At 59.9% G+C, this 57671-nt stretch carries 46 protein-coding genes, 1 other RNA gene and 2 pseudogenes (2 of these 49 running past the window's edge); 28 read left to right on the plus strand and 21 right to left on the minus strand.

What is annotated here, in order from left to right:
• Together ACQ4OB_RS11150 and ACQ4OB_RS11155 are read right to left on the minus strand one after the other, a co-directional pair.
• Positions 1–434, minus strand: a pseudogene (locus tag ACQ4OB_RS11150) (Fic family protein) (its annotated part extends 130 nt beyond the left edge of the window); the annotation flags it as partial.
• A 131-nt stretch (positions 435–565) separates the two neighbouring features.
• Complete coding sequence (locus ACQ4OB_RS11155; protein ID WP_430955688.1) at positions 566–2341, minus strand: ABC transporter transmembrane domain-containing protein; 1776 nt, start codon at positions 2339–2341, stop codon at positions 566–568.
• 260 nt (positions 2342–2601) lie between these two features.
• On the opposite strand from ACQ4OB_RS11155, the gene ACQ4OB_RS11160 reads away from it, so the two are divergent.
• On the plus strand, positions 2602–2781 hold the full coding sequence (locus ACQ4OB_RS11160; RefSeq protein ID WP_076030374.1) for a PA1571 family protein: 180 nt from the start codon (positions 2602–2604) through the stop codon (positions 2779–2781).
• 158 nt (positions 2782–2939) lie between these two features.
• Here the strand turns inward: ACQ4OB_RS11160 and pdxB are convergent, their stop codons facing one another.
• On the minus strand, positions 2940–4082 hold the full coding sequence (gene pdxB / locus ACQ4OB_RS11165; protein ID WP_430955689.1) for a 4-phosphoerythronate dehydrogenase PdxB: 1143 nt from the start codon (positions 4080–4082) through the stop codon (positions 2940–2942).
• Between the two features lie 209 nt (positions 4083–4291).
• Between pdxB and ACQ4OB_RS11170 the strand changes: the two genes are divergently transcribed.
• Positions 4292–5701, plus strand: coding sequence for an MATE family efflux transporter (locus ACQ4OB_RS11170; protein WP_074875109.1), 1410 nt, complete (start codon positions 4292–4294; stop codon positions 5699–5701).
• Here ACQ4OB_RS11170 and tusA read toward each other — a convergent pair.
• The 3 genes and pseudogenes from tusA to rlmM all read right to left on the minus strand — a co-directional run bounded on the left by tusA (position 5698) and on the right by rlmM (position 7202).
• Positions 5698–5949, minus strand: a complete 252-nt coding sequence (gene tusA / locus ACQ4OB_RS11175; RefSeq protein WP_007907805.1) for a sulfurtransferase TusA — start codon at positions 5947–5949, stop codon at positions 5698–5700. The two genes, ACQ4OB_RS11170 and tusA, sit on opposite strands and share 4 nt — an antisense overlap.
• 71 nt (positions 5950–6020) lie before the next feature.
• Positions 6021–6113 (minus strand): annotated as a pseudogene (locus ACQ4OB_RS11180) (metal ABC transporter ATP-binding protein); the annotation flags it as partial.
• Between the two features lie 15 nt (positions 6114–6128).
• Positions 6129–7202 (minus strand): 23S rRNA (cytidine(2498)-2'-O)-methyltransferase RlmM, encoded by a 1074-nt coding sequence (rlmM, locus tag ACQ4OB_RS11185; RefSeq protein ID WP_008157308.1) that lies wholly within the window; start codon positions 7200–7202, stop codon positions 6129–6131.
• A gap of 222 nt (positions 7203–7424) precedes the next feature.
• On the opposite strand from rlmM, the gene acnA reads away from it, so the two are divergent.
• The 3 genes from acnA (at position 7425) to ACQ4OB_RS11200 (ending at position 12869) form a co-directional block, all read left to right on the plus strand.
• A complete protein-coding gene (acnA, locus tag ACQ4OB_RS11190; RefSeq protein WP_430955690.1) occupies positions 7425–10166 on the plus strand; it encodes an aconitate hydratase AcnA in 2742 nt (913 codons plus the stop codon).
• 242 nt (positions 10167–10408) lie between these two features.
• Positions 10409–11200 carry a CPBP family glutamic-type intramembrane protease gene (locus ACQ4OB_RS11195; protein WP_102616079.1) on the plus strand — a complete coding sequence of 264 codons (792 nt, stop codon included), beginning with the start codon at positions 10409–10411 and terminating at the stop codon, positions 11198–11200.
• Between the two features lie 103 nt (positions 11201–11303).
• A complete protein-coding gene (locus ACQ4OB_RS11200) occupies positions 11304–12869 on the plus strand; it encodes a methyl-accepting chemotaxis protein (RefSeq protein ID WP_074875103.1) in 1566 nt (521 codons plus the stop codon).
• A gap of 52 nt (positions 12870–12921) precedes the next feature.
• Here the strand turns inward: ACQ4OB_RS11200 and ACQ4OB_RS11205 are convergent, their stop codons facing one another.
• Positions 12922–13599: an alpha/beta family hydrolase gene (locus tag ACQ4OB_RS11205; protein ID WP_430955691.1), complete on the minus strand. Its 678-nt coding sequence runs from the start codon at positions 13597–13599 to the stop codon at positions 12922–12924.
• 109 nt (positions 13600–13708) lie between these two features.
• Between ACQ4OB_RS11205 and ccoN (ACQ4OB_RS11210) the strand changes: the two genes are divergently transcribed.
• The 8 genes from ccoN (ACQ4OB_RS11210) to ccoP (ACQ4OB_RS11245) all read left to right on the plus strand — a co-directional run bounded on the left by ccoN (ACQ4OB_RS11210) (position 13709) and on the right by ccoP (ACQ4OB_RS11245) (position 20629).
• Complete coding sequence (gene ccoN, locus ACQ4OB_RS11210) at positions 13709–15133, plus strand: cytochrome-c oxidase, cbb3-type subunit I (RefSeq protein ID WP_095128764.1); 1425 nt, start codon at positions 13709–13711, stop codon at positions 15131–15133.
• Positions 15134–15143: 10 nt separating this feature from the next.
• On the plus strand, positions 15144–15752 hold the full coding sequence (gene ccoO, locus ACQ4OB_RS11215) for a cytochrome-c oxidase, cbb3-type subunit II (protein ID WP_074875099.1): 609 nt from the start codon (positions 15144–15146) through the stop codon (positions 15750–15752).
• 9 nt (positions 15753–15761) lie between these two features.
• Positions 15762–15974, plus strand: a complete 213-nt coding sequence (locus tag ACQ4OB_RS11220; RefSeq protein WP_371916913.1) for a cbb3-type cytochrome oxidase subunit 3 — start codon at positions 15762–15764, stop codon at positions 15972–15974.
• The gene (gene ccoP, locus ACQ4OB_RS11225) at positions 15971–16924 is read left to right on the plus strand and encodes a cytochrome-c oxidase, cbb3-type subunit III (protein WP_074875094.1); all 954 of its coding nucleotides are present in this window, start codon (positions 15971–15973) and stop codon (positions 16922–16924) included. The genes ACQ4OB_RS11220 and ccoP (ACQ4OB_RS11225) overlap by 4 nt, the downstream gene beginning before the upstream one ends.
• A 483-nt stretch (positions 16925–17407) precedes the next feature.
• A complete protein-coding gene (ccoN, locus tag ACQ4OB_RS11230; RefSeq protein ID WP_008157290.1) occupies positions 17408–18850 on the plus strand; it encodes a cytochrome-c oxidase, cbb3-type subunit I in 1443 nt (480 codons plus the stop codon).
• On the plus strand, positions 18850–19458 hold the full coding sequence (gene ccoO, locus ACQ4OB_RS11235; protein ID WP_017337535.1) for a cytochrome-c oxidase, cbb3-type subunit II: 609 nt from the start codon (positions 18850–18852) through the stop codon (positions 19456–19458). The genes ccoN (ACQ4OB_RS11230) and ccoO (ACQ4OB_RS11235) overlap by 1 nt, the downstream gene beginning before the upstream one ends.
• Positions 19459–19463: 5 nt before the next feature.
• Complete coding sequence (locus ACQ4OB_RS11240; RefSeq protein ID WP_003175465.1) at positions 19464–19649, plus strand: CcoQ/FixQ family Cbb3-type cytochrome c oxidase assembly chaperone; 186 nt, start codon at positions 19464–19466, stop codon at positions 19647–19649.
• Positions 19646–20629 (plus strand): cytochrome-c oxidase, cbb3-type subunit III, encoded by a 984-nt coding sequence (gene ccoP / locus ACQ4OB_RS11245; protein ID WP_430955692.1) that lies wholly within the window; start codon positions 19646–19648, stop codon positions 20627–20629. The genes ACQ4OB_RS11240 and ccoP (ACQ4OB_RS11245) overlap by 4 nt, the downstream gene beginning before the upstream one ends.
• Positions 20630–20699: 70 nt before the next feature.
• Here the strand turns inward: ccoP (ACQ4OB_RS11245) and ACQ4OB_RS11250 are convergent, their stop codons facing one another.
• Positions 20700–21710 carry a metallophosphoesterase family protein gene (locus tag ACQ4OB_RS11250; protein WP_074875091.1) on the minus strand — a complete coding sequence of 337 codons (1011 nt, stop codon included), beginning with the start codon at positions 21708–21710 and terminating at the stop codon, positions 20700–20702.
• Between the two features lie 470 nt (positions 21711–22180).
• On the opposite strand from ACQ4OB_RS11250, the gene ccoG reads away from it, so the two are divergent.
• From ccoG to ACQ4OB_RS11290, 8 genes are all read left to right on the plus strand, one after another.
• Positions 22181–23593 carry a cytochrome c oxidase accessory protein CcoG gene (gene ccoG, locus ACQ4OB_RS11255; RefSeq protein ID WP_430955693.1) on the plus strand — a complete coding sequence of 471 codons (1413 nt, stop codon included), beginning with the start codon at positions 22181–22183 and terminating at the stop codon, positions 23591–23593.
• Between the two features lie 11 nt (positions 23594–23604).
• Positions 23605–24144 (plus strand): FixH family protein, encoded by a 540-nt coding sequence (locus tag ACQ4OB_RS11260; protein WP_076030363.1) that lies wholly within the window; start codon positions 23605–23607, stop codon positions 24142–24144.
• 135 nt (positions 24145–24279) lie between these two features.
• Complete coding sequence (locus tag ACQ4OB_RS11265) at positions 24280–26730, plus strand: heavy metal translocating P-type ATPase (RefSeq protein ID WP_430955694.1); 2451 nt, start codon at positions 24280–24282, stop codon at positions 26728–26730.
• A 22-nt stretch (positions 26731–26752) separates the two neighbouring features.
• On the plus strand, positions 26753–26971 hold the full coding sequence (gene ccoS, locus ACQ4OB_RS11270; RefSeq protein ID WP_074875084.1) for a cbb3-type cytochrome oxidase assembly protein CcoS: 219 nt from the start codon (positions 26753–26755) through the stop codon (positions 26969–26971).
• Positions 26964–27647, plus strand: a complete 684-nt coding sequence (locus tag ACQ4OB_RS11275) for a sulfite exporter TauE/SafE family protein (protein WP_008146819.1) — start codon at positions 26964–26966, stop codon at positions 27645–27647. Before ccoS ends, ACQ4OB_RS11275 begins: the two co-directional genes overlap by 8 nt.
• 192 nt (positions 27648–27839) lie before the next feature.
• Positions 27840–29222, plus strand: coding sequence for an oxygen-independent coproporphyrinogen III oxidase (hemN, locus tag ACQ4OB_RS11280; RefSeq protein WP_074880565.1), 1383 nt, complete (start codon positions 27840–27842; stop codon positions 29220–29222).
• A gap of 131 nt (positions 29223–29353) precedes the next feature.
• A complete protein-coding gene (gene fnr, locus ACQ4OB_RS11285; protein ID WP_008146816.1) occupies positions 29354–30088 on the plus strand; it encodes a fumarate/nitrate reduction transcriptional regulator Fnr in 735 nt (244 codons plus the stop codon).
• Positions 30089–30167: 79 nt separating this feature from the next.
• On the plus strand, positions 30168–30716 hold the full coding sequence (locus ACQ4OB_RS11290) for an adenine phosphoribosyltransferase (protein WP_102616085.1): 549 nt from the start codon (positions 30168–30170) through the stop codon (positions 30714–30716).
• A gap of 127 nt (positions 30717–30843) precedes the next feature.
• On the opposite strand, the gene ACQ4OB_RS11295 is transcribed toward ACQ4OB_RS11290, so the two are convergent.
• From ACQ4OB_RS11295 to dnaX, 5 genes are all read right to left on the minus strand, one after another.
• A complete protein-coding gene (locus ACQ4OB_RS11295; RefSeq protein WP_430955695.1) occupies positions 30844–31992 on the minus strand; it encodes an acyl-CoA dehydrogenase family protein in 1149 nt (382 codons plus the stop codon).
• 179 nt (positions 31993–32171) lie between these two features.
• Positions 32172–32774 (minus strand): recombination mediator RecR, encoded by a 603-nt coding sequence (gene recR / locus ACQ4OB_RS11300; RefSeq protein ID WP_074875078.1) that lies wholly within the window; start codon positions 32772–32774, stop codon positions 32172–32174.
• Positions 32775–32839: 65 nt separating this feature from the next.
• Positions 32840–33874: an NADP-dependent oxidoreductase gene (locus ACQ4OB_RS11305; RefSeq protein WP_074875076.1), complete on the minus strand. Its 1035-nt coding sequence runs from the start codon at positions 33872–33874 to the stop codon at positions 32840–32842.
• 276 nt (positions 33875–34150) lie between these two features.
• Complete coding sequence (locus ACQ4OB_RS11310) at positions 34151–34489, minus strand: YbaB/EbfC family nucleoid-associated protein (RefSeq protein ID WP_008028561.1); 339 nt, start codon at positions 34487–34489, stop codon at positions 34151–34153.
• A 67-nt stretch (positions 34490–34556) separates the two neighbouring features.
• Positions 34557–36647, minus strand: coding sequence for a DNA polymerase III subunit gamma/tau (gene dnaX / locus ACQ4OB_RS11315; RefSeq protein ID WP_430955696.1), 2091 nt, complete (start codon positions 36645–36647; stop codon positions 34557–34559).
• A 144-nt stretch (positions 36648–36791) separates the two neighbouring features.
• On the opposite strand from dnaX, the gene ACQ4OB_RS11320 reads away from it, so the two are divergent.
• Positions 36792–37541, plus strand: coding sequence for a substrate-binding periplasmic protein (locus ACQ4OB_RS11320; RefSeq protein ID WP_102616088.1), 750 nt, complete (start codon positions 36792–36794; stop codon positions 37539–37541).
• A 142-nt stretch (positions 37542–37683) separates the two neighbouring features.
• Here the strand turns inward: ACQ4OB_RS11320 and ACQ4OB_RS11325 are convergent, their stop codons facing one another.
• Positions 37684–39384, minus strand: coding sequence for a putative bifunctional diguanylate cyclase/phosphodiesterase (locus ACQ4OB_RS11325; RefSeq protein WP_430955697.1), 1701 nt, complete (start codon positions 39382–39384; stop codon positions 37684–37686).
• Between the two features lie 283 nt (positions 39385–39667).
• On the opposite strand from ACQ4OB_RS11325, the gene ACQ4OB_RS11330 reads away from it, so the two are divergent.
• Positions 39668–39982 carry a helix-turn-helix domain-containing protein gene (locus ACQ4OB_RS11330; protein ID WP_102616090.1) on the plus strand — a complete coding sequence of 105 codons (315 nt, stop codon included), beginning with the start codon at positions 39668–39670 and terminating at the stop codon, positions 39980–39982.
• A 182-nt stretch (positions 39983–40164) separates the two neighbouring features.
• On the opposite strand, the gene ffs is transcribed toward ACQ4OB_RS11330, so the two are convergent.
• The 6 genes from ffs to ACQ4OB_RS11360 form a co-directional block, all read right to left on the minus strand.
• An RNA gene (ffs, locus tag ACQ4OB_RS11335) (signal recognition particle sRNA small type) lies at positions 40165–40261 on the minus strand.
• 299 nt (positions 40262–40560) lie between these two features.
• Positions 40561–41727 carry a zinc-binding metallopeptidase family protein gene (locus ACQ4OB_RS11340; protein ID WP_430955698.1) on the minus strand — a complete coding sequence of 389 codons (1167 nt, stop codon included), beginning with the start codon at positions 41725–41727 and terminating at the stop codon, positions 40561–40563.
• Between the two features lie 155 nt (positions 41728–41882).
• Positions 41883–44237: an NAD-dependent DNA ligase LigA gene (gene ligA, locus ACQ4OB_RS11345; RefSeq protein ID WP_430955699.1), complete on the minus strand. Its 2355-nt coding sequence runs from the start codon at positions 44235–44237 to the stop codon at positions 41883–41885.
• 234 nt (positions 44238–44471) lie between these two features.
• Positions 44472–45326 (minus strand): cell division protein ZipA, encoded by an 855-nt coding sequence (gene zipA, locus ACQ4OB_RS11350; protein ID WP_074875062.1) that lies wholly within the window; start codon positions 45324–45326, stop codon positions 44472–44474.
• A 258-nt stretch (positions 45327–45584) separates the two neighbouring features.
• Positions 45585–49073 (minus strand): chromosome segregation protein SMC, encoded by a 3489-nt coding sequence (smc, locus tag ACQ4OB_RS11355; protein WP_430955700.1) that lies wholly within the window; start codon positions 49071–49073, stop codon positions 45585–45587.
• 2 nt (positions 49074–49075) lie between these two features.
• Positions 49076–49735 carry a GntR family transcriptional regulator gene (locus ACQ4OB_RS11360; RefSeq protein WP_102616675.1) on the minus strand — a complete coding sequence of 220 codons (660 nt, stop codon included), beginning with the start codon at positions 49733–49735 and terminating at the stop codon, positions 49076–49078.
• A gap of 266 nt (positions 49736–50001) precedes the next feature.
• On the opposite strand from ACQ4OB_RS11360, the gene xdhA reads away from it, so the two are divergent.
• The 4 genes from xdhA (at position 50002) to guaD (ending at position 56149) form a co-directional block, all read left to right on the plus strand.
• Positions 50002–51456 (plus strand): xanthine dehydrogenase small subunit, encoded by a 1455-nt coding sequence (gene xdhA / locus ACQ4OB_RS11365; RefSeq protein WP_102616676.1) that lies wholly within the window; start codon positions 50002–50004, stop codon positions 51454–51456.
• Complete coding sequence (xdhB, locus tag ACQ4OB_RS11370; RefSeq protein WP_074875055.1) at positions 51449–53848, plus strand: xanthine dehydrogenase molybdopterin binding subunit; 2400 nt, start codon at positions 51449–51451, stop codon at positions 53846–53848. The genes xdhA and xdhB overlap by 8 nt, the downstream gene beginning before the upstream one ends.
• A 130-nt stretch (positions 53849–53978) precedes the next feature.
• Positions 53979–54836: a xanthine dehydrogenase accessory protein XdhC gene (xdhC, locus tag ACQ4OB_RS11375; protein WP_102616677.1), complete on the plus strand. Its 858-nt coding sequence runs from the start codon at positions 53979–53981 to the stop codon at positions 54834–54836.
• An 8-nt stretch (positions 54837–54844) separates the two neighbouring features.
• Positions 54845–56149, plus strand: a complete 1305-nt coding sequence (gene guaD, locus ACQ4OB_RS11380) for a guanine deaminase (RefSeq protein ID WP_430955701.1) — start codon at positions 54845–54847, stop codon at positions 56147–56149.
• Between the two features lie 172 nt (positions 56150–56321).
• On the opposite strand, the gene ACQ4OB_RS11385 is transcribed toward guaD, so the two are convergent.
• Positions 56322–57086: a GntR family transcriptional regulator gene (locus tag ACQ4OB_RS11385; protein WP_008146364.1), complete on the minus strand. Its 765-nt coding sequence runs from the start codon at positions 57084–57086 to the stop codon at positions 56322–56324.
• A gap of 358 nt (positions 57087–57444) precedes the next feature.
• On the opposite strand from ACQ4OB_RS11385, the gene ACQ4OB_RS11390 reads away from it, so the two are divergent.
• On the plus strand, positions 57445–57671 hold the 5' end (the start) of the coding sequence (locus ACQ4OB_RS11390) for a benzoate/H(+) symporter BenE family transporter (RefSeq protein WP_102616679.1). It continues 964 nt past the right edge of the window; the window shows 227 of its 1191 coding nt (coding positions 1–227); its start codon is at positions 57445–57447; its stop codon lies off the right edge, out of view.

Here is a 57671-nt window from a genome sequence, read left to right on the forward strand (position 1 = left end):
TTAGCCCGAAAGGTCGCCTTGTGAGCCAAACCGACCTCAGTCATCAAGTCGCTGATTTTAAGCGGGCCGTTAATATGGAGCGCTGAAAGCAATTTCCCTACTGGGTCGCTTACCAGGTCGGTTACTGGGTCGGTTACTGATTCACCAAGGGCTGCTTCCTCAAGCGCGAGACTCAATGCTTGCAGCATGAACTCGACAAAAGGCGTCGCCTCAGCCAACTGATCAGCCGCCGACAATGCCGCGTAATAAGCATCCTGCTGATCTCGAATGACCGCTTCGACAGGCAAATATGCCAACACCGGGCGCCATTGACTGAGTATCAAAGTCTGCCAAAGACGGCCCATGCGTCCGTTACCGTCAGTGAAGGGATGGATGAACTCGAATTCGTAATGGAAGACGCAGCTGATGATTAGCGGATGCCAATCAGTCGCCGAGCATCCCCGCGACCAACGCCAACATTCTGGTGGTCAGGGTCAACGGGGGTTGATAACGACTCATATCTCTTTCCAGGCTCGCAACTGGGGTCGACATAATGCCCGACTCCGGCAACATTCAGCAGCTCTCATCACGCGGCCTCATGTCCATCGTTGAACTGCAACGCCGCCAACCGCGCATACAACGCGTTGCTCGCAATCAATTCCTGATGCGTCCCCACCGCCACCAGTTTCCCTTGGTCCATCACCGCGATCCGGTCAGCATTCTTTACCGTCGCCAGCCGGTGGGCGATGACCAGCGTGGTGCGGTTTTTCATCAGGCTCGGCAGGGCTTGCTGGATCAGGTGTTCGCTCTGGGCGTCGAGAGCGCTGGTGGCTTCGTCCAGCAACAGGATCGGCGCGTCCACCAGCAGCGCCCGGGCGATGGCCAGGCGCTGGCGTTGGCCGCCGGACAAACCGAGGCCACCGTCGCCAAGGTGGGTCTGGTAGCCGTTGGGCATTTGTTCGATGAAGTCGTGGGCGTAGGCGATTTTCGCCGCTTCCTGAACCTGGGCCAGGGTGGCCGTCGGGTTGCCGTAGCGGAGGTTCTCTTCGATGCTGCCAAAGAACAGCGCCGGGGATTGCGAGACCAGGGCGAAGCAGCGGCGCAAGTCCAACGGATCGAGTTGAGTCAACGGCACGCCGTCAAGCAGGATGCGTCCTTCGGACGGGTCGTAAAAGCGCAGCAGCAAGTCATACACCGTCGACTTGCCGGCACCGGACGGCCCGACCAACGCGAGGGTTTCGCCGGCATTGATCGTCAGATTCAAACCATCGACCGCATAGCTTTCGGGACGCGACGGGTAGGAAAAGCGCACGTCTTGCAGCACCAGGTCACCCTTCACCCGTTCAGGCAAAGTCACCACGCCAGTGGTCGGTGGCCGGATGATGTTTTCCGAGCGCAGCAACTCGGCAATCCGCTCGGCGGCGCCGGCGGCACGTTGCAGTTCGCCAATCACTTCGCTCAACGTGCCGAATGCACTGCCGACAATCAGGCTGTAAAACACAAACGCCGCCAGCTCGCCCGCGGAAATCCGCCCGGCGATCACATCCATTCCCCCGACCCAGAGCATTACCCCGACGGCGCCCAGCACCAGCACAATCACCAGGGTAATCAGCCAGGCCCGCTGGAAGATCCGCTTGCGAGCGGTGTTGAAGGCCTCCTCCACGGTCGCGGCAAAGCGCTGCTCATCCTGGACTTGATGGTTGTAAGCCTGCACGGTTTTGATCTGGCCCAGGGTTTCGGAAACATAGCTGCCGATATCGGCAATCCGGTCCTGGCTCAGGCGCGACAGACTACGCACCCGACGGCCGAAGATCAGGATCGGCGCGATCACCAACGGCAACGCGACCACCACGATGCTGGTGAGTTTGGGATTGGTGATAAACAACAGGACGATCCCGCCGATCACCATCAACAGGTTGCGCAAAAACAGCGACAGCGAAGAGCCGATCACCGATTGCAGCAGCGTGGTGTCAGCGGTCAACCGCGACTGGATCTCGGAGCTGCGGTTGTCTTCGTAGAATCCTGGGTGCAGATAAATCAGATGATTGAACACTTGACGACGGATGTCCGCGACAACGCGCTCGCCGATCCATGAGACCAGGTAAAAACGCGCGAAGGTGCCAATCGCCAGCCCGACCACCAGCAACATGAACAAGCCGATGGACTGGTTGAGCAAATGCGGCGACTGGGTCATGAAACCCTGATCCACCAGCAGGCGAATCCCCTGCCCCATGGACAAGGTAATACCCGCCGTGACGATCAATGCGAGCAAGGCACCGACGGCCGGCCAGCGATAAGGCGCGATGAAACGCAGGGCCAGGCGCATGGCGCGACGGTGACGGGAAGAGAGGATGGAGATCATTCGATGGCGCAACCAATAGGGTTTGACGCGATCAAGCCTACACCGGTCGATGGGATTGAACGCTGTAAATCAAAATGAGTCAGGTTAAATATGACCGCAAAGACTAGGCCCTAGACGGTATTGGTCTAAAGTCCGAGTGGCAACGCCGCGGTATTTCTGGTGGACTGATGTCGCCGCCCTGGAAAGATCGCAAGAAGCTGTCACAGCCCGGTCACGTGGCGGTTCTACAGTTAGTACACAACCTGATGAGGAGACAGGCCATGTCCTTGCAAAACAGCAGCGAAGACAAGATTCCAGTGATCCGCACGCAGCCAGACCAGTCTTTGGGTTGCTCGATTATCGATGAGGATGGGCACGAAGTACCGATCACTGAAAACATGATCCAGGACGCTTGCCGCGAACTGGAAAAGCGATTGGTCAAGCCTGCCGAACAAGAGTGATATAGCCACCGTCTTCTTGACCCGGCCTCTGATGGCCGGGTTTTTTATGGCGGCTGATCCAGAATTGAGGTGCAGCCATTCGCGAGCAGGCTCGCTCCCACAATACGACTGAGATTAATATGGGAGCGAGCCTGCTCGCGAAGGGGCCAACTCGATGTTCAGACAGCAGAAGCCCCCAACCCCGCGACGATCTTCTGCAATGCCGGCGAATCCCCCTCGATCCGCACCCGCAACCCATCAATCTCACGCCGCAATGGATAATGTTTGCGCAGTGAATCGAACGCCGCACGCTGTTCGCTCACATTGCCTACAAGGCTGCGACGGAAATCCGCATCGTCGCGGCGCGGGTCGTACACGCCACGGCACAACATGGCCAGCGACCAGGCCGGATCGCTGTTGGCGTTCAAGGTCACTTGCGACAACCAGGGCGCGGGCAGCAAATCGTTCAAGTTGATCGGGGCCGCTTGCCCGAGAAAAGCGCAATAGGCCTGATAGATCTGCGCAGTCCCACGTTGTCTGCCATCGAGGCTGTAACCGGCAATGTGCGGCGTCGCCAGCACGCAGAGTTCGGCCAAGGCCACATCGACCTCCGGCTCGCCTTCCCAGACGTCCAGCACTGCTTGCAGGTCTTCACGTTGCAGCAGCACCTCGCGCAGGGCGGCGTTGTCCACCACCGGGCCGCGACTGGCGTTGATCAGCCAAGTGCCGGGCTTGAGCTGGTTCAAGCGGTTTTTATCCAACAGATGCCAGGTCGACTGGGCACCGTGTTTCTTCAACGGCGTGTGCAGGCTGATGACATCGCACTGCTCGATGATCTGTTCGAGGCTGACGTAATCGCCACCTTCTGCCGCTTGCCTTGGCGGATCGCAGACCAGCACGTTCCAGCCCAGACCTTGCAGGACCTTGACCAGTCGGCCACCCACTTCACCGGCACCGACGATGCCGTAGGTGCGTTGTGCCAGGTCGGCGCCTTCGATTTCGGCCAGGGTCAGCAGACTGCCAAGCACGTAGTCGACCACGCCGCGAGCGTTGCAGCCGGGCGCGCTGGACCAGGTGATGCCGGCCCGCTGAAAGTAATCCAGATCCAGGTGATCGGTGCCGATGGTGCAGGTGCCGACAAAGCGGACCTTGCTGCCTTCGAGCAACGCGCGGTTAACGTTGGTCACCGAGCGCACCAGCAGCACATCGGCCTGCTCGACGGTGGCGCGGTCGATGGAACGTCCCGGCACCCGGCGGATTTCACCGAAACCTTCGAAGAAGGCATCGAGCAGCGGGATATTTTCGTCGGCAACAATCAGCATGGCAGGCTCCTTTGGCGGATCGGCAGTGTAGGCGGAGATGGCCGTAGTGGGCCAGCGCGCATTAGGGGTCATCACACACCCTCGCCACAGGGGATCTCGGACACCATTAGTCTTCGATTACAAATCCCTAACACAGCTCTTTTCCTGACCACTGCGTCAGGGCGTAGAATGCGCCGCCTTGCGCATCAATACCTCTGGACGTTTCGCCCTTGAATTCCGTGACTGACCGCCCCGCCGCTACTTCCCTCACCCGCCCGGCCCGGGTTCGCCTGGAGCTGAAAAATCTGCTCGGCCTGGCCTTGCCGATCATGATCGCGCAGCTGGCGACCACCGCCATGGGCTTCGTCGATGCGGTAATGGCGGGCAGGGTCGGGCCACGGGATCTGGCAGCGGTGGCGCTGGGCAACTCGATCTGGGTGCCGGTGTTTCTGTTGATGACCGGCACGCTGCTGGCAACCACCCCGAAAGTCGCCCAGCGTTTCGGCGCCGGCACCCACAGCGAGATCGGCCCGATCGTGCGCCAGGCTCTGTGGCTGGCATTGGTGGTGGGATTGATGGCGACCGGCATGTTGTTCAGTGCCGAACCGATTCTGCACATCATGAAGGTCGATCCCGAATTGATCGGCCCGTGCATGCAATACCTGCACGGCATCGCCAGTGGTTTGCCCGCCGTTGCCTTCTACCATGTGCTGCGCTGCTTCAGTGATGGACTGGGACGTACGCGCCCGGCCATGGTGCTGGGGCTGTGCGGACTGGCGTTGAACATTCCGCTGAATTACATCTTCATCTATGGCCACTTCGGTGTGCCGGCCATGGGCGGTGTCGGTTGCGGTTGGGCCACGGCGATCGTGATGTGGGTAATGGCGCTGGGCATGGCCGGGTGGGAGCGCTGGGCGCCAGCGTATCAGTCGAGTGAGTTGTTCAGCCGTTTCGACTGGCCGCAGTGGTCGGTGATCAAACGCCTGCTGGGCATCGGCCTGCCGATCGGCATCGCGGTATTTGCCGAATCGAGCATCTTCGCGGTGATTGCGCTGCTGATCGGCAGCCTCGGCGCCACCGTGGTCGCCGGGCACCAGATCGCGCTGAACTTCAGCTCGTTGGTGTTCATGATCCCCTACTCCTTGGGCATGGCCGTGACCGTGCGAGTCGGTCAGGCGCTGGGCCGCGAGGAGCCACGTGAAGCCCGCTTCGCCGCCGGTGTCGGCATGGGCACCGCCCTGGCTTATGCGTGCTTGTCGGCGAGCCTGATGCTATTGCTGCGTGAACCCATTGCTGCGATTTACACCGCCGACCCGACGGTGATTCATGTCGCGGCGATGCTGATTGTGTATTCGGCGCTGTTCCAGTTTTCCGACGCGATCCAGGTGACGGCTGCCGGCGCGTTGCGCGGCTATCAAGACACGCGGGTGACGATGATCCTGACGCTGTTCGCTTACTGGGGCATTGGTCTGCCGGTGGGTTACGCGCTGGGCTTGACCGATTGGTTCGGCGCGCCGAGCGGCCCGAGCGGGCTGTGGCAGGGATTGATCGTGGGCTTGAGTTGCGCGGCGTTGATGCTGTCGATCCGCCTGACGCGCAGTGCACGCAAGCGGATCCGCATCAGCCATTCGGCGGGTTAAGCGAGTTTCTTGCGGATCCAGTAGAGGTAGGTGCCTGCCTCTTCGTGCTGCGCCACCAGTTCGTGGTCGAGAAAGACGCAGAACTTGGGAATGTCGCGACGGGTCGACGGGTCGGTGGCGATCACCTTGAGCAAGCCGCCGGGCACCAGGTCACGGATGTGCTGGTGCAGCATCATCACCGGTTCCGGGCAGTTGAGGCCGGTGGCGTCGAGGGTGCCGTCAACCGGCGTATCAATCATTTCACTCATGATTCACTCCTGAAACTTGCCGGCATTGTCGCGCATTGCCGGGTGTTCGGTCATCTGTGGCGTTACACCGATCCCTGTGGGAGCGAGCCTGCTCGCGAATGCGGTGTGTCATTCAACATATATGTCGGCTGATCTATCGCCTTCGCGAGCAGGCTCGCTCCCACATGGGTCCGTGTGAATCAGCGGGACTTGGGTTTCTTCACGTCTAGCCGGCGCAGGTGGCAGGTCACTTCTTCACGGTCGTGATACAGCTGCTTGCAGCCGATCTCGACCCGAATCCCGCGTTCCTTGAACCCGTCGGCAATGCGTTCCAGCAAGCGCTTCACTTCGGCGTAACGCTGTTTCATCGGCAGCTTGAGGTTGACCACCGCTTCGCGGCAATGCCCTTCGCCAATCCACTCTTCCAGCATCGCGGCGTTGCGCGCCGGTTTCTCGACGATGTCGCAGACCATCCAGTCCACCGGTTGCTTGGGCTTGAAGGTGAAACCGTCGGCCATCAAGTGTTGCACCAGACCAGTGTCCATCAGGCTTTCGGCCATCGGGCCGTTGTCGATCGCAGTCACCAGCATGCCGCGATTGACCAGTTGCCAGGTCCAGCCGCCGGGAGCGGCGCCAAGGTCAACGCCAGTCATGTCGCTGTGCAGACGCTCGTCCCACTGGTCGCGCGGGATGAAATGGTGCCACGCCTCTTCGAGTTTCAGCGTCGAACGGCTCGGCGCTTCACGCGGAAACTTCAGGCGCGGAATGCCCATCGGCCACATCGCCGAGTTGTTCGACTCGGCCAGGCCCATGAACACTTCTCGGCCACTTTTGAAAGTCAGCAGCAGGCGCGGTTTGTGGGCATCTTCAACCAGTTTTCCAGCGGCCATCAGCGCCTTGCGCAGGTGGCCTTCGAACTTCTTGCAGAAGTTCGACAGTTCCTTGCCATCGTTGGTGTCGACCATTTCCAGCCACAGGCTGCCGCACAGCGGAAAGTCCGCCATGTGCGCGAGGATCACGCTGATGCGGTCGGTTTCCGGCAGATCGATGAAGATCCCGCGAGCCCACTGCCGCGGGAAGATCAGATCGGCGAAACGCTGGCCACGCATCAGGCGCTCGGCACCGTCTTCTTCGGTGCAGATGAATTCGGCGCAGGCGCTGGCGGTCTTGGCCTTGGCATAACCGGCCACGTTCAGCCGCGCGGCGTGTTCGGAAATCTCGGAACAGACTTCGCCTTCGAAGCCCGGCCGGCAATGCATAAAGAGGGTGTTCATTCTTACTCCTGGGCAGATGGCGAGAAATTCAACCACTGCGCGATGCCCAGACTTGCGTTGAAGCAAAGCCTGTCACGAAAACCGGCGCATGATAGCCGAGTTCGGAACCCTGGGCTTGGCCATAGAGTCCAGTTATTAGCGTTAACGAATGAACAGGGCTAGGTTAAAGGCTCTGTCTGTCCCGTCAGTCCGTAGCCGTGCGGACTCAAAGGAGTCATTTCAATGCCGTCCCTCGATAGCCTGAAAACCCTTAAAACCTTACAAGTCGACGACAAGACCTATCACTATTTCAGCCTGCCGGATGCCGCCAAAAGCCTGGGCGACCTGGACAAGCTGCCGATGTCGTTGAAAGTGCTGCTGGAAAACCTGCTGCGCTGGGAAGATGAAAAAACCGTCACCGGCGCCGACCTCAAGGCGATTGCCGCCTGGCTCAAGGAGCGTCGCTCCGACCGCGAAATCCAGTACCGTCCCGCGCGGGTGTTGATGCAGGACTTTACCGGCGTTCCCGCCGTGGTCGATCTGGCCGCCATGCGTGCCGCGATGGCCAAGGCCGGCGGCGACCCGCAGCGAATCAATCCGCTCTCCCCCGTGGATCTGGTGATCGACCACTCGGTGATGGTCGACAAATTCGCCAGCGCCAGCGCCTTCGAACAGAACGTCGACATCGAAATGCAGCGCAACGGTGAACGTTATGCGTTCCTGCGCTGGGGCCAAAGCGCCTTCGACAATTTCAGTGTGGTACCGCCGGGCACCGGGATCTGCCACCAGGTGAATCTGGAATACCTGGGGCGCACGGTCTGGACCAAGGACGAGGACGGTCGCACCTACGCCTTCCCCGACACCCTGGTCGGCACCGACTCCCACACCACCATGATCAACGGCCTCGGCGTACTCGGCTGGGGTGTCGGCGGGATCGAAGCGGAAGCGGCGATGCTGGGTCAACCGGTGTCGATGCTAATCCCGGAAGTGATCGGCTTCAAACTCACCGGCAAGCTCAAGGAAGGCATCACCGCCACTGACCTGGTACTGACCGTCACCCAGATGCTGCGCAAGAAAGGCGTGGTCGGCAAATTCGTCGAGTTCTACGGTGACGGCCTCGCCGACCTGCCGCTGGCCGACCGCGCGACCATCGCCAACATGGCCCCGGAATACGGTGCCACCTGCGGCTTTTTCCCGGTGGATGACATCACCCTGGACTACCTGCGTTTATCCGGTCGCAGCAGCGAAACCGTGAAACTGGTCGAGGCCTACAGCAAAATCCAGGGCCTGTGGCGCCTGCCGGGCCAGGAACCGGTGTTCACCGACAGCCTGGCGTTGGACATGGGCAGCGTCGAAGCCAGCCTTGCCGGGCCGAAACGCCCACAAGACCGGGTATCGCTGCCGCATGTCGCGCAAGCGTTCAGTGACTTCGTCGACCTGCAATTCAAACCCACCAGCAAGGAAATCGGTCGTCTCGAAAGTGAAGGCGGCGGTGGTGTCGCGGTGGGCAATGCCGACCTGGCTGGTGAAGCCGACTACGAGTACGAAGGTCAGACCTATCGATTGAAAAACGGTGCGGTGGTGATCGCGGCGATTACCTCCTGCACCAACACTTCCAACCCGAGCGTGATGATGGCCGCCGGCCTGGTGGCGAAGAAAGCCGTGGAAAAAGGCCTCAAGCGCAAACCGTGGGTCAAGAGTTCGCTGGCCCCAGGCTCGAAAGTGGTCACTGACTACTACAAGGCTGCCGGCCTGACTCAATACCTAGATGAACTGGGTTTTGCCTTGGTCGGTTACGGCTGCACCACCTGCATTGGCAACTCCGGGCCATTGTCGGAGCCGATCGAAAAAGCCATTCAGGCCGCCGACTTGACCGTCGCCTCGGTGCTATCGGGCAACCGCAACTTCGAAGGTCGTGTGCATCCGTTGGTGAAAACCAACTGGCTGGCCTCCCCACCGCTGGTCGTCGCTTATGCCCTGGCCGGTACGGTTCGCATCGACATCAGCAGCGAGCCGTTGGGTACCGACAAGGAGGGCAATCTGGTGTATCTGCGGGACATCTGGCCAAGCACCAAGGAAATCGCCGACGCGGTGAACCAGGTCAATACCGCGATGTTCCACAAGGAATACGCCGAAGTGTTTGCCGGCGATGAGCAATGGCAGGCAATCGAAGTGCCGCAAGCGGCGACCTATGTCTGGCAGGACGATTCGACGTACATCCAGCATCCACCGTTCTTCGACGACATCGGCGGGCCGCCGCCAGTGGTCAAGGACATAGCCGGCGCCAGAGTCCTCGCGCTGCTGGGCGATTCGGTGACCACCGACCACATCTCCCCGGCCGGCAACATCAAGGCCGACAGCCCCGCAGGCCACTACCTGCGCGACAAAGGTGTGGAACCACGGGACTTCAACTCCTACGGCTCGCGACGGGGCAACCACGAAGTGATGATGCGCGGCACCTTTGCCAACATCCGCATTCGTAACGAGATGCTCGGCGGCGAAGAAGGCGGTAATACGATTTACATTCCCACCGGGGAGAGGATGCCGATCTACGACGCGGCCATGCGTTATCAAGCCTCGGGCACGCCGCTGGTGGTGATTGCCGGGCAAGAATACGGCACCGGTTCGAGTCGCGATTGGGCGGCGAAGGGCACCAATCTGTTGGGGGTCAAAGCGGTCATTGCCGAGAGCTTCGAACGGATACACCGTTCCAACCTGGTGGGCATGGGCGTGTTGCCGTTGCAGTTCAAACTGGATCAAAACCGCAAGAGCCTGAACCTGACCGGCAAGGAGACACTGGACATTCTCGGCTTGACCGGCGTCGAGCTGACGCCGCGGATGAACCTGACGCTGGTGATCACCCGTGAAGACGGCAGCCGCGAGAAAATCGAGGTGTTGTGCCGGATCGATACCCTCAATGAGGTGGAGTACTTCAAGGCCGGGGGGATTTTGCATTACGTGTTGCGGCAGTTAATTGCCTCGTAATAGCCAACTGACACAGACACCGCCTTCGGGCGGTGTTTTTGTTTGGGCCGCGAGCCACCCTATACTCCCGCGCCCTATGTAGCAGCTGCCGAAGGCTGCGTTCGGCTGCGAAGCAGTCGTAAACCCTGAATCCACGATAAATCTGAAAGACCGCGGTGCCTGATTAGCGACTGCTTCGCAGCCGAACGCAGCCTTCGGCAGCTGCTACAGGTTATCCGCTGACCAAAAACCAAGGACTTCAAATAATGACTCTGCCATGGAACTACCTGGCCCTTCTTTCTATTGGCTATGGTCTGGCACTGAGCTACGGCCATCTCGGATGGCTCGCCGGGATATCCGTCGCGCTGCTGCTGACTGCCGGTTTTGCGGTGCGCCAACAACAGGTGCGGATCGGCCACTACCTCGGTCATGGCTTGTTCATTTTCATGGCCTTGGCGTTGGCGCTGCACTGGCTCCCCGGGTTCTACAACGGTCGAGGGATCAACCCTCAACGTTTTACCGATGATGCCGTGACGTTTGCCATGTACCTGAATCTGGACAAGCCCCTGATCGGTTTCTGGCTACTGCTGGTCTGCCCGTGGATTGTCGGCCGACGTTCGCTGCGCCTCGGCGTTTATGCCTCTGCGCTGGCGCTGTCCCTGAGTGCCGTGCTGGCCTTGGGTGGCGCGCTGTTGCTGGGCGTGATCAGTTGGGCACCGAAGTGGCCGGATCAAGCCTGGTTGTGGCTACTGAACAACCTGCTGCTGGTGACGCTGGTCGAGGAAGCGCTCTTTCGCGGCTATATCCAGGGTGGTCTGACCCGGTGCTTCAAAAACCTGCCCTACGGTGAAAACCTCGCCCTTCTCCTTGCCTCGCTGTTGTTCGGCCTGGCGCATGTGGGTGCCGGTTGGCAATGGGTGTTGCTGGCGAGCCTGGCAGGTGTCAGCTATGGTCTGGCCTACCGTTTTGGTGGCTTGGGTGCGGCCATCGCCACCCATTTCGGCCTGAACCTGCTGCATTTCGGACTGTTCACCTATCCGATGCTTGCCAGCTGACGCAAGGGTCGTTTTGCGACGCGCCACTGATTACCGAAAAATAATCTCAATAAATGGCTGACGATGCCGACAACCCGTCAAAGCCTTGCGGATTGAAAAAGCCATGCGTAACAACCAGCCAATTACACAACGCGAACGGACCTTCCCGGCTCAGCAACGGTTGATTTCCACCACCGATGCCAAGGGCGTGATCACCTACTGCAACGACGCTTTCGTCGAAATCAGCGGGTATTCTCGTGAAGAGCTGATCCGTGCGCCGCATAACCTGGTCCGTCACCCTGACGTCCCGGCCGCGGTATTCGCGCACATGTGGGGCACACTGAAACAAGGCTTGCCATGGATGGGCATTGTCAAGAATCGCTGCAAGACCGGTGATCACTACTGGGTTAACGCCTATGTCACGCCGGTTTTCGAAGGCAATCAGGTGGTCGGTTACGAATCGGTGCGGGTCAAACCCACCGCCGAGCAGATCCGCCGTGCCGAAGCGCTCTACCAACGCATCAACCAGGGCAAGTCGGCGATTCCTTCAACGGACAAATGGCTGCCGGTGCTACAGGACTGGCTGCCGTTCATTCTGGTCAGCCAACTGAGCTTCATGATCGGTGCGTCGCTCAATTCCCAATGGGGTTTTGCGTTGGCCGCCGGTCTGTCGGTGCCATTGGGTCTGTTGGGGTTGAGCTGGCAACAGCGCGGCCTCAAGCGTCTGCTGCATCTGGCTGGGCAGACCACCTCCGACCCGCTGATCGCGCAGATGTACACCGACAGCCGCGGCGCTCAAGCGCGTCTGGAGATGTCGATCCTCAGCCAGGAAGCCCGCCTGAAAACCTGCCTGACCCGTCTGCAGGACACCGCCGAGCACCTGAGCGAACAAGCGAAACAGTCCGACACCCTGGCGCATAACAGCTCCAATGGTCTGGAACGCCAACGCGTCGAAACCGAGCAAGTGGCCACTGCCGTCAATCAGATGGCCGCCACCACGCAGGAAGTCGCCAGCCACGTGCAGCGCACGGCCGATGCGACTCAAGAAGCCAATCGCCTGACCGGTCGCGGTCGCGACATCGCCGGGGAAACCCGCGAAGCCATCCAGCGCCTGTCGGTGGTGGTGGGTGAAACCGGGCTGACCGTGACCCAACTGGCCAAGGACAGCGACGAAATCGGTGGCGTGGTCGATGTGATCAAAGGCATCGCCGACCAGACCAACCTGCTGGCCTTGAACGCGGCTATCGAAGCGGCCCGTGCCGGTGAAATGGGTCGTGGCTTCGCGGTAGTCGCCGACGAAGTTCGCCAACTGGCGCAACGCACCAGCGAATCCACCGGGCAGATCCACGCGTTGATCGCCAAGCTCCAGCAAACCGCCAGCACCGCGGTGCAAACCATGGAGGCTGGCCATCGCCAGGCCGAAGAAGGTGTGGCGCGGGTTCTGGAAGCGGATCAGGCGCTAGTGGGGATCAGCGAAGCGGTGGCCAACATCACCGACATGACCACCCAGATCGCGGCGGCGACCGAAGAGCAAAGCGCTGTCGCCGAAGAGATCAGCCGTAACATCAGCAACATCTCGCACCTGGCGGATCAGACCTCGGAACAGGCGCAACACTCGGCATTGTTGAGTGAAGAGCTGACGAAGACGGCGAATACCCAGTATTCGTTGGTGGAGCGGTTTAACCGCTGATAGCGCCTCGCCTGATCCTGATCGTTCCCACGCTCTGCGTGGGAACGATCGCTTAGCGCAGGAAATCAGCAACCTTCTGCGCCGCAGTCTCCAAATGCTGCTCATGGGTAAACCCGGAAGCCTTCAACGGCTTCAAATCATGATCCCCCGCCGCCAGCCAGAACACCTCGATACTCGGTGCCAACGTGTAAGCCTCGACGGCCTCACGATTGCCCAACGCATCCCGCTCGCCCTGCACGATTAACGTCCGCGTCTTCAGCACGGCCAAATGCTCGACCCGAGGCTTCTCAGGTTTCCCTACCGCATAAAACGGATATCCGAGGCACACCAACGCATCGGCCTCCAGTTCATCCGCCAACAAACTCGCCATCCGCCCGCCCATGGACTTGCCACCAATGGCCAGACGCCCAGCGACATGGCGTCGCACCACGGCATAGACCTCACGCCAGCACTCGAGCAGTTTCGGCGCTGGGTTCGGTGGACGTTTACCCCCATCAACACGCCGTTGCGCCATGTACGGAAACTCGAAGCGCAGCACGTTGATCCCAGATGCAGCAAGGCGCGCAGCCATGTCGTTCATCCAGGCGCTGTCCATGGGTGCGCCGGCACCGTGAGCGAGAATCAGCGTCGCCGATGCTGGTGTCGTGGCGGCATTCCATAACCATCCATGATCCCGTACACACCGCGCCCATTGATCCTCGTCAATACTGGCCTTGTGCTCTTTGTCCATGCTTGCCTCGCTTTTAGTCTGCCTATAACTCCAGGCGAAGGGAGCGTCTGCCGTGCGGCTTACTCGCAAAGGCAGGCCCTCACTTCGGCTGAACCGTGGATGGGGAACCATGAACACTTCTATCAGTACCGCCTACAACTACAAGGTGGTCCGCCAATTCGCCATTATGACGGTGGTGTGGGGCATCGTCGGAATGGGGCTCGGGGTTTTTCTCGCGGCTCAATTGGTCTGGCCTGAACTCAACTTCAATCTGCCGTGGACCAGCTTCGGGCGTCTGCGCCCGCTGCACACTAACGCAGTGATCTTCGCCTTCGGCGGTTGCGCCCTGTTCGCCAGTTCGTTCTATTCGGTGCAACGCACCTGCCAGACCCGACTGTTCGCGCCGAAAATCGCCGCATTCTGTTTCTGGGGCTGGCAGCTTGTGATCCTGCTGGCGGCCATCAGCCTGCCGCTGGGTTACACCAGTTCCAAGGAATACGCCGAGCTTGAATGGCCGATCGACATTCTGATCACCATTGTCTGGGTGGCCTATGCCGTCGTGTTCTTTGGCACGATCATGCAGCGCAAGACCAAACACATCTATGTCGGTAACTGGTTCTTCGGTGGCTTCATCATCACCGTGGCGATCCTGCACATCGTCAACAACCTGGAATTGCCGGTGAGTTTCACCAAGTCCTACTCGGTGTACGCCGGTGCGACTGATGCCATGGTGCAGTGGTGGTACGGGCACAACGCCGTAGGCTTTTTCCTCACCGCCGGTTTCCTCGGGATGATGTACTACTTCGTGCCGAAACAGGCTGAGCGTCCGGTGTACTCCTATCGCTTGTCGATCGTGCACTTCTGGGCGCTGATCACCCTGTACATCTGGGCCGGTCCGCACCACTTGCACTACACCGCGCTGCCGGACTGGGCTCAGTCGCTGGGCATGGTGATGTCGCTGATCCTGCTGGCGCCGAGCTGGGGCGGGATGATCAACGGCATGATGACGCTCTCGGGCGCCTGGCATAAGTTGCGCAGCGACCCGATCCTGCGCTTCCTCGTGGTCTCGCTGGCCTTCTACGGCATGTCGACCTTCGAAGGACCGATGATGGCGATCAAGACGGTCAACGCCCTCTCCCACTACACCGACTGGACCATCGGCCATGTTCACGCCGGCGCCCTCGGTTGGGTCGCGATGATCTCCATCGGCGCGCTGTACCACATGATCCCGAAAATCTTCGGTCGCACGCAGATGCACAGCATCGGCCTGATCAACGCGCACTTCTGGCTCGCGACCATCGGCACCGTGCTGTACATCGCGTCGATGTGGGTCAACGGCATTGCCCAGGGCCTCATGTGGCGCGCGGTCAACGAAGACGGCACGCTGACCTACTCCTTCGTCGAAACCCTGGTGGCCAGCCACCCAGGCTTCGTCGTGCGTCTGGTAGGCGGTGCGATTTTCTTCAGCGGCATGTTGCTGATGGCCTACAACACCTGGCGCACCGTACGGGCCTCGCAGCCTGCCGAAGCCGCCGCTGCCGCGCAGATCGCCTGAGGAGTCCGTCATGAAACACGAAACAATCGAGAAAAACGTCGGCCTGCTGATGCTGCTGATGGTGTTGGCTGTGAGCATCGGCGGTCTGACCCAGATCGTCCCGCTGTTCTTTCAGGACGTGACCAATAAACCAGTGGAAGGCATGAAGCCCTACACCGCGCTGCAACTGGAAGGTCGCGACATTTACATCCGCGAAGGCTGCGTTGGTTGCCATTCGCAGATGATCCGCCCGTTCCGTGCTGAAACGGAACGCTATGGCCACTACTCGGTGGCCGGTGAAAGCGTCTGGGATCACCCATTCCTGTGGGGCTCCAAGCGCACCGGTCCGGACCTGGCCCGCGTCGGCGGTCGCTACTCCGAAGACTGGCATCGCGCGCACTTGTACAACCCGCGCAACGTGGTGCCGGAATCGAAGATGCCGGCCTACCCGTGGCTGGTGGACAACAAGGTCGATAGCAGCCACACCGAAACCAAGATCCGCGCCATGCGCACCCTCGGCGTGCCGTACACCGATGAAGACATCACAGGTTCAGTCGCCTCGCTCCAGGGCAAGACCGAAATGGACGCACTGGTCGCTTACCTGCAAGTGCTCGGCACATCCATCAAGAGCAAGAGGTGAGCCATGGCCATGCCCTTTGAAATCGTAAGCGTAATGAGCAGTGGAATGATCCGCGGCCTGGGCACGGTCGTGGTGTTCCTGGCCTTCGTCGGCCTGACGCTGTGGGTGTTCAACAGAAAGCGCAATCCGGAATTCGCCGAAGCGCGCTTGCTGCCGTTCGCCGATGAACCCCTGCCCGATGACGCCACCCAAGAACCTGAAACAAGGAGTACCCGGCCATGACCACTTTCTGGAGTACGTGGATCTGCGTACTGACCATTGGCAGCCTGATCGGCTTGACCTGGCTGCTGATCGGCACCCGCAAGGGCGAAACCAAGGGCAGCGTCGACCAGACCATGGGCCACAGCTTCGACGGCATCGAGGAGTACGACAACCCACTGCCGCAATGGTGGTTCCTGCTGTTCGCCGGCACGCTGGTGTTTGCCGTCGGTTATCTGGTGCTTTATCCGGGCCTGGGCAACTGGAAAGGCATTCTGCCGGGTTACGAGAACGGTTGGACCGGCGTCAACGAGTGGGAAAAGGAGATGAACAAGGCTGACGCGAAGTTCGGGCCGATCTTCGCCAAATTCGCGGCGATGCCCGTGGAAGAAGTGGCGACGGACCCGCTAGCGTTGAAAATGGGCGGTCGCCTGTTTGCCTCCAATTGCGCGGTTTGCCACGGCTCGGATGCCAAGGGCGCTTTCGGCTTCCCGAACCTGGCGGACACCACCTGGCGCTGGGGCGGCAACGCCGAAACGATCAAAACCACGATCATGGGTGGTCGCATGGCCGCGATGCCGGCCTGGGGTGAAATCCTGGGTGATGCCGGGGTGAAAAACGTTGCGGCTTATGTGCGCCATGACCTGGCCGGACTGCCGTTGCCTGCCGACAATGGCGCCGATCTGCACGCCGGACAGCAAGCGTTCAGCACCATGTGCGTAGCTTGTCATGGGGCAAACGGCAAGGGCACTGAAGCCATGGGTGCGCCGAACCTGACGCAACCGGCCGGCTTTATCTACGGTACAAGCCTGGCGCAGTTGCAACAGACCATTCGTCATGGCCGCCAAGGTCATATGCCGGCGCAGAACGAACTGCTCGGCAACGACAAAGTGCAACTGCTGGCGGCTTACGTTTACAGCTTGTCCCACGGTTTGAGCACCGAACGTTTGCAGGCTGAAGGCAAACACGAATAAATCTCGACTGCTCTGCTGCCGCATTCTCCCGGATGCGGCAGTTCCCTGCCCCTTTGCGACCAAGTGTCGCACCCCTGCGCTGGTCCTCCTTTCAGTTCCCCGGATTCAGGTCTAAGCTTCCCCCGATGCGGACTGGCATGAGCCGGTTCCAGGTCGACCCGACCCGATGTGTTCGACGAATCTACTCGATGACAGGCCGCAAAGGCTGGTAGATACCGGCTGTCATGCCAATTGCCATCTGTCACCCAATCGTCGGGTTTGAACACACCCCGTTACATCCGACCTGACCCCCTCACCCATTTCGTCTGCTGCGACATTTTGCCCTTGGCCAATTTTGTCCTTACGCGGCGCATGGAAAGGCCGCAGAATCAGCTTTTGAAAGCATTGACCCAGGTCATGGCGCGTTGCAATGACCCCCCGCTTTCTCCATACTTGCGGCCGATTTTTACTCCTAATAAAACACCCAAACCGTGGAACCTTAGAATGAGCACAGCAATCAGTCCGACTGCTTATAACTATAAGGTAGTCCGCCAGTTCGCCATCATGACGGTGGTCTGGGGGATCCTTGGCATGGGGCTTGGTGTCTTCATCGCCTCACAGCTTGTATGGCCGGAATTGAACTTCGGTCTGCCGTGGACGACTTTTGGACGCTTACGCCCGTTGCACACCAACCTGGTGATTTTCGCCTTCGGTGGTTGTGCTCTGTTTGCCACTTCTTATTACGTCGTGCAGCGAACCTGCCAAACGCGACTGATTTCCGACAGCCTCGCCGCCTTCACCTTCTGGGGTTGGCAAGCGGTGATCGTCGGCGCGATCGTTACCTTGCCGTTGGGTTACACCACCACCAAGGAATACGCGGAACTGGAATGGCCCCTGGCTATCCTGCTGGCCATCGTCTGGGTTACCTACGGTCTGGTGTTCTTCGGCACCATCACCAAGCGTAAGACCAAGCACATCTATGTGGGTAACTGGTTCTACGGTGCCTTCATCGTTGTGACGGCGATGCTGCACATCGTCAACCACGCCTCCCTGCCGGTCAGTTTCTTCAAGTCCTACTCGGCCTACGCCGGTGCGACTGATGCGATGATCCAGTGGTGGTACGGCCACAACGCGGTGGGTTTCTTCCTGACCACGGGCTTCCTGGGGATGATGTACTACTTCGTTCCGAAGCAGGCCGAGCGTCCGATCTACTCCTATCGCCTGTCGATCGTGCACTTCTGGGCGTTGATCACCCTGTACATCTGGGCCGGTCCGCACCACCTGCACTACACCGCGCTGCCGGACTGGGCTCAGTCCCTGGGCATGGCGATGTCGATCATCCTGCTGGCACCGAGCTGGGGCGGCATGATCAACGGCATGATGACCCTGTCGGGCGCCTGGCATAAGCTGCGCACCGACCCGATCCTGCGCTTCCTCGTGGTATCGCTGGCGTTCTACGGCATGTCGACCTTCGAAGGCCCGATGATGGCCATCAAGACCGTCAACTCGCTGTCCCACTACACCGACTGGACCATCGGCCACGTGCACGCTGGCGCCTTGGGTTGGGTAGCGATGATCTCGATCGGCGCGATCTACCACATGATCCCGAAACTGTTCGGTCGTGTGCAGATGCACAGCATCGGCCTGATCAACACGCACTTCTGGCTCGCAACCATCGGTACCGTGCTGTACATCGCTTCGATGTGGGTCAACGGCATCACCCAGGGTCTGATGTGGCGTGCAATCAACGACGACGGCACCCTCACCTATTCGTTCGTCGAAGCGCTGCAAGCCAGCCATCCTGGTTTCATCGTTCGCGCCCTGGGCGGTGCGTTCTTCGCCAGCGGCATGCTGTTCATGGCCTACAACGTATGGCGTACCGTACGTGCCTCGAACCCGGCTGAAGCCAAAGCTGCTGAACAGATTGCTGTAGTTGGAGCTCACTGATGAAGCATGAAGCAGTCGAGAAGAACATTGGCCTGCTGGCCTTCTTCATGGTTATCGCCGTCAGCATCGGCGGCTTGACCCAGATCGTTCCGCTGTTTTTCCAGGACGTCACCAACAAGCCGGTCGAAGGCATGAAGCCTCGCACCGCCCTTGAACTGGAAGGCCGCGACATCTACATCGCCAACGGTTGTGTCGGCTGCCACTCGCAGATGATCCGCCCGTTCCGTGCTGAAACCGAACGTTATGGCCACTACTCGGTCGCTGGTGAAAGCGTCTGGGACCACCCGTTCCTGTGGGGTTCCAAGCGTACCGGTCCGGACCTGGCCCGTGTCGGCGGTCGTTATTCCGATGACTGGCAGCGTGCGCATTTGTACAACCCGCGCAACGTGGTGCCTGAGTCGAAAATGCCGGCCTACCCGTTCCTCGTGGAAAACAAGCTCGACGGCAAAGACACCGCCAAGAAAATGGAAGTCTTGCGCACGCTCGGCGTCCCTTACACCGACGAAGACATCGCCGGTGCCCAGGATGCTGTGAAGGGCAAAACCGAAATGGACGCGCTGGTGGCCTATCTGCAAGGCCTGGGCACCATCATCAAAAGCAAACGGTGATTTAGATGGATATCGGGATGATTCGTGGCCTGGGCACCGTTGTTGTGATGGTGGCCTTCATCGGTCTGGCGTTGTGGGTATTCAGCCCCAAGCGCAAGTCGGAGTTTGAAGACGCGACCTTGCTGCCTTTCGCGGATGATCCCGAAGCCATCAAGCACGTCGAGCAAGCTTCTAGGAGTAACAAAGAATGACTACGTTCTGGAGTCTGTACGTCACAGTCCTCAGTCTCGGCACGATCTTCGCCCTGACCTGGCTGCTGCTGTCCACCCGCAAGGGCCAGCGCAGCGAAGCCACCGAAGAAACGGTTGGCCACTCCTTCGACGGGATCGAGGAGTACGACAACCCACTGCCAAAATGGTGGTTCATGCTGTTCGTGGGCACCATCATCTTCGCCCTCGGCTATCTGGTGCTATACCCGGGCCTGGGTAACTGGAAAGGCCTGCTGCCGGGGTACAACTACCTCGATAACGAAAAGCAGACCGCGTTCGCCAACGGCCAGAGCGGCTGGACCGGCGTTCACGAGTGGGAAAAGGAAATGGCCAAGTCGGACGCCAAGTTCGGCCCGATCTTCGCCAAATTCGCTTCCATGCCGATTGAAGAAGTCGCCAAGGACCCGCAAGCCCTGAAGATGGGTGGCCGCCTGTTTGCCTCCAACTGCTCGGTCTGCCACGGTTCCGATGCCAAGGGCGCCTACGGCTTCCCTAACCTGACCGACGCCGACTGGCGCTGGGGCGGCGAAGCGGAAACCATCAAGACCACCATCATGGGCGGTCGTCACGCGGTCATGCCGGCGTGGGCTGAAGTGATCGGCGAACAAGGCGTTGCGAACGTTGCCGCGTTCGTACTGACCAATCTCGATGGTCGCAAACTGCCGGAAAACACCAAGGCCGATCCGGTTGCCGGGCAGAAACTGTTCGCTGCCAACTGCGTGGCGTGCCACGGTCCGGCCGGCAAAGGTACGCCAGCCATGGGCGCACCCGACCTGACCCACCCGGGCTCGTTCATCTACGGTTCGAGCTTCGCGCAACTGCAGCAGACCATCCGTTACGGCCGTCAGGGCCAGATGCCTGCGCAAGAACACCTGCAAGGCAACGACAAGGTTCACTTACTGGCCGCTTACGTCTACAGCCTCTCTCACGGTGAGAAAGCGCCAGTGGCGGACACCCAGTAAGGCAAACGCCTGACTGCAACACTAAACGGCCCCGCCAATGAGAATTGACGGGGCCGTTTTCATTTCATGCTTACTTGAGCAGCGGGATGACCCTGTCGACTTTGCGACTTGGCCAATTGCTGTTTCGAACGACGCTGACAGTGAGCGACTGCTTCTCAATGGAAAGATCAGCAATCAAATACGTTTGCTGCGAAGCGGAGCCGCTGAGGAATACCGGCACATCACCAAAATGCTTGGTTCGATCCCAAGAGTAATAAGTCCCCGCGCCCCAGTGGTCATGCCCACCGAAGACCGCCGTCACCTTGTATTGCTCGATCATCTGCTTGAATCTCGAAATTTGCTCATCGTTACCGTTCCACCGGTAAACCTTGTGCATATTCAGAATGATGATCTTGCCCTGCTCCCGAGCCTTTTTTAAATCGTTCTCCAGCCAGTCAAGCGCAGGCGTGATTTCAAAGTCTGTGGGAAAAAGCGGATTGCCAGAGCTAAAACTGACGGTATAGGTCGGCTCGTTATTCAATTGAACGAAATGCACATCCCCGACACTTTTCGAGTAGGCGAGACTGCCGTAATAGATCTTTCCCAGGCCTGAACTTCTTGCCGCCAGATCCATGGATTCGACCTTCCCCCAGTAACGATCCTTGAGGTCGTTGACACTTCCCGCCGCACAGTTATTCCAGAAGCATTCATTCACATTATTGGCATAGTCATGATTACCCAAACCATAGTCATAGAGGCCCTCCAGCTTGTTATCGAAAACCGACTTTATGTATGAGCGCTCGCCTCCATGACCAAATGCAGTGATGTCACCATTGATCATCACCGGTATACGGGACGCACCGCCATTCAGCTTCCTGAAGCTTGAAATATCGGAGTATTGCAACTCTATTAGTTCCTTTGAGCGCGCTTCCTTATTTGGGTCGGTGATGTCTTGATCGGTAAGATCACTCCAGGGGTATTGCGAGTCTGAAGCAAACACCAGGTGGTGCGGTGTTTCTGTAGAGGAGGCTCCATAGGCCACGGGAACAACCATCACCAACGCAAAACACACCAACAACTTACTCTTTTTATAAAGCTTCATAGAAATCCATTTCGTTTAATATTTATCAGCCACCCAATGGCAGCAACTGCAAAATATATCGACCACTGACAATTAACAAATGATTAGCCCTTTTAGATCAACAGAAGATATGTCCAACACTTCCCAACACTTACAAGTTAAAAACATAAAAAATATGCCCTATGCATTACAACTCATATAAATGCAAAGGCCGGATAAGGTATGCAGCAAGCAAACCGGATTCGTTACGCCCCTTGCGGGCGCACTGACGCAACCCCTGCTGAGCGGGCAGCTATACTCAATAAGTCAATTGACCTGCATCACGTTTTGTTACATCTGCTACACCATTCGTGATTTTTCCCCAACGCGACCAAAGGTCGCACCCCCGGACTAGAGCTACAGGCGTATCATTGCGCCACTGCAGCACCTCTTTTTGACCGCGGTCGGCATGTACTGACCGGGGCATTTTTCCACTGCCGTGGGATGCAATGATGAGCAATCAGATTCCGGTACACGACGTCACCCCTGCCAAGAACGCGAACACCAGCGTCGATCTTTACGCCTCTCGAGAAAAAATCTACACCCGCGCCTTCACCGGTCTGTTCCGCAACTTGCGGATGATGGGCGGTGCTGGGCTGTTTCTGCTGTATTTCGGTACGGTCTGGCTGAACTGGGGCGGGCATCAGGCCGTCTGGTGGAACCTGCCGGAACGCAAATTCTTCATCTTTGGCGCCACCTTCTGGCCTCAGGACTTCATCCTGCTTTCGGGGATCCTGATCGTCAGCGCCTTCGGCCTGTTCTTCATTACCGTGTACGCCGGCCGGGTCTGGTGCGGTTATACCTGCCCCCAGAGCGTCTGGACGTGGATTTTCATGTGGTGCGAAAAGGTCACCGAAGGCGACCGCAACCAGCGCATCAAGCTCGACAAAGCGCCGATGAGCGCCAACAAATTCCTGCGCAAACTCAGCAAACACTCGATGTGGCTGTTGATCGGCTTCGTGACCGGCATGACCTTCGTCGGTTACTTCTCGCCGATCCGCGAGCTGACCATCGACTTCTTCACCGGCGAAGCCGACGGCTGGTCGTATTTCTGGGTCGGCTTCTTCACCCTCGCCACCTACGGCAATGCCGGTTGGTTGCGCGAGCAGGTGTGCATTTACATGTGCCCGTACGCGCGCTTCCAGAGCGTGATGTTCGACAAAGACACCCTGATCGTTTCCTACGACCCGCGTCGTGGTGAAAGCCGCGGCCCGCGCAAGAAAGGCGCCGACTACAAGGCCATGGGCCTGGGCGACTGCATCGACTGCACCATGTGCGTCCAGGTCTGCCCGACCGGGATCGACATCCGCGACGGCCTGCAAATCGAGTGCATCGGTTGTGCGGCCTGCATCGATGCCTGTGACAGCATCATGGACAAGATGGATTACCCGCGCGGTCTGATCAGCTACACCACCGAGCACAACCTGTCCGGGCAAAAAACCAATAAACTGCGCCCGCGACTGATCGGCTATGCCATGGTGCTGCTGGCAATGATGGGATTGCTGATGACCGCGTTCCTCATGCGTTCGCTGGTCGGTTTCGACGTCAGCAAGGACCGCGTGCTGTACCGCGAGAACGCCGAAGGCCGGATCGAAAACGTCTACAGCCTGAAGATCATGAACAAGGACCAGCGCGACCACACCTACCTGCTCGAAGCCACTGGCCTGCCGGACCTCAAGCTGCAAGGCAAGCGCGAGATCAAGGTCGCCGCCGGGGAGATTTTCAGCCAGCCGGTCGAACTGTCCAGCGCACCGGAGAAACTGCCATCGAGCACCAACGAGGTGAAATTCATCCTCAAGGATGCCGATGACGACAGCGTCCACATTGAAGCCAAGAGCCGGTTCATCGGCCCACAAGTTCGTTGAGAGAAGTGATCATGCCCACAGCAACTGCCGCAAGCCCCTGGTACAAGCACCTTTGGCCGTGGATCATCATCGCCATCCTGGCGTGTTCCGTGACCCTGACCTTGTCCATGGTGACGATCGCGGTGAACAACCCGGACAACCTGGTCAACGATAACTATTACGAGGCAGGCAAAGGCATCAACCGCTCCCTCGACCGTGAGTTGCTGGCGCAGACCCTGCTGCTGCGCGCCAGCATCCATCTGGACGACGTGACCGGCGAAGTCGACCTGCGCCTGAGCGGCAACAGCCAACCGAAAACCCTGGAACTGAACCTGATTTCGCCAACCCAGCCGGAGAAAGATCGCAAGATCACCCTGGCACGCAGCGAAACCGAACAGGGCCGCTACATTGGCCAAGTGAACGACAAAGTCGACGGACGCCGTTTCGTAGAGCTGCTGGGCGTACAGGATGACAAGACCTGGCGCATGTTCGAAGAAGAACAGGTCAGCCATGACAAGGATCTGCTGCTGGGTGATGAACCGCTGCAAGGCGCGGAAGACCTGAAGAAGTAAGCCTTACACTGATCGTTCCCACGCTCTGCGTGGGAACGCAGCCAGGGACGCTCCGCGTCCCAGCCGAAGCGGACGCGGAGCGTCCGGGGAGGCATTCCCACGCAGAGCGTGGGAACGATCATCGGACAACGCCTCATGACCACCCAACTCCCCTGCTACCACTGCGCCCTGCCCGTCCCGGCCGGCAGCCGCTTCACCGCTGCCGTCCTCGGTGAAACCCGCGAGTTCTGCTGCCCGGGTTGCCAGGCCGTGGCCGAAGCCATTGTGGCCGGTGGACTGGAAACCTATTACCAGCATCGCAGCGAGTCATCGGCTAACCCCGAAGCGCTGCCAGTGCAGTTGGTGGACGAACTGGCGCTGTACGACCGCGCCGACGTGCAAGCCCCTTTTGTTCGCCACGAAGGCGAACTGGCCGAAACCACCCTGCTGATGGAAGGCATCAGTTGCGCCGCGTGCGGCTGGCTGATCGAGAAACACCTGCGCAGCCTGCCCGCAGTGGCCGAAGCGCGCCTGAACCTGTCCAACCATCGCCTGCATGTGCGCTGGGCCGATGCGCAACTGCCGCTGAGCCAGGTACTCAGCGAATTGCGCCACATCGGTTACGCCGCGCACCCGTATCAAGCCGACCGTGCCAGCGAACAACTGGCCAGCGAAAACCGTCTGGCCCTGCGCCAGCTCGGCGTCGCCGGGCTGCTGTGGTTCCAGGCGATGATGGCGACCATGGCCACCTGGCCGGAATTCAACATCGACCTCAGCCCCGAACTGCACACCATCCTGCGTTGGGTCGCGCTGTTTCTCACCACCCCGATCGTGTTCTACAGCTGCGCGCCCTTCTTCAAAGGCGCCATGCGCGACTTGCGCACCCGCCACCTGACCATGGACGTCTCGGTGTCGCTGGCTATTGGCAGTGCCTACATCGCCGGGATCTGGACCTCGATCACCGGCGTCGGTGAGCTGTACTTCGACGCGGTCGGCATGTTTGCACTATTCCTGCTGGCCGGACGTTATCTCGAACGTCGCGCCCGCGAACGCACCGCCGCCGCCACCGCACAACTGGTCAACCTGTTACCTGCCTCGTGCCTGCGCCTGAGTGCCGACGGCCAAAGTGAGCGGATCCTGCTCAGCGAACTGCGCGTCGGCGATCAGGTGCTGGTGCATCCCGGCGCGATCCTCCCGGCTGACGGCAAGATCCTCGACGGCCAATCGAGCATCGACGAATCCCTGCTCACTGGCGAATACCTGCCGCAACCGCGCATGCCAGGCGATGCGGTTACTGCCGGCACCCTGAACGTCGAAGGCGCGCTGACCGTGGAAGTCCTGGCGCTGGGTCAAGACACCCGACTGTCCGCCATCGTCCGCCTGCTAGACCGCGCCCAGGCCGAGAAGCCGCGACTGGCGGAAATTGCCGACCGCGCCGCGCAATGGTTTTTGCTGCTGTCGCTGATTGCCGCGGCCGTCATCGGCCTGATCTGGTGGGAACTGGATTCGGCACGAGCCTTCTGGATTGTGTTGGCGATGCTCGTTGCGACCTGCCCGTGCGCCTTGTCCCTGGCCACACCGACCGCCCTCACCGCCGCCACCGGCACGCTGCACAAACTCGGCTTGCTGCTGACTCGCGGCCACGTGCTGGAAGGCCTCAATCAGATCGACACGGTGATTTTCGACAAGACCGGCACGCTGACGGAAGGTCGCTTGGCCTTGCGCTCGATTCGCCCGCTCGGCGCGCTCAACAGCGATCAATGCCTGAGCCTCGCCGCCGCCCTGGAAAACCGCTCCGAACACCCGATCGCCCGCGCGTTTGGCCGGGCGCCGCTGGCCGCCGAAGAAGTCCACAGCACGCCGGGGCTAGGCCTCGAAGGCTTGGTCGGTGAACAACGCCTGCGCATCGGTCAACCGGGTTTTGTCTGTGAACTCAGTGGCGCGGCCGTGCCTTCGATGCCAGATGAAGCCGGCCAATGGCTACTGCTCGGCGACAGCCAGGGACCGCTGGCATGGTTTGTTCTCGACGATCGCCTGCGCGCCGACGCTCCCGCGCTGCTCGCCGCCTGCAAGGCTCGCGGCTGGCGCACATTGCTGCTGTCCGGTGACAGCTCGCCGATGGTCGCCAGTGTCGCCGCGGAACTGGGCATCGATGAAGCCCGAGGCGGCTTGCGCCCAGACGATAAATTGCAGGTCCTGCAACAGTTGCACAAGGAAGGTCGCAAGGTGTTGATGCTCGGTGACGGCGTCAACGACGTGCCCGTGCTGGCCGCCGCCGACATCAGCGTGGCCATGGGTTCGGCTACCGATCTGGCGAAAACCAGTGCCGATGCCGTACTGCTGTCGAACCGCCTCGACGCCTTGGTCCAAGCCTTCAGCCTGGCTCGACGCACCCGCCGGGTAATCATCGAGAACCTGCTGTGGGCCGGGCTGTACAATGGCCTCATGTTGCCGTTCGCCGCCCTCGGCTGGATCACCCCGGTATGGGCTGCGATCGGCATGTCCATCAGTTCGTTGACCGTGGTGCTGAACGCCCTGCGCCTGACACGCATGCCAAACACGCCTGCGCTCAGCGCCACGCCAGAAACCCGTCCGCTGCCGGCCTGAGCCGCGCGGGCATGGAGTCAAGATGCCAGCTCTCTACGTGATGATCCCGGCCGCGCTGCTGATCGTGGCCATCGCCATTTACATCTTCTTCTGGGCAGTCGACAGCGGTCAGTACGACGACCTCGATGGCCCGGCCCACAGCATTCTGTTCGACGACCAGGACCCGAACCACAAAGCCGCGGTAGACGAAGCCAGCGGTCAGCCAGCCAAACCGGAAGACAAGGCGCCGCCTCATGCTTGAATTGGCGCCGCTGCTGGTGTCTGCGGTGATCCTCGGCCTGCTCGGCGGCGGGCATTGCCTGGGCATGTGCGGCGGCTTGATGGGCGCGTTGACCCTGGCGATTCCCAAGGAACAACGCAGCCGGCGTTTTCGACTGCTGCTGGCCTACAACTTGGGGCGAATCCTGAGCTACGCAACGGCGGGCCTGCTGATAGGTCTGGCCGGCTGGGCGGTGGCCAACAGCCCGGCGGCGATGTTCATGCGCGTCATCGCCGGATTGCTGTTGGTCGCCATGGGCCTGTACCTCGCCGGTTGGTGGAGCGGCCTGACTCGCATCGAAAGCCTCGGTCGCGGCCTGTGGCGGCACATCCAGCCCGTTGCCAACAAACTGCTGCCGGTGTCGAACGTCCCCCGCGCGTTGCTGCTGGGCGCGCTCTGGGGCTGGCTGCCGTGCGGGTTGGTTTACAGCACCCTCCTGTGGTCGGCGAGTCAGGGCAATGCACTGGACAGTGCGCTGTTGATGCTCGCGTTCGGGCTCGGCACCTGGCCGGTGCTGCTCGCCACGGGGCTGGCGGCTGAGCGGGTCACGGCGCTGTTACGCAAACGTAGCGTGCGGATGACGGGCGGATTGCTGGTGATCCTGTTCGGCATCTGGACCTTGCCAGGGCCGCATCAGCATTGGCTGATGGGCCACTAGGTCGGCGGCGCCCCCATCGCGAGCAGGCTCGCTCCCACATTGAAATGCATTCCCCTGTGGGAGCGAGCCTGCTCGCGATGAGGCCGGCACCAACAACACAAATCCTGACCGTTGATGCAAATCAAGATGCCCCGCCGCCGCGCCCCCTAGACTCGCCGACATTGCCAGCCTATCCGGGGGAATGCCCGCATGATGCTCGACGCCATTCGTTGGGACACCGATTTGATCCGCCGTTACGACCTGGCGGGACCGCGTTACACCTCCTACCCGACCGCGGTGCAATTCGACGGCCAGGTCGGCACGTTCGACCTGTTCCACGCCCTGCGCGACAGCCGTAAAGCCCTGCGCCCGTTATCGCTGTATGTGCACGTGCCGTTCTGCGCGAACATTTGCTACTACTGCGCCTGCAATAAAGTCATCACCAAGGACCGCGGCCGGGCCCAGCCCTATTTGCAGCGCCTTGAGCAGGAAATCCAGCTGATCGCCTGCCACCTCGACCCTGCACAGAAAGTCGAGCAACTGCACTTTGGCGGCGGCACTCCGACTTTTCTCAGTCACGATGAACTGCGCCAGTTGATGGCCCAGTTACGCAAGAACTTCAACTTGCTGGACGACGATTCCGGCGACTACGGCATCGAAATCGACCCCCGCGAAGCCGACTGGTCGACCATGGGCCTGCTTCGTGAACTGGGTTTCAACCGGGTCAGTATCGGCGTGCAAGACCTCGACCCGGCAGTGCAACGAGCCGTCAATCGCCTGCAAAGCCTGGAGGAAACCCGGGCGGTGATCGACGCTGCCCGCACGCTGCAGTTTCGCTCGATCAACATTGACCTGATCTACGGCTTGCCAAGGCAGACACCCGAGAATTTTGCCCGCACGGTTGATGAGGTGATCAACCTGCAACCGGACCGTCTCTCGGTATTCAACTACGCGCACCTGCCGGAGCGCTTCATGCCGCAACGGCGAATCAACAGCGACGAACTGCCGACACCCGCGCAAAAACTGGAAATGCTCCAGGGCACCATCGAGCAGCTGACCAAGGCCGGTTATCGCTACATCGGCATGGACCACTTCGCGCTGCCTGACGATGAACTGGCGATTGCTCAGGAAGAGTCGACCCTGCAACGCAACTTCCAGGGCTACACCACCCACGGTCATTGCGACCTGATTGGCCTGGGCGTATCGGCCATCAGCCAGATCGGCGACCTGTATTGCCAGAACAGCAGCGACCTGAATCAGTACCAGAACACGCTGGCCAGCGCGCAACTGGCCACCAACCGTGGCTTGCTGTGCAACGCCGATGACCGCCTGCGACGTGCGGTCATCCAGCAACTGATCTGCAGTTTCAGCCTGGAGTTCGCCGAGATCGAACACGCCTTCAACATCGACTTTCAGGGTTACTTCGGCGAACTCTGGCCCCAGTTGCAGGCAATGGCTGCAGACGGCCTGATCGAACTGGATAACGAACGGATCAACGTATTGCCCGCCGGACGATTGCTGGTGCGCTCGGTATGCATGGTGTTCGACGCGTACCTGGAACAGCACAATCGCCAGCGGTTTTCGCGGGTGATCTAGCCGTCACCTCACTGGCCGGTCCATAAAACGCTGACTTTACGACCCTGCGACAAAATCGCCGCGTGCCTGAATGTCCTCCCGTGAGTTACCCTTACGGCTTATGTGTGTTTTTTCCCACAAGGATTGAAGAAATGTCCGAGCCAGTAAAGCTGCGCGCTCATAGTCAGGCCCATTGCAAGGATTGCAGCCTGGCCCCTCTCTGTTTGCCACTTTCCTTGAATCTGGAAGACATGGAAGCGCTGGACGAAATCGTTAAACGTGGCCGCCCGCTGAAAAAGGGCGAATTCCTGTTCCGCCAGGGCGACACCTTCGATTCTGTTTATGCAGTACGCTCTGGCGCCCTGAAGACCTTCAGCCTGAGCGATGGCGGTGAAGAACAACTCACCGGTTTCCACCTGCCCAGCGAACTGGTCGGCCTGTCGGGCATGGACACCGAAAAACACCCGGTCTCGGCGCAAGCCATGGAAACCACTTCGGTGTGTGAAATCCCTTTCGAACGCCTCGACGAACTGGCGCTGCAACTGCCGCAACTGCGCCGTCAGTTGATGCGTGTGATGAGTCGCGAGATTCGCGACGATCAGCAAATGATGTTGCTGCTGTCGAAAAAAACCGCCGACGAGCGCATCGCCACATTCCTGGTCAACCTGTCGGCCCGTTTCCGCGCCCGAGGTTTCTCGGCCAACCAGTTCCGCCTGAGCATGTCGCGCAACGAAATCGGCAATTACCTGGGCCTGGCGGTGGAAACCGTGTCCCGGGTGTTCACGCGCTTCCAGCAAAACGAACTGATTGCGGCTGAAGGCAAGGAAATCCACATCCTCGACCCGATCCAGCTCTGCGCCCTGGCCGGCGGCTCGCTGGACGGCTGATCTCGGCGACGGCGGCTGAGCGAAACGGTTCAGCCGCCGTTATACTGCGTCGTTTGCAGCCTGCCAGGACACCTCGACGATGGTCTTCGACTCCTTCGACATCAAATCCCTCATCCGCCCTGTGATCGACTTTCCCAAGCCGGGCGTGATCTTTCGCGACATTACCCCGCTGTTCCAGTCGCCCACGGCCCTGCGCCTGGTGATGGACAGTTTCGCCCATCGTTATGTCGAGGCCGACTTCACCCACATCGGCGCGATGGACGCCCGTGGCTTTCTGATCGGTTCGATCCTGGCCTATCAGCTGAACAAGCCGCTGGTCCTGTTCCGCAAGCAAGGCAAGTTGCCGGCCGACGTACTGGCCGAGGGTTATGCGACCGAATACGGCGAAGCCTTCCTCGAAGTCCACGCCGACAGCCTGTGCGAGGGCGATTCGGTGGTGATGTTCGATGACCTGATTGCCACGGGCGGGACGCTGATTGCAGCGGCGAACCTGGTTCGACGCATGGGAGCGCGCGTTCATGAAGCGGCGGCGATCATCGATTTGCCGGAGCTGGGCGGATCGCAGCGCCTGGAAGACATGGGGATTGCGACTTTTTGCCTGACGCAGTTTGCGTTGTCTGATAAATAGGCGGCGTCTGGGCTAGATCGTTCCCACGCTCCGCGTGGGAATGCAGCCCGGGACGCTCCGCGTCCCACAGCGGACGCAGAGCGTCCATTGAGGCATTCCCACGCAGAGCGTGGGAACGATCAGCTCGTCACAGCCCCATCTGCTTGCTGATGATCTCGTTCATCACTTCCCGCGTCCCGCCGCCGATCGACAAAATCCGGTTATCGCGGTACAGCCGCTCCACCAGGCTCTCGCGCATGTACCCGAGGCCACCCAAAATCTGCACCGCATCCGTGGTAATCCGATCAGCCGTGTCGGTGGCAAAATTCTTGGCCATGGAAATCTCCTTGATCACACTCTGCCCCGCCGCCATTTTCGCTGCCTGGCGGTAGGTGAATTCCCGTGACACCTCCAGCGCCGTGGCCATTTCGGCGAGACGATGCTTGAGCACCTGAAACTTGCCGATGGGTTTGCCGAAGGCTTCACGCTGGCGAGCCCATTTCAGGCTTTCTTCCAGAGCCAGTTGCGCAGTCATGTTGGCCATTAGCGCCAGCGCCAGGCGTTCACTCTGGAAGTTGCCCATGATGCAGGCGAAGCCCATGTTCTCAGCGCCGATCAGATTTCCTGCCGGCACCCGGCAATCGTCGAAGAACAGTTCGGCAGTGTCCGACGCCCACCAACCCATTTTCTTCAACTGACGGCCGACGGTAAAACCGGGGGTGCCCTTCTCGATCAACAGCAGGCTGATGCCACCGAAACCCGGCGCACCGGTGCGCACCGCGACGGTGTAGAAATCCGCGCGGACGCCGCTGGTGATAAAGGTTTTGCTGCCGCTGACCCGGTAGAACTCGCCCTCACGCACGGCGCGGGTTTGCAGGTTGGCGACGTCGGAGCCACCACAGGGCTCGGTCACGGCCAGGGCGCTGATCTTCTCGCCGGCGAGCACCTGAGGCACAACGCGATCGCGGACTTCGGGTCTGGCCCACTTGAGGATCGGCGGCAGGCCGATGTCCAGCGAGCCAAGCCCCGCCACCAAGCCGCCGGAGCCACAACGCATCAGCTCTTCGCTGGCGGCGACCTTGGCGAACAGATCACCTTCGTGGCTGCCACCCAGGGCTTCGGGGTAACCGATCCCCAGAATCCCCGCCGCGCCGGCCTTGAGGTAGAGCTCGCGGGGAAAGCTTTCGGCTTCTTCCCACTGGTCGATGTCCGGCAGGATCTCGCGCTCGACGAAACGTCTGACGCTGTCGCGGACCAATTGGTGGCTGGGGTCGAAGTATTCCTGAAAGGCAGGCATCGGCGAGCTCCACTGAAGGTTCAGCGAAGTTAACCGAGCGCTTGCTTGGTTTTCAAGAAGATTGTCTGAATCAGATAGATCAAGGCGCCTGCATCGCGGGCAAGCCCGCTCCCACAGAATCTGCGGTGGCCACAATACCTGTGGGAGCGGGCTTGCCCGCGAAAGCGTCAGTTCAGACGCTACAAGGTAATGGGTTTACGCCCGGCAAACGAATGCGCCAACGTCCCGCCATCCACCAACTCCAGCTCGCCACCCAATGGCACGCCGTGGGCGATGCGCGAGGCGATCAGGCCTTTGTTGTTGAGCAACTGGGCAATGTAATGCGCTGTCGCCTCACCTTCCACGGTCGGGTTGGTCGCCAGAATCACTTCAGTGAACGTGCCCGCCTCTTCGATCCGCGCCAGCAGTTGCGGAATACCAATGGCCTCAGGCCCGAGTCCATCGAGTGGCGACAGATGCCCCTTGAGCACAAAGTAGCGACCACGAAAGCCGGTCTGCTCCACCGCGTAGACGTCCATCGGCCCTTCCACCACGCAGAGCAAGGTGTCGTCGCGACGGGTATCGGCGCATTGCGGGCAGAGGTCGTCTTCGGTGAGCGTGCGGCACAACCGGCAATGGCCCACCCCTTCCATGGCCTGGCTCAGTGCCGAGGCCAATCGCGAGCCGCCGCTGCGATCACGCTCGAGCAGCTGCAACGCCATGCGTTGGGCAGTTTTCTGACCCACACCTGGCAAAATTCGCAAGGCATCGATCAGTTGGCGAATCAAAGGGCTAAAGCTCATGGGGAAAAGTCCGACAAAACAACGAGACGCGGTTTATACCCGCGCCTCTGTTTAGCGTCAATTATTCAGTCCTGGGTGACCCGCACAACCAGTTTGCCGAAGTTGCGTCCTTCCAGCAGACCGATGAACGCTTCGGGTGCCTGCTCCAGGCCATCGACCACGTCTTCGCGGAACTTCACCTTGCCGTCGCGCACCCACGGCGCCATGGCGCTGACGAATTCCGGCTGACGATCACCGTAGTCGTCGAACACGATGAAGCCCTGGATTCGCACGCGCTTGGTCAACAGCGTGCGCTGCAATTGCGGCAGTCGATCGGGGCCGGTCGGTGCTTCTTGAGCGTTGTAGGACGCGATCAGACCGCAGAGTGGAATTCGCGCCTTGGGATTGAGTAACGGCAGCACGGCATCGAACACCTTGCCGCCGACGTTTTCGTAATAGATGTCGATGCCTTCGGAGCACGCCTTGGCCAATTCATCGGCGAAGTTCGGGCTCTTGTGATCGATGCAAGCATCAAAACCCAACTCCTCGACCACATAACGGCACTTTTCCGCGCCACCGGCCACGCCGACCACGCGCAAGCCCTTGATCTTCGCCACTTGACCGACCACCGAACCGACGGCGCCGGATGCAGCCGCCACCACCAGGGTTTCACCTTCCTTTGGCTGGCCGATGTCCATCAGCCCCATATACGCGGTCATTCCGGGCATGCCCAACACACCCAGCGCCATCGACGGGCTCGGCAGCCCGGACGGCAGCGGAATGATGTCGCGACCGTCACTGATGCTGTGGCTTTGCCAACCGGTGGAGCCGACCACCAGGTCACCTTCGTGGAATTTCGGATTCAGCGAGCGCTCGACCCGGCTGACAGCGCCACCGGTCATCACCTCGCCGATTTCAACCGGTGCGGCGTAGGACGGCGCGTCGCTCATGCGTCCGCGCATGTAGGGATCAAGTGACAGGTAGAGGGTCTTAAGCAGCACCTGACCGTCAGCCAGTTCCGGCAGCGCAACGCGCTCCAGACGGAAATTCTCCGGCGTCGGCGCGCCTGCCGGGCGGGATGCCAGGACGATACGTTGGTTGAGGGTCAATGCTTGTGGCATGTGAGCTTCTCCTTTTGATCGATGAATTCGGCGGTATAGGGAGCAGACCTTTTTGACGCTGGTGCGTTCGATGTTTCTGACTCATCAGCTCTGATCGTTCCCACGCTCTGCGTGGGAATGCGGCCCGGGACGCTCGGCGTCCCTTGCGAAGCGGACGCAGAGCGTCCATTGAGGCATTCCCACGCAGAGCGTGGGAACGATCGGTGCGGCAGAAACAAAAATGCCAGGCGCGATGCCTGGCATTTTTTTGTAGCCCATCCGAAACGCTTCAGCGCATCAGAATGGCAGTTTCATACCCGGTGGCAGTTGCATGCCAGCGGTCATGCCGGACATTTTGTCCTGGCTGTTGGCTTCGATCTTGCGCACGGCATCGTTGACGGCGGCGGCGAACACAGCCTCCAGCATCTCTTTGTCGTCTTCGCTCAAGCCTTCGACCAGGCTTGGATCGATGGTCACGCGCTTGACGTCGTGACGACCGGTCATCACCACGGTGACCATATCGCCACCGGCTTTACCGGTGACTTCGGCGTTGGCCAGTTCTTCCTGCATCTTGGCCATTTTTTCCTGCATCTGCTGCGCCTGCTTCATCAGGCCGGCCATGCCACCTTTCATCATGGGAATCACCTCAAAAGTACTTGGATAAATACAGCGCCCGGCCCTTTCGGCCGGACACCTTCAGTTATTAGCCCTGAGTGACCAGGGTCTCGACAGGTTCAATAGTATCGTTACGGACCACCGCACCGAACTGCTGCATCATTTGCTGGATGAACGGATCACCATGAATCGACTCCTCGGCCTCGCGCTGACGGTTCGCACGGCGACGGGACGCGGCCTGGGCCGGGGTTTCCTGCTCGGGCTTGATCAGTTCCATGCGCAAGGTCAGCGTACGTCCGTGAAACTGGTTCAACGCATCGTTCAAGCGGCGCTGTTGAGTCGCGTTGAACAGCGCGCTGTGAGCCGGGTCGAGGTGCATCAGCCAATTGTCACCTTCGACGGCGATCAGCGTGCAGTTGGCGGCGATGCTGCCGGTCATGCCGGAGATCGGCAGTTTCGGGAACAGCTCCAACCATTGCGCCGCCAGACCAGTGGCCGGCATGGCGGCCGGTTCAGGTTCGGCTTCCGGCGCTGGCTCGGCAGTGTGTTCGCTGGCCAGTTCATCGAGGTAGCTGTAAGCCGACTCCATGTCCGGCTCGATATAGTCCTCGTCCAGCGGCGGCTCGTCGTCCAGGTCCATGCCCGGCGTCGCGGCATCGACGTCGGCCACCGACGGCTCTGGAATCGGCGTAGCGGCCCACTCCGGCGCGTCAGGCACCGCGCTGTCCGGCGTCGGCAAAGGCATCGGCTGCAATTCGGGCTGTTCGCTGGCGGTTTCCAGCACCGGCTCGACGGCAGGCTGCTGAACGGCTTCAGGTTCTATCGGGTCATTCCAGGGCAAATCGACAACGGCTTCGACCGGTGCTGCTTCAATGACAGGCTCAGGCGCAACGACGGGCGCAACCGGCTCAGGCTCAGGCTCGGGCGCTGGTACTGGAGCAACCACTGCCGCAACCGGCTCAGGCGCGACGGGTGCAACTGCCGCAGCGACTACCGGCGCAACAACCTGCGCGGCAGCCACTGAATTTGCGGAATCAACTGTGGCCTGGCTGATCCCCACTGTCTTTAGCGGTTGCCTCGGGGCGTCCGCGGTGTCTGCCGGGCGGAACGCGAGCATCCGCAACAGAACCATTTCGAAGCCACCACGCGGGTCCGGCGCCAGCGGCAAGTCGCGCCGACCGATCAGGCCCATCTGGTAATAGAACTGCACGTCTTCGGCCGGCAATGCCTGGGCCAGTGCCAGCACCCGGTCACGGTCGCCATGACCGTTGTCGACGCCTTCAGGCAGGGCCTGGGCGATGGCGACACGGTGCAGCACGTTGAGAATTTCCGAGAGCACGCCGTTCCAGTCCGGGCCTTGTTCGGCAAGGTGACGGACGGCTTCGAGCAAGGCCTTGGCGTCGCCTTCGATCAGCGCATGCAGGACATCGTAGACCTGACCGTGATCGAGCGTGCCAAGCATCGCCCGTACGTCGGCAGCCATGACTTTGCCTTCACCGAAGGCAATGGCCTGGTCGGTCAGGCTCATGGCGTCGCGCATCGAACCGTCGGCAGCACGGCCCAGCAGCCACAGTGCATCCTCGTCGAACGGCACGTTCTCGACACTCAGCACGTGGGTCAAATGCTCGACCACGCGCTCCGGCGTCATGTTCTTCAGAGAGAACTGCAGGCACCGCGAAAGAATCGTTGCCGGAAGTTTCTGCGGATCGGTGGTCGCCAGGATGAACTTGACGTAGGGCGGCGGCTCTTCAAGGGTTTTCAACAGCGCATTGAAGGAATGGCTGGAGAGCATGTGCACTTCGTCGATCAGGTAGACCTTGAAGCGCCCGCGGCTCGGCGCGTACTGAACGTTGTCCAGCAGTTCGCGGGTATCCTCGACCTTGGTCCGGCTCGCGGCGTCGATCTCGATCAGGTCGACGAAGCGACCCTCATCGATCTCGCGGCACACCGAACACTCGCCGCAAGGCGTTGAAGTGATACCTGTTTCACAGTTCAGGCATTTGGCGATGATCCGCGCGATAGTGGTCTTGCCGACCCCGCGGGTGCCGGTAAACAGATAGGCGTGGTGCAGCCGCTGGCTGTCCAAGGCATTGATCAGAGCCTTGAGCACATGGGTCTGGCCGACCATTTCGCGGAACGAGCGCGGACGCCATTTACGTGCAAGAACCTGATAACTCATCGAAAACCGTCGCAACGAAGGAACACAAGCGGCTAATGCTAGCGGAGCAAGGCTAAAATTGCATCCGGTGCGCTCGTCTAATCTGGCTAAGATGGTCTTTTGGGGGCTTTTATCGGCTCGGGTTTTATCAGTACCGGAGCGTTTATGCGGCTGGCCTTTGGGGCACTGCTATTGATCAGCCTGAATATCGCTGGCGCCGAACCGCCATTGCGCTTCGTGGTGCCCGACAGTTGGGCAATGCCGATGACGCAACTGGAACGCGGGCATCCAACCCAAGGCATCCTGCACGACGTGATGATCAGCCTCGCGACCCAGGTCGGTATGCCGGCCGAATTTCACGTGCTGCCGCGGGCGCGGGTGCAACACGCCATGGAACACGGCGAGGTCGATATCCGCTGCTATGCGGCGCAGTCCTGGCTGCCGAATCAGTCCGGGGACTACATCTGGAGCATCCCACTGTGGTTTCAGCGTGACATGCTGATCAGCCGGTCCGATCCGCTGACCTCAGTGATACCTGCGGACTTGTCGCAACAACCCATCGGCACGGTACTCGGCTACAGCTATCCGACCCTGCAACCGCTGTTTGACGCCAGCCGACTGCATCGTGAAGACGCGCGCAACCAGGAGCAGGTGCTGGAAAAACTCCTGGCCGGACGCTATCGCTACGCCGTGAGCAATCAATGGACGCTGGACTGGTTCAACCAGCGCCTGCTGCCTGGCCGGCAACTGCAAGGCGTGGCGGTCTTGCAGGAACAGAGTGTCGGTTGTTATGTGCGCAACGATCCCAAAGTGCCGGTGCAGCGAATTTTGCGCACCTTGGTACGAATGAAAATGTCCGGGGAAATCGACGACATCATCCGGCTCTATATAGGCTCCGAGCCAAGCACACCCTAAGCGATCCCTCTGATCGACACGAGACCCATGTGGGAGCGAGCCTGCTCACGATAGCGGTATGTCAGCCCCATCAATGTTGAATGTAAGACCGCTATCGCGAGCAGGCTCGCTCCCACATGAGGCCGGTGTTGGCCACAAAAATTCAGCTTACCTGATCCAGCACCTGCCATTGCAATGGCGCGACAAACCCCGCAACCCAGCCCGCTACTTCGGCGGGCGGCATGGGCCGGGCAATGAAACAGCCTTGAGCCACTTCACACCCCAGGCGCAGCAGCAATTCACCTTGTTCGATACTTTCCAGCCCTTCGGCGATCACCTGGCGGCCAAAGGCCCGAGCCAGGCCAATGACCGCCATGGTCAGGGCCAGATCATCACGATCGTTAACGATGTCGCGCACAAACGACTTGTCGATCTTGATGGTTTGGGTTCGCAAACGCTTGAGGTAGCTCAGGGACGAATAACCGGTGCCGAAGTCCCCCAGTGAAAACTGCACCCCCAGCGCCTGACAGGCCTGTAAACAAGCGCTGACATGCTGAATATTCTCAATCGCCACCGACTCGACGATTTCCAGATCGAGCATCTGCGGAGCCACCTGGGCATGCCGGGCGAGCATGTGCTTGAGCCGGTCGACAAAATCCGCGCGCTGGAAATGTCGTGCCGCAATATTAATGCTGACTGGCCAGCCCTGCCCCGCTTGCTGCCAATGGTGCAACTGCGACAAGACCTGATCCATCATCCACTCACCAATTTCGATGATCAGGTCCGTTTCTGCCACCAGCGGCAAAAACTCACGGACCGGCACCATGCCGCGTTGCGGATGCTCCCATCGCAACAACGCCTCGAAGCCGACAACCTCGCCAAGACGCATGTTCACCTTGGGCTGGAAATGCACACGCAACTCACCGCCAGCCAGCGCCTGGCGCACTCGCCCGACCGTTTGATGAGTGGCCTTGACCTCCTGATCCCGCGACACATCGAACAAATGAAAGCGATTTCGACCGCGTTGTTTCGCCACGTACATGGCCTGATCGGCATGACGTAAAAGGGTTTCGGCATCTTCATTGTCGTCGGGGAACAAGGTGACGCCGATACTGGCAAACACATTGACGTCCTTGCCATGCAGCGAGTACGGGGCCGAAATGGCGCCGAGCACCCGGTTCAACGCCGCACGCAGTTCCGATAGATCTCGCACGTAGCGCAACACCAGCACAAACTCGTCACCGGCCAACCGTGCCACCACATCTTCGCCGCGAACGATGGTTCGCAAACGCTTGGCCACTTCGACCAACAGCAGATCGCCGCTGGCATGCCCGTAGCCATCGTTGACCGCTTTGAAACCGTCGAGATCGAGCATGCAAACTGCCAGCGGGATGTTTTCGTGACGGGAAAACTCCAACGCCTGATCCAGCAAATCCGAGAGAAACGCGCGATTCGGCAGCCCGGTCAGCACGTCATGCCCCACCCGCCATTGCAGTGAATGCAGCAACTGGCGTTTTTCGCTGATGTCGAAACGAATCGAAAGATAACGGTCAACCCGCCCGGTGGCGTCATCGAGCACCGGCACCATGGTGCTGTCGACCCAATACAGGCTGCCGTCCTTGGCGCGATTACAAATCTCGCCTTTCCAGACCTTGCCCAAGGCGATGGTGCGCCACATCGCCGCGAAGAAATCGGCGGAGTGCAGACCCGAGTTGAGGAGACGATGGTTCTGCCCGAGAAGTTCTTCGCGGCTGTAGCCGGATACGGCACAGAACTGATCATTGACGTGGGTGATCCGGCCGCTCAGATCGGTCTCGGAAAAAATCGCGGCGGCATCCACGGCCCTGCGGTATTTCTCATCCATGAGTCAGGCTCGCTGTGGCTAGCGGTGATACCGCTCGACCAGTGCAGGATGCCCGGAAGAGATGTTTGAATAGATAATGCGCAGCAACACGATATCACTCCATGAACAGCGTTTGATGGCCTCCTGACAGCAGAGATCAACTAACCTTAAAGGCCCCAAATCTCCATTTCGCGCGGCGATTCTACGAAACGCATCACATTTTGCAAAGCAAGGTGATGGATCATGCAGTTGTCTAATGCAAAAATCTATCGTTAAGTTCTTGATTCTAAATGGGAATTAAGCGATGCAAATTTCAAGTTTGGGTGCGGCCATTCGGCGCTACCGCAAGGTCGCTGGGCTTACTCAGGCTGAACTCGGTGAAAAAACCGGTTTTGACCCCAAAACCATCAGCCGCTTCGAAACCGGCACCTACACCCCCAGCATAGAAACCTTGTTCCTGTTTGCCGATGTGTTGGGTGTGAAGCTGAAAGCCTTTTTCGCAGATTTAGGCGATGAAGATGAACAGCGGGCGTATCTGTTCGGTGTCATACATAAAGCCACCCCGAAGGATCTGGGAAAGCTGATTGCAGCGGTTGACCAGGCCTTGTCCAAGCCTTAGCACCAAAAATAAAAAAGGAGGCCGAGCTGTCGCACTCGACAGCTCGGCCTCCTTTTATATGTTCGCACTGAAAAGCGGAAACGAGAAAACACCGCCCTGGACGAGATCCATGGCAGAGCAACAGGTATGTGTTTTTGAGACAGGTAACGCGAAAGAGGATTCGCGGTGCGTTATGGAGGCAACCCCACCAGCCACACCCCGGCACACAATGTTCCCGCTGTGGCTGCTTCCTTCCGGATCTGACCAGGTTCACGGGTAATCGTTGCGGGGGGACCGATGGGGTCACCATAACGACGCTCACCTGACGGCGAGCCGCGCCATTGTACCTATCTGAGACGAAGTTACAACCGTTCGGGCGGATTAAAAATATGTGCCGCTTCAAGGACATGCATATCTCTTGAAAAGATCGCGACCTGTAGCAGCTGGCGTAGCCTGCGTTCGGCTGCGCAGCAGTCGTCAGTACGGTGATCGTGGTTTGCCTGAAAAACCGCACGGTCTGTTTTTACGGCTGCTGCGCAGCCGGACGCGGCCTCGCAGGCTCGACCGCTGCTACATTAAGTGAGCGCCGTGGCGGGGGGTTACAAGTCCTGCAACACCTCATCCGCCCGGCCGCCCTCCTGCTGGATCACCAGATGGATGAAGTGCAGCTTGGCGATCACTGCCGGCGGCAGGACAAACGGATAGAAATCCGGCTGCCCCATGCTGCGCGACAACTCATTGAGCATGCCCGCCAGTTCGATCCACGCATTGACGAACGACAGGAACGCCGCGCCGCCGGGATGCTGTGGGTCGTAGAGGGTGCTTGGAGGAAACGGCTGATAGTCGAAATCCATCTCCCGGGCACTCATTCCGAACCCCAACGCCGTATCCACTGCATCCATCATGTGCAGGTAGTGAGCCCAGGTTTCGGCCCAATCCTCCCATGGATGCATGGTCGCGTAGGCGCTGACGTAATGTTGCTGCCAATCGAGCGGTGCGCCTTGCTGATAATGCCGTTCGAGAGCGTCGGTGTAGCTGGCGCGCTCGTCGCCGAACAGGCTGCGAAATGGTTCCAGCCATTGGCTGTTGGCGATCAACCGATCCCAGTAGTAATGCCCGACTTCATGCCGAAAATGCCCGAGCAGCGTGCGATAAGGTTCGTGCATCTGCACCCGAACCTGCTCGCGATGAGCGTCGTCGGCTTCCTTGATATCGAGGGTGATCAGACCGTTGGCGTGACCGGTGGTTGGCGGCTTGCCTTCGAGGTCGACACCAATGAAATCGAAAGCCAGCCCCGTCTCTTCGTCCACGGTTTTGGGAATCACCTGTAAACCCAGGCTGACCAACTGTGCGACCAGTCGCCGCTTGGCCGTTTCAACCTTGCGCCAGCGTTCGTGGTTTTCGGCAATCGACAGGTCGGGAATGGTGTGGTTCAGGCTACAGGCGATGCATAGCGCATCGTGGTCATTGGCGGGCAATAGCCAATTGCACGCGGCCGGGGAATCGAGGTTGGCGCAGCGGCGAAAGCCCCCGGCGTCGGGATCGGCGTCGAGCAACCAGGTATCAGCCTGCAAGCCGGACTGCAGCGACGACAGGCGGCTTTGCTCCGGTTGATAACCCAAGGCCGCGGAACACGCCAGACACTGGCTGTTGCGAAAAAACAGCGACTGCCCGCAACGGCACTGCCAGACCTTGCTGTTGCGCGAGCTTTCGCCGATGAAAGGCGCGGCGATGCGTGAACTGAGCTGTTCGAAGAAGCGGTACATGACGATCTCTCCCTGAGGCTTGCCAAGACTAGATCATTACTCGCGGATGATCGTTCCCACGCTCTGCGTGGGAATGCCGCCCCCGGACGCTCCGCGTCCGCTGTGACGCAGAGCGTCACGGGATGCGTTACCACGCGGAGCGTGGGAACGATCGACTAAACAGAAATATCGTGCTTCTTCAGGAACTCGACAAACGCTTCTTCATCGAGCACTTTCAATCCCAGCTCATTCGCCTTCGTCAACTTGGAACCTGCACCCGGCCCAGCGACCACACAATGAGTCTTGGCCGACACCGAGCCCGCCACCTTGGCACCGAGGCTTTCAAGTTTGTCCTTGGCGATGTCGCGGCTCATCAACTCCAGCGAACCGGTCAGCACCCAGGTCTGCCCGGCCAGCGGCAAGCCTTCGACGACTTTCTTCTCGCTCTGCCAATGCATGCCAAAATCGCGCAGCTGTTTCTCGGCGGCTTCGGCAATCTGGCGATTTTGCGCAACCGCAAAAAACTCTCGAACCGAAGTGGCCTGTTTTTCCGGCAGTGCCTGGCGCATATCCAGCCAGTCGGCGCTGAAAACACCTTCAAGTGAACCAAACTTGTCCGCCAGCTTCTGCGCCCCGCCCGGCCCGACCGAAGGGATGTGCAGCTTGTCGAGGAAGCCACCCAACGTAGTGCTGGCGGAAAACTCGGCGCCGAGCTCTCCCTGATCCTGAATCTGCATGCCGTGCTTGAGCAGATCCTTGATCACCTGCTGGTTATGCGCATCTTCGAAGAAGCTGTGAATCTCATGAGCCACTTCCAGACCCACATCCGGCAAATACGTAAGCACTTGCGGCAAGGCTTGCTGAACCCGCTCCAGCGAGCCGAGAGAACGCGCCAGTACCTTCGCCGTCTCTTCGCCGACATCGGGAATCCCGAGGGCGTAGATGAAGCGCGCCAGGCTTGGGTGCTTGCTGTCTTCGATGGCGCTGAGCAGGTTCTTGCTCGACAACTCGGCAAAGCCTTCCAGATCGACAATCTGCTCGAACGTCAGCGCGTACAAATCAGCCGGCGAACTCACCAGTCCTTCGTCCACCAGTTGCTCAACGCTCTTTTCGCCCAGGCCTTCGATGTCCATGGCGCGACGGGAGACGAAGTGAATGATGGCCTGCTTGAGTTGCGCACCGCACGCCAGACGACCGACGCAGCGGTACACCGCGCCTTCGCTGACGGTCTCGCGACCTTTGCTGCGCTTGACCAGTTGCGTGCGCTCGACATGCGAGCCGCAGACCGGGCATTTCTCGGGAATCTGTACTGGCCGTGCGTCGTCCGGACGGCGCTCGATGACCACTTGCACCACCTGCGGAATGACATCACCAGCGCGGCGAATGATCACCGTGTCGCCAATCATCAGGCCCAGGCGCGCCACTTCGTCCATATTGTGCAACGTCGCGTTGGCCACGGTCACACCCGCGACCTTGACCGGCTTCAAGCGCGCCACCGGCGTCACTGCACCGGTACGACCGACCTGGAATTCCACATCGAGCAATTCAGTGAGTTCTTCCATCGCCGGGAATTTGTGCGCGATCGCCCAGCGCGGTTCACGAGCACGGAAACCCAGCTCACGCTGGGAGGCAATGCTGTTGACCTTGAACACGACGCCGTCGATTTCGTAGGGCAGCGAATTTCGGCGCTCACCGATGTCGCGGTAATAATCCAGGCATTCAGCGATGCCGTGAGCCAGTTTCAACTCATGGCTGATCGGCATGCCCCAAGCCTTGAGCTGCTTGAGATTGCCAATGTGCGTATCCGCAATGTCGGCCGAAATCTGACCGAGGCCATAGCAGCAGAACTCCAGCGGACGGTTGGCGGTGATCTTCGAATCGAGCTGGCGCAAGCTACCCGCCGCCGCGTTGCGCGGATTGGCGAAAGTCTTGCCGCCGACTTCCAGCTGCGTGGCGTTGAGGCGCTCGAAACCGGCCTTGGACATGAACACTTCGCCGCGCACTTCCAGGGTCGCTGGCCAGCCAGTACCGTGCAGCTTGAGCGGAATGTTGCGCACGGTACGGACATTGACGCTGATGTCTTCGCCAGTGGTGCCGTCGCCACGAGTCGCGCCGCGCACCAATACGCCATCCTGATACAACAAACTGACCGCCAGGCCATCGAGTTTGGGTTCACAGCTGTATTCCACCGCCGCGCCGCCGAACAAGTCGCCCACCGGCAGGTCGAGACCTTCGGTTACCCGCCGATCGAACTCACGCATGTCGGTTTCTTCGAAGGCGTTGCCGAGGCTGAGCATCGGCACTTCGTGACGCACCTGTGTGAACGCCGACAGCGCCGCACTGCCGACGCGCTGGGTTGGCGAGTCGCTGGTGATCAGTTCGGGATGGGCCGCTTCGAGGGCCTTGAGCTCGTGGAACAACCGGTCGTATTCGGCGTCCGGAATGCTCGGCTCGTCCAGCACGTGGTAGCGATAGTTGTGCTGATCGAGTTCAGCGCGCAGCTCTAGAATGCGGTTTTTGGCGGCGGTCATGGGTGTTCTCTCATAAAGCAAAAGAGCAGCCGAGGCTGCTCAATTTTCTAATCACGATAGCCTGATGGCTTGCACTTTGTGGCGAGGGGGCTTGCCCCCGTTCGGCTGCGAAGCAGTCGTAAAACCAGAGAGTGCGATGTATTTGAATAACGGAGCTACCTAAATGAAGGGGCTGCTTCGCAGCCCAACGGGGGCAAGCCCCCTCGCCACAAGAGCCCGCTCCAACCTTTTGAATCAACGTTTCTGGGTCAGGGCGCGGCGTTCGAATTCAACGATGCGCTGACGGTAATGCTCAATCGTCTGGGCGGTGAGCACGCTGCGCTGGTCGTCTTTCAGTTCGCCGTTCAGCTCCTGGGACAGTTTGCGCGCCGCGGCCACCATCACGTCGAAGGCTTGCTTGGGATGACGCGGGCCTGGCAGACCGAGGAAGAAGCTCACTGCCGGTGTGCTGAAGTGGTCGATGTCGTCCAGATCGAAAACGCCCGGCTTGACCGCATTGGCCATCGAGAACAGGACTTCGCCATTGCCAGCCATGCTTTCATGGCGGTGGAAGATGTCCATCTCGCCGAAACGCAGACCGCTTTCCAGAATGTTCTGCAACAGCGCCGGGCCTTTGAAGCCGGCGGCGTCGCGGCAGATCACGCTGATCACCAGCACTTCTTCGGCTTGCGGTTGTTCCTTCTCGCTGGTCGAACTCGACGCCTTGGTGTCATCCGGGAAATCGTCGTCCCGACTGCTGAAGCTCGGGCCGCCGTCCAGATCCAGACTGAGGTTCATGTCGCCTTGCGAAGGCTCGCCATGGCCACGCTTGCCGCGCTTGGAACCCGACTCACGCGGCTCACGGGCAGGCATGCTCACCGACGGCAGATCGTGCTCGTCCAGTTGCGGCTCTTTATGCGTATCCAGCACACGGGGCGGGCCCAACAGCTCGGCGCTGGTGTCCTCGTCCGGCAAGTTGGACAAACTTCGGTCGAGACGGAATTTCAGTTTCCCCTTGCCGCCGCGCATGCGACGCCAGCCATCGAAAAGAATACCGGCAATGACAATAATGCCGATGACGATCAGCCACTCGCGCAGACCGATTTCCATGTAATCCCGTGCCTCTATAAAAAATGCTGAAAAATAAGGGGTTTACATTGTGTAAACCGCTTTAAAACGTGGCGCCAACTCTATGTTCTGACAGGCGTTTTGCCCACGTATACGAAAAATTGACATTAAACTAGCACGACCAAAGGCAACTTTACACCGTCTGTCACAATGGCTTGCGCGAATATGTCGATTGGCCAGCAAGTCAGGACAGGTAAATAAGTCCTACAACTCACAAATACCTCTCCTACAAACGCCGACTCAGGCATCCACCATCGCCATCGCCTCCTCGACATCCACTGCCACCAGACGCGAGCAACCCGGCTCGTGCATCGTCACCCCCATCAGTTGCTCGGCCATTTCCATGGCGATCTTGTTGTGGGTGATATAGATGAACTGCACCGTCTGCGACATCTCCTTGACCAGCCGTGCGTAGCGTCCAACGTTAGCGTCATCCAATGGCGCGTCAACCTCATCGAGCATGCAAAACGGCGCCGGATTCAACTTGAAGATGGCAAAAACCAGAGCCAGGGCTGTCAGGGCTTTTTCGCCACCGGAGAGCAAATGGATGGTGCTGTTCTTCTTTCCTGGCGGCTGCGCCATGATCGTTACCCCTGTATCGAGTAGATCTTCGCCCGTCAGTTCCAAATACGCGCGTCCTCCACCGAAAACTTTTGGGAAAAGGGCCTGTAAACCGCCATTGATCTGATCAAAGGTATCTTTGAAGCGGTTTCGGGTTTCCTTGTCGATCTTGCGAATCACGTTCTCGAGCGTGTCCAGCGCTTCCACCAAATCGTCGTTCTGCGCATCCAGATAACGTTTACGCTCGGATTGTTGCTGGTATTCGTCGATGGCCGCCAGGTTGATCGCACCGAGACGCTGAATTCGCGCGGCGATGCGTTCGAGTTCTTCTTCAGCGTCCTTCTCGTTGGCGTCGGCCACCAGGGTGGCAAGCACGCCGTGGAGGTCGTAACCGTCTTCCAGCAACTGATCTTCCAAGGTCTTGCGGCGCACGGTCAGAGCCTGCCATTCCATGCGCTGGGTTTCCATCTGCCCCCGAATCAACTGCGATTGCTGCTCGGCCTGGTTGCGACGTTTTTCCGCATCGCGCAATTCGCGGTCAGCGTCTTCCAGAGCGATCTGCGCCGTCTTGAGTTCTTCGTCGACGGTCATGCGCTTGTCGAGCAGTTCTTCAAGTTTCAACCGCAGTTCTTCCAGCGGCGCCTCGCCCTCTTCCAGGTTGAGACTGAGCTGTTCGCGCTTCTCGGTCAGGCGCTCGGATTGCATTTCCAGCCGTTCCAGCGCCTGACGCGTCGAGTCGTGCTGTGCCTTGAGCGACCCCAGACGCACCGCCAGTTGATGGGCGTGATCCTTGTGCTGCCGGGCTTCCTGCCGCACCCGATCAAGTCGCTCGCGCAAGCTGTCACGCTGGGCCAGCAGTAACTCGCGCTGCTCGGTGTCCAGCGCCATGCTGTCGAGGGCTTCCTGCAATTGCAGACGCGCCTCGCCGATATTTTCGTGCTCCAGAGCGCGTTGCTCAGCCAACTCCGTGAGCTCTTCGTCCAGGCGTGTACGGCGCAAGGTCAGTTGTTCGGCCTTGGCTTTGCCGGCGGACAACTGGGCTTTCAACTCACCTTGCTGACGGGCTTCGTCTTGCAGCAGTCGGCGCAGATGCTCGCGACCGTTCTCCTGCTGACGCTGTTGCGCCCTGAGATTCTGAAGTTGGGTTTCCAGGGTTTCGACCGTAGCTTCGCGCTCTTCGCGCTCAAGGTCCAAACGCTGGATTTCCTGACCACGAGCCAGCACGCCGCTTTCCGCTTCGCTGGCACGGCGGACACGTAAAAAGTGCCGACCGACCCAATAACCATCGCGACTGATCAGGCTTTCGCCAGGTGCCAATTGACCACGCAAGGCCAAAGCCTGTTCAAGACTGTCGACCGGTTTGACCTGCCCCAGCCATGGCGACAAATCAATCTGCGCCTCGACCTTATCGAGCAAGCTGCTCGCCACTCGCACGCCATCGCTGCCGGGACTGAGCAAGCGTAAATCGCCCTGGGCAAACCCGGCCAGATCGAAATCGCCGAAGTCATCCACCAGCACCGCTTGCAGGTCGGCGCCGAGCACGGTTTCTACCGCCAACTCCCAACCGGCGTCGACTTTCAGGCCTTCGGCCAGACGCGGTCGGTCGGCCAGATTCTGTTCACGCAACCATTCGGCGGTGCCGGTGCCCGGATCGAGTGCGGCTTGTTGCAAGGCTTCAAGGGAGGCGAGACGACCGTTCAGACGCTGTAAATCGCCTTGGGCCTGTTGCTGCGCCGTCAGCGCGTGCTGCAATTCCTGACGCAGTTGTTCAAGCTTTTCGACCTGAGCTTGTTCACTGGTCTGCAAATCCTCAAGCGTCGCTTCGGATTCAGCGAGCTGCTCGCTGAGTTCCATGATCGCCGCGTCTTCCGGGTCTGCCGAGAGCAACGCGCGCTCCTCGCCCAGACGCTTCTGACGATCGGCCAAACGCTCCATGCTGGTTTCCAGCTGCTGGATGCGCGACTGCTGAACTTCGGATTGGCGACGCGGTTCGGCGGCCGTCAGGTTGAAGGTGTCCCATTGCTCTTGCCAGGCGTGCATGGTGGTTTCGGATTCTTCCAGCGCGGCGGCAGCCTCTTCGGCGGCGGCGCTGGTGACTTCCTGTTCGGGGGTGAGCATGTCCAGCTCTTCGCCCAAGGTCAGCAGCAAGGTGCGGTCGTGACCCAGGTGCGACTCGGTTTCCAGACGCGCCCGCTCGGCTTCTTTCAGATCGTCCTGCAGTTGGCGCAGGCGTTGTTGACCGTGCTGGATGCTCTGTTCGACCCGGGCAATGTCGCCACCGACCGAATAGAAGCGCCCCTGCACCAGATTGAAGCGTTCGGACAGGTCGTGGTGCCCGTCCCGCAAGCGTTCGATAGCCGCATCGGCGTTACGCTGCTCGGCCACCAGCGCTTCGAAGGTGACTTCCTGATTGCCGATGATCGCTTCGCGCTGACCGACCTGTTCATTCAACGCCTGCCAGCGCAGGGCCGACAGTTGGGCCTTGAGCTGACGCTCCTCGCCTTTGTATTCCTGATACTTCTTGGCGGCCTCGGCCTGGCGGTACAAGCGTTCAAGCTGGCGCTCGAGCTCTTCGCGCAGGTCGGTCAGGCGGGCCAGGTTTTCGTGGGTGCGGCGGATGCGGTTTTCGGTCTCGCGCCGGCGCTCCTTGTACTTGGAGATGCCCGCCGCCTCTTCAATAAAGTTGCGCAGGTCTTCGGGCTTTGACTCGATCAGCTTGGAGATCATCCCCTGCTCGATAATCGAGTAGCTGCGCGGGCCCAGGCCGGTACCGAGAAAGATGTCAGTGATATCGCGACGGCGGCATTTGGTGCCGTTGAGGTAGTAAGTGGTCTGGCTGTCGCGGGTCACTTTGCGGCGAATGGAAATTTCCGCGTAGGCCGCGTATTCGCCGAGCAGGGTGCCGTCGGAGTTATCGAACACCAGCTCGATGCTCGCCTGGCTCACCGGTTTTCGGCTGGTCGAGCCGTTGAAGATGACGTCGGTCATCGACTCGCCGCGCAGGTTCTTGGCCGAACTCTCGCCCATCACCCAGCGCACGGCGTCGATGATGTTCGACTTGCCGCAACCATTGGGCCCGACCACCGCCGCCATGTTACTGGGGAAGTTCACCGTGGTCGGGTCGACGAAGGACTTGAACCCCGCCAGCTTGATGCACTTTAGCCGCACGCTCAGGCGTCCGTCAGGGCAGAAACCACCAGATCACTGCTGCGCTGGGCATACGCCGTCAGCACAAGGCGGATCTGCGGAAAATCACGGGCCAGCACGGCGGCGAGCAAGCGTTCGAACAGTTCGAGGAACTCGCTCATCGAGGCTTTGCGCTGATCCAGGGCGAGGAAATACGCGCGGCTCATCGCCGGCTGCAGATTCTCGACGGTTTCCTGCAAGTACGGGTTGTTGGCGAACGGGTACGCGGCGCGCATCACACTGAAGCTGTCATCGACAAAGGTGCGAATGTCCTGGCGCTCATAGCTGGCCGTCAGACGCTGCTGGATTTGCACGAACGGCGCCATGTCGGCCTGGACTTGCCAGCCGCTGGCCACTGCATTGCCCAGCAGGATGTAAAGCTCGCTCATCAGCGTGCACAGGCTCTGGACCTTGTGGGCCGTCAGCTCGGTCACATGGGCGCCACGTCGCGGCAGGATCGCGATCAAGTGGCGGCGCTCGAGGATCAGCAAGGCTTCACGGACCGAACCGCGGCTGACATTGAGGGCCAGCGTGACCTTCTGTTCCTGGATGCGCTCCCCGGGCTTCATTTCGCCGCGAATGATACGTTCGGCGAGGTGGTGAGCAATTTGCTCGGCGAGGCTGTCCGGCGCCTTGAACGTCATGGTTGTCCTTCAAACTCTTCGATTTGCACAAGCGGCGCAGTGTAGCGCAATTGATACGACATGGCGGAGTGCCCACTCAGCGGTTTTTGGCACGAATCCAGCAAAAAGCAGGCTATCCCGAGAGGGTCAATAATGAAGGAACGAGTCGTTGATCGACAAAATGCTATTTCCTGACCTTTAAGTCAGAAAATCATTGACCGAAAAGTCAGACCTGATAAATTCGGTTCAAGTCGGTTAACAACAATAATGAGTCTGCGAGGCCTTCCGTGATCCAGTTTTTACTTAACCAGGAACTCCGTAGCGAGCACGCCCTGGACCCAAACCTGACCGTGCTCAATTACCTGCGCGACCATGTGGGCAAACCCGGCACCAAAGAAGGCTGCGCCAGCGGTGACTGCGGCGCCTGCACCGTGGTGGTTGGCGAGCTGCAAACGGATGACGATGGCCGCGAACACATTCGCTATCGCAGCCTCAACTCGTGCCTGACGTTCGTTTCGTCATTGCACGGCAAACAATTGATCAGTGTCGAAGACCTCAAGCACCAAGGCGAGCTGCACAGCGTGCAAAAAGCCATGGTCGAGTGCCACGGCTCGCAATGCGGTTTTTGCACACCCGGTTTCGTCATGTCGCTGTTCGCGCTGCAAAAGAACAGCGATCAACCGGATGCTCATAAAGCTCACGAAGCACTGGCCGGCAACCTCTGTCGCTGCACTGGCTATCGGCCGATTCTGGCGGCCGCCGAACAATCCTGCTGCGGCAAGCAAACGGACCAGTTCGACGCCCGTGAAGCCGACACCATCGCTCGCCTGAAGGCCATCGCCCCCACCGATATCGGCGAACTCAACAGTGGCGACAAACGCTGCCTGGTGCCGCTGACCGTGGCCGATCTGGCTGACCTCTATGACGCCTATCCACAAGCCCGCCTGCTGGCCGGCGGTACGGACCTGGCGCTGGAAGTCACACAGTTCCACCGCACCCTGCCGGTGATGATCTACGTCGGCAATGTCGCCGAGATGAAGCGCATCGATCGCTTTGACGATCGCCTGGAAATCGGCGCCGCCACCACCCTCTCCGATTGCTATGAGGCCTTGAAAGCCGAGTACCCGGACTTCGGCGAACTGCTGCAACGCTTTGCTTCCCTGCAGATCCGCAACCAGGGCACCCTCGGCGGCAACATCGGCAATGCCTCGCCGATCGGTGACTCCCCGCCCCTGCTGATTGCCCTCGGTGCGCAGATCGTTTTGTGCAAAGGCGAAGTCCGCCGCACGATGGCGCTGGAAGATTACTTCATCGATTACCGGGTCACCGCCCGTCAGGAAAGCGAGTTCATCGAAAAGATCATCGTGCCGCGTGCCAGCGCCGAACAACTGTTCCGCGCCTACAAAGTCTCCAAGCGTCTGGACGATGACATTTCCGCCGTTTGCGCCGCGTTCAACCTGCGCATCGACAACGGCGTGATCGCCGACGCTCGCGTAGCGTTCGGCGGCATGGCCGCGATTCCGAAACGTGCGAATAACTGCGAAACGGTGTTGCTCGGCGCGCCATTCAATCACGACACCGTTGAACGCGCCTGCGCTGCACTCGCCGAAGATTTCACACCGCTCTCGGACTTCCGCGCCAGCAAGGAATACCGCCTGCTCAGCGCGCAGAACCTGTTGCGTAAATACTTCATCGAACTGCAAACACCGCACATCGAGACTCGGGTGACCGCTTATGTCTAATCATCACGCTGTAGAGAAGACCCAAGCCGAATTGGCTGAACTGTTCGCCAAGGACCTGACCACCGGTGTCGGCCGCAGCGTCAAGCACGACAGCGCCGCCAAGCACGTGTCCGGTGAAGCGCAGTACATCGACGACCGGCTGGAATTTCCGAACCAGTTGCACGTTTACGCACGCCTGTCGGACCGTGCCCACGCGAAAATCATCAGCATCGACACCAAGCCCTGCTACGCCTTCGAAGGCGTGCGCATCGCCATTACCCACGAAGACGTGCCAGGCCTGAAAGACATCGGCCCCTTGCTGCCGGGCGACCCATTGCTGGCCATCGATGACGTGCAATTCGTCGGTCAACCGGTACTGGCCGTTGCGGCGAAAGACCTGGAAACCGCACGCAAAGCCGCGATGGCCGCGATCATCGAATACGAAGACCTCGAACCCGTTCTGGACGTGGTTGAAGCCCTGCGCAAACGCCATTTCGTGCTCGACAGCCACACGCATCAGCGCGGTGATTCGGCCGCTGCCTTGGCCACGGCGGAACATCGTATCCAGGGCACATTGCACATCGGCGGCCAGGAACACTTCTATCTGGAAACCCAGATCTCTTCGGTGATGCCGACCGAAGACGGCGGCATGATCGTCTACTGCTCGACGCAGAACCCCACCGAAGTGCAGAAGCTCGTCGCCGAAGTGCTCGATGTGTCGATGAACAAAATCGTCGTCGACATGCGCCGCATGGGCGGTGGTTTCGGCGGCAAGGAAACCCAGGCCGCGAGCCCCGCGTGCCTGTGCGCAGTGATCGCGCACCTCACCGGCCAGCCGACCAAGATGCGCCTGCCGCGGGTCGAAGACATGCTGATGACCGGCAAGCGTCACCCGTTCTACATCGAGTACGACGTGGGCTTCGACAGCACTGGTCGGCTGCATGGCATTGCCCTGGAACTGGCCGGTAACTGCGGTTGCTCGCCGGACCTCTCGGCATCGATTGTCGACCGCGCGATGTTCCATGCCGACAACTCTTATTACCTGGGCGACGCGACCATCAACGGTCATCGCTGCAAGACCAACACCGCGTCGAACACCGCTTACCGTGGTTTCGGCGGCCCGCAAGGCATGGTCGCCATCGAAGAAGTGATGGACGCCATCGCCCGCCATCTGGGCCTTGATCCGCTAGCGGTGCGCAAGGCCAACTACTACGGCAAGACCGAGCGCAACGTCACCCATTACTACCAGACCGTCGAGCACAACATGCTCGAGGAAATGACCGCCGAACTTGAAGAAAGCAGCCAGTACGCCGAACGCCGCGAAGCGATTCGTCGCTACAACGCCAACAGCCCGATCCTGAAAAAAGGCCTGGCGCTGACCCCGGTGAAATTCGGTATTTCCTTCACCGCCAGCTTCCTCAACCAGGCCGGTGCGCTGATCCACGTCTACACCGACGGCAGCATCCACCTGAACCATGGCGGCACCGAAATGGGCCAGGGCCTGAACACCAAAGTCGCGCAGGTCGTGGCTGAAGTGTTCCAGGTGGAAATGGACCGTGTGCAGATCACCGCGACCAACACCGACAAGGTGCCGAACACCTCGCCGACCGCCGCTTCCAGTGGCGCTGACCTGAACGGTAAAGCCGCACAGAACGCAGCTGAGATTATCAAGAAGCGCCTGGTGGAGTTTGCCGCGCGGCAGTACAAAGTCAGCGAAGAAGACGTGGAATTCCACAACGGTCATGTTCGCGTTCGCGATCACATCCTGACGTTTGAAGCGCTGATCCAGCAGGCGTATTTCGCCCAGGTTTCGCTGTCGAGCACCGGGTTCTACAAAACTCCGAAAATCTTCTACGACCGTAGCCAGGCGCGGGGCCGGCCGTTCTATTACTACGCCTTCGGCGCAGCGTGCTGCGAGGTGATCATCGACACCCTCACCGGCGAGTACAAAATGCTGCGCACCGATATCCTCCACGACGTCGGCGACTCACTGAACCCGGCGATCGACATCGGTCAGGTCGAGGGTGGTTTCATCCAGGGCATGGGGTGGCTGACCATGGAAGAACTGGTGTGGAACAACAAGGGCAAACTGATGACCAACGGCCCGGCCAGCTACAAGATCCCGGCGGTGGCGGACATGCCGCTGGACCTGCGAGTGAAGCTGGTGGAAAACCGTAAAAACCCGGAAGACACGGTGTTCCACTCCAAGGCTGTGGGTGAGCCGCCGTTCATGCTCGGCATCGCTGCGTGGTGTGCGATCAAGGACGCCGTGGCCAGTCTGGGGGACTACAAGCATCAACCGAAAATCGATGCGCCGGCGACGCCGGAGCGGGTGTTGTGGGGCTGTGAGCAGATGCGGCAGTTGAAGGTGGCGAAGGCTGTTGAAGCCGAGGCTGAGTTGGCTTCGCTCTAAACAGCGGCGCGGCCGTCATCGCCAGCAGGCTGGCTCCCACAGGATTTGCGTATGTGGACACCACAAACCCTGTGGGAGCTAGCCTGCTAGCGATGACGGCCGAACAGACAACAGAAATGTTGAGGTGAATATGTACAACTGGATCGACGCCCTCGCCGACCTGCAATCCCGGGGTGAACCCTGCGTGTTGGTCACCATCATCGAAGAGCTCGGCTCGACGCCGCGTAATGCCGGCTCGAAGATGGTCATCAGCGCCAACCAGACCTTCGACACCATCGGTGGCGGGCATCTGGAATACAAGGCCATGCAAATCGGCCGCGAGATGCTGGCCAGCGGCAAGCAGGACACGCACCTTGAACGCTTCAGCCTCGGCGCCAGCCTGGGACAATGCTGCGGCGGCGTGACCGTATTACTGTTCGAACCGATGGGCCAGGTTCAGGCGCAGGTCGCCGTGTTCGGTGCCGGCCACGTCGGCCGGGCGCTGGTGCCGCTGCTCGCCAGCCTGCCCTGCCGGGTGCGCTGGATCGATTCGCGGGAAGCCGAATTCCCGGAACAGATCCCCCACGGCGTACGCAAAATCGTCACCGAAGAACCGGTGGACGAAATCGATGACCTGCCCGCTGGCAGCTACTGCATCGTCATGACCCACAATCACCAACTCGACCTCGAACTCACCGCTGCGATCCTCAAGCGCAACGACTTCGCCTACTTCGGCCTGATCGGTTCGAAGACCAAACGGGTGAAATTCGAACACCGCTTGCGTGACCGTGGTTTCGACAGCGCCGTGCTGCAACGCATGCGCTGCCCGATGGGCATCGGCGAAGTCAAAGGCAAGTTGCCTGTGGAAATCGCCATCTCCATCGCCGGCGAAATCATCGCTACCTATAACGCCAATTTCGGCCAGCACACTGCCCGCGCCGGATCATCGATCGCCAAACTGCTGCCTGCCTCACGCCGCAACCAGGCTTCGAACCAAGCCACGAATTGAGAACGACAATGCCTTTGACTCGCAAAGCCTACCGCGCCGCCATTCTGCACAGCATCGCCGACCCCGCCGAAGTGGGCATCGAAGCCTCTTATGAGTATTTCGAAGACGGCTTGCTGGTGGTCGATAACGGCCAGATCAGCGCCCTTGGTCACGCCAGCGACTTGCTGCCGACCCTGCCAGCCGATATCCAGATCACGCATTATCAGGACGCGCTGATCACCCCGGGCTTCATCGACACCCACATTCACTTGCCGCAAACCGGCATGGTCGGCGCCTACGGCGAACAGCTGCTGGACTGGCTCAACACCTACACCTTCCCGTGCGAAAGCCAGTTTGCCGACAAGGATCACGCTGACGAAGTCGCGGACATTTTCATCAAGGAACTGCTGCGCAACGGCACCACTACGGCCCTGGTGTTCGGCAGCGTGCATCCGCAATCGGTGAACTCGTTCTTTGAAGCCGCCGAACAGCTGGACCTGCGGATGATTGCCGGCAAGGTGATGATGGACCGCAACGCGCCGGACTACCTGACCGACACCGCCGAAACAAGCTACGTCGAAAGCAAGGCGCTGATCGAACGCTGGCACGGCAAGGGTCGCCTGCACTACGCAGTCACCCCGCGCTTCGCCCCGACCAGCACCCCGGAACAGCTGACCCTCGCCGGCCAGTTGCTCAGCGAATTCCCGGATCTGTACATGCAGACCCACATCAGCGAAAACCTCAAGGAAATCGAGTGGGTCAAGGAACTGTTCCCGGAGCGCAAGGGCTACCTGGACGTCTATGACCACTACAAACTGCTCGGCGAACGTTCGGTATTCGCCCACGGCGTGCATCTGTGCGATGACGAATGCGCGCGACTGGCGGAAACCGGCTCGGCGATCGCCTTTTGCCCGACGTCGAACTTCTTCCTCGGCAGCGGCCTGTTCAACCTGCCGATGGCCGAGAAGCACAAGTTGAATGTGGGCATCGGTACGGATGTCGGTGGCGGCACCAGTTTCTCGCTCCTGCAAACGCTGAACGAAGCGTACAAGGTGATGCAGCTGCAAGGTGCGCGACTGAGCCCGTTCAAATCGTTGTACCTGGCGACCCTCGGCGGTGCTCGTGCGCTGCGTCTGGAAGACAAGATCGGCACCCTGCAACCGGGCACTGATGCGGACTTCCTGGTACTGGACTACAACGCCACGCCACTGCTGAGCTATCGCTTGAAGCAGGCCAACAACATTGCCGAGACGTTGTTTGTGTTGATGACGCTGGGGGATGACCGGACGGTGTTGCAGACGTATGCGGCGGGGAATCAGGTGCATCAGCGCTAGTTTTCTTCGGGCATAAAAAATCCCCCGTACTCTTCAGTCCGGGGGATTGATCGTTCCCACGCTCCGCGTGGGAATGCAGCCCGGGACGCTCCGCGTCCCAATCCAGAACCGAACGCAGAGCGTCCGTTGAGGCATTCCCACGCAGAGCGTGGGAACGATCAGTGTCAGGAAGTCAGAGTTTCGCAGCAGGCCGCCCTGGCTTTTTGGTCTGCAACAAATGCGAGAACACCGCATGCAAATCATCCGACGCGCTTTCTTCGTCGAGGTTGAGTTTGCTGTCGATGTGATCCATGTGATGCATCATCAGATCCACCGCCAGCTCAGCGTTGCGCGCTTCGATGGCGTCGATCAGCTGGGTGTGCTCGTCGTAGGAACAGTGGGAGCGATTGCCGCTTTCATACTGGGCGATGATCAACGACGTCTGGGACACCAGGCTGCGCTGGAAGCTGATCAACGGCGCGTTTTTCGCCGCTTCGGCCAACTTCAAGTGAAACTCGCCCGACAGACGAATACCGGCGCCGCGATCGCCACGGGAGAAGCTGTCGCGTTCGTCGTTGACCATCTGGCGCAACTCGGCAATCTGCTCGGCAGTGGCGTGCTGCACCGCCAATTCAGTGATCGCGCGCTCCACCAGACGCCGGGCCATGAACACCTGGCGAGCTTCTTCGACACTCGGGCTGGCCACGACAGCGCCACGGTTCGGCCGCAGCAGCACGACGCCTTCATGGGCCAGGCGCGACAGCGCGCGGCGAATGATGGTGCGACTGACCCCGAAAATTTCCCCCAGCGCTTCTTCGCTCAACTTGGTACCGGGCGCCAGACGCTGTTCGAGGATGGCCTCGAAAATATGCGCGTAGACGATATCGTCCTGGGTACCGCTGCGGCCGGCTTTGCCTGCTCGCGGTTGTTTCTTGAGAGGTTGCAACTGTTCGTTCATGGGCACTCGAGTCGGAAGAACTGCGGCGAATTGACCGTGACTGTAATACGGCACAGTGGGTCGCTGGCAAGTATCGCGTAAAAAACACTGCGATTGTACACAATGGATGGTGGCAACACGACTGTACGGCTGTTTGTCACTTCCGCTGTATTGCAACGACTCCTTACGTTTGAGTTTAGGCTTGAACGCAGAATCCGCCGCCTAAATGCAATCCCCTGTGGGAGCGTGGCTTGCCCGCGAAGGCGTCGTGTCAGTCAACATTGATATCGACTGACACGACGCCTTCGCGCGCAAGCCACGCTCCCACAAGGTTCAGCGTTGATTCGACATCTTTATCAGAACAAGGAACACCGCTGTCATGAACGACGCCACGCACACGCAGATCCGCCCTTTTGCCGATACGTCGCCTTCTGCGATCGTCGCCGGCTTCATTGCGATGATGACCGGTTACACCAGTTCGCTGGTCCTGATGTTCCAGGCTGGGCAAGCGGCGGGGCTGACCAGCGGGCAGATTTCCTCGTGGATCTGGGCCATCTCGATTGGCATGGCGGTGTGTTCGATCGGCCTGTCCCTGCGTTATCGCAC

This window comes from Pseudomonas sp. ES4, assembly GCF_050586665.1.
Taxonomy (GTDB): domain Bacteria; phylum Pseudomonadota; class Gammaproteobacteria; order Pseudomonadales; family Pseudomonadaceae; genus Aquipseudomonas; species Aquipseudomonas frederiksbergensis.

What these genes read in the sequence shown, in the direction of transcription:
- ccoN (WP_095128764.1), top strand. Translation starts at nt 13,709, where the DNA reads ATGAACACTTCTATCAGTACCGCCTACAACTACAAGGTGGTCCGCCAA.
- ccoP (WP_430955692.1), top strand. Translation starts at nt 19,646, where the DNA reads ATGACTACGTTCTGGAGTCTGTACGTCACAGTCCTCAGTCTCGGCACG.
- xdhC (WP_102616677.1), top strand. Translation starts at nt 53,979, where the DNA reads ATGTACAACTGGATCGACGCCCTCGCCGACCTGCAATCCCGGGGTGAA.
- ACQ4OB_RS11250 (WP_074875091.1), bottom strand. Translation starts at nt 21,710, where the DNA reads ATGAAGCTTTATAAAAAGAGTAAGTTGTTGGTGTGTTTTGCGTTGGTG.
- ACQ4OB_RS11275 (WP_008146819.1), top strand. Translation starts at nt 26,964, where the DNA reads ATGCTTGAATTGGCGCCGCTGCTGGTGTCTGCGGTGATCCTCGGCCTG.
- ACQ4OB_RS11155 (WP_430955688.1), bottom strand. Translation starts at nt 2,341, where the DNA reads ATGATCTCCATCCTCTCTTCCCGTCACCGTCGCGCCATGCGCCTGGCC.
- ACQ4OB_RS11200 (WP_074875103.1), top strand. Translation starts at nt 11,304, where the DNA reads ATGCGTAACAACCAGCCAATTACACAACGCGAACGGACCTTCCCGGCT.
- ACQ4OB_RS11220 (WP_371916913.1), top strand. Translation starts at nt 15,762, where the DNA reads ATGCCCTTTGAAATCGTAAGCGTAATGAGCAGTGGAATGATCCGCGGC.
- ACQ4OB_RS11385 (WP_008146364.1), bottom strand. Translation starts at nt 57,086, where the DNA reads ATGAACGAACAGTTGCAACCTCTCAAGAAACAACCGCGAGCAGGCAAA.
- xdhB (WP_074875055.1), top strand. Translation starts at nt 51,449, where the DNA reads ATGTCTAATCATCACGCTGTAGAGAAGACCCAAGCCGAATTGGCTGAA.
- guaD (WP_430955701.1), top strand. Translation starts at nt 54,845, where the DNA reads ATGCCTTTGACTCGCAAAGCCTACCGCGCCGCCATTCTGCACAGCATC.
- ACQ4OB_RS11160 (WP_076030374.1), top strand. Translation starts at nt 2,602, where the DNA reads ATGTCCTTGCAAAACAGCAGCGAAGACAAGATTCCAGTGATCCGCACG.
- recR (WP_074875078.1), bottom strand. Translation starts at nt 32,774, where the DNA reads ATGAGCTTTAGCCCTTTGATTCGCCAACTGATCGATGCCTTGCGAATT.
- ccoN (WP_008157290.1), top strand. Translation starts at nt 17,408, where the DNA reads ATGAGCACAGCAATCAGTCCGACTGCTTATAACTATAAGGTAGTCCGC.
- ccoS (WP_074875084.1), top strand. Translation starts at nt 26,753, where the DNA reads ATGCCAGCTCTCTACGTGATGATCCCGGCCGCGCTGCTGATCGTGGCC.
- rlmM (WP_008157308.1), bottom strand. Translation starts at nt 7,202, where the DNA reads ATGAACACCCTCTTTATGCATTGCCGGCCGGGCTTCGAAGGCGAAGTC.
- ACQ4OB_RS11265 (WP_430955694.1), top strand. Translation starts at nt 24,280, where the DNA reads ATGACCACCCAACTCCCCTGCTACCACTGCGCCCTGCCCGTCCCGGCC.
- ACQ4OB_RS11260 (WP_076030363.1), top strand. Translation starts at nt 23,605, where the DNA reads ATGCCCACAGCAACTGCCGCAAGCCCCTGGTACAAGCACCTTTGGCCG.
- ACQ4OB_RS11330 (WP_102616090.1), top strand. Translation starts at nt 39,668, where the DNA reads ATGCAAATTTCAAGTTTGGGTGCGGCCATTCGGCGCTACCGCAAGGTC.
- ACQ4OB_RS11205 (WP_430955691.1), bottom strand. Translation starts at nt 13,599, where the DNA reads ATGGACAAAGAGCACAAGGCCAGTATTGACGAGGATCAATGGGCGCGG.
- zipA (WP_074875062.1), bottom strand. Translation starts at nt 45,326, where the DNA reads ATGGAAATCGGTCTGCGCGAGTGGCTGATCGTCATCGGCATTATTGTC.
- ccoO (WP_017337535.1), top strand. Translation starts at nt 18,850, where the DNA reads ATGAAGCATGAAGCAGTCGAGAAGAACATTGGCCTGCTGGCCTTCTTC.
- ACQ4OB_RS11340 (WP_430955698.1), bottom strand. Translation starts at nt 41,727, where the DNA reads ATGTACCGCTTCTTCGAACAGCTCAGTTCACGCATCGCCGCGCCTTTC.
- pdxB (WP_430955689.1), bottom strand. Translation starts at nt 4,082, where the DNA reads ATGCTGATTGTTGCCGACGAAAATATCCCGCTGCTCGATGCCTTCTTC.
- ccoG (WP_430955693.1), top strand. Translation starts at nt 22,181, where the DNA reads ATGAGCAATCAGATTCCGGTACACGACGTCACCCCTGCCAAGAACGCG.
- ACQ4OB_RS11325 (WP_430955697.1), bottom strand. Translation starts at nt 39,384, where the DNA reads ATGGATGAGAAATACCGCAGGGCCGTGGATGCCGCCGCGATTTTTTCC.
- ACQ4OB_RS11305 (WP_074875076.1), bottom strand. Translation starts at nt 33,874, where the DNA reads ATGCCACAAGCATTGACCCTCAACCAACGTATCGTCCTGGCATCCCGC.
- dnaX (WP_430955696.1), bottom strand. Translation starts at nt 36,647, where the DNA reads ATGAGTTATCAGGTTCTTGCACGTAAATGGCGTCCGCGCTCGTTCCGC.
- acnA (WP_430955690.1), top strand. Translation starts at nt 7,425, where the DNA reads ATGCCGTCCCTCGATAGCCTGAAAACCCTTAAAACCTTACAAGTCGAC.
- tusA (WP_007907805.1), bottom strand. Translation starts at nt 5,949, where the DNA reads ATGAGTGAAATGATTGATACGCCGGTTGACGGCACCCTCGACGCCACC.
- ccoP (WP_074875094.1), top strand. Translation starts at nt 15,971, where the DNA reads ATGACCACTTTCTGGAGTACGTGGATCTGCGTACTGACCATTGGCAGC.
- ACQ4OB_RS11290 (WP_102616085.1), top strand. Translation starts at nt 30,168, where the DNA reads ATGGTCTTCGACTCCTTCGACATCAAATCCCTCATCCGCCCTGTGATC.
- ACQ4OB_RS11310 (WP_008028561.1), bottom strand. Translation starts at nt 34,489, where the DNA reads ATGATGAAAGGTGGCATGGCCGGCCTGATGAAGCAGGCGCAGCAGATG.
- hemN (WP_074880565.1), top strand. Translation starts at nt 27,840, where the DNA reads ATGCTCGACGCCATTCGTTGGGACACCGATTTGATCCGCCGTTACGAC.
- ACQ4OB_RS11320 (WP_102616088.1), top strand. Translation starts at nt 36,792, where the DNA reads ATGCGGCTGGCCTTTGGGGCACTGCTATTGATCAGCCTGAATATCGCT.
- ACQ4OB_RS11360 (WP_102616675.1), bottom strand. Translation starts at nt 49,735, where the DNA reads ATGACGTTCAAGGCGCCGGACAGCCTCGCCGAGCAAATTGCTCACCAC.
- ACQ4OB_RS11240 (WP_003175465.1), top strand. Translation starts at nt 19,464, where the DNA reads ATGGATATCGGGATGATTCGTGGCCTGGGCACCGTTGTTGTGATGGTG.
- ACQ4OB_RS11295 (WP_430955695.1), bottom strand. Translation starts at nt 31,992, where the DNA reads ATGCCTGCCTTTCAGGAATACTTCGACCCCAGCCACCAATTGGTCCGC.
- ligA (WP_430955699.1), bottom strand. Translation starts at nt 44,237, where the DNA reads ATGACCGCCGCCAAAAACCGCATTCTAGAGCTGCGCGCTGAACTCGAT.
- ccoO (WP_074875099.1), top strand. Translation starts at nt 15,144, where the DNA reads ATGAAACACGAAACAATCGAGAAAAACGTCGGCCTGCTGATGCTGCTG.
- fnr (WP_008146816.1), top strand. Translation starts at nt 29,354, where the DNA reads ATGTCCGAGCCAGTAAAGCTGCGCGCTCATAGTCAGGCCCATTGCAAG.